Annotated in this window: 51 protein-coding genes and 3 pseudogenes (1 of these 54 cut by a window edge); 22 read left to right on the top strand and 32 right to left on the bottom strand. The window is 66.0% G+C overall.

Annotated elements, in window-relative coordinates; genetic code table 11:
- The 5 genes and pseudogenes from EP380_RS03705 to EP380_RS03685 all read right to left on the bottom strand — a co-directional run.
- Positions 1-242: pseudogene (locus tag EP380_RS03705) on the bottom strand (hypothetical protein); the annotation flags it as partial.
- Between the two features lie 164 nt (positions 243-406).
- Positions 407-1,582: a phage portal protein gene (locus EP380_RS03700; RefSeq protein ID WP_127596708.1), complete on the bottom strand. Its 1,176-nt coding sequence runs from the start codon at positions 1,580-1,582 to the stop codon at positions 407-409.
- Positions 1,583-1,698: 116 nt separating this feature from the next.
- Positions 1,699-2,919 (bottom strand): DNA-packaging protein, encoded by a 1,221-nt coding sequence (locus EP380_RS03695; protein ID WP_127596706.1) that lies wholly within the window; start codon positions 2,917-2,919, stop codon positions 1,699-1,701.
- Positions 2,920-2,944: 25 nt separating this feature from the next.
- The gene (locus EP380_RS03690) at positions 2,945-3,436 is read right to left on the bottom strand and encodes a hypothetical protein (protein WP_127596703.1); all 492 of its coding nucleotides are present in this window, start codon (positions 3,434-3,436) and stop codon (positions 2,945-2,947) included.
- A gap of 264 nt (positions 3,437-3,700) precedes the next feature.
- Entirely contained in the window at positions 3,701-4,522 is an 822-nt protein-coding gene (locus EP380_RS03685) for a hypothetical protein (protein WP_127596700.1), read from the bottom strand.
- On the opposite strand from EP380_RS03685, the gene EP380_RS23505 reads away from it, so the two are divergent.
- Together EP380_RS23505 and EP380_RS03680 are read left to right on the top strand one after the other, a co-directional pair.
- Positions 4,521-4,673, top strand: coding sequence for a hypothetical protein (locus EP380_RS23505; RefSeq protein ID WP_164749741.1), 153 nt, complete (start codon positions 4,521-4,523; stop codon positions 4,671-4,673). The two genes, EP380_RS03685 and EP380_RS23505, sit on opposite strands and share 2 nt — an antisense overlap.
- The gene (locus EP380_RS03680; RefSeq protein ID WP_127596697.1) at positions 4,670-4,954 is read left to right on the top strand and encodes a hypothetical protein; all 285 of its coding nucleotides are present in this window, start codon (positions 4,670-4,672) and stop codon (positions 4,952-4,954) included. Before EP380_RS23505 ends, EP380_RS03680 begins: the two co-directional genes overlap by 4 nt.
- Positions 4,955-5,037: 83 nt before the next feature.
- Here EP380_RS03680 and EP380_RS03675 read toward each other — a convergent pair.
- Positions 5,038-5,487: pseudogene (locus EP380_RS03675) on the bottom strand (transposase); the annotation flags it as partial.
- A gap of 339 nt (positions 5,488-5,826) precedes the next feature.
- Here EP380_RS03675 and EP380_RS03670 point away from each other — a divergent pair.
- From EP380_RS03670 to EP380_RS03655, 4 genes are all read left to right on the top strand, one after another.
- Positions 5,827-7,977 carry a transglycosylase domain-containing protein gene (locus tag EP380_RS03670; RefSeq protein ID WP_127596694.1) on the top strand — a complete coding sequence of 717 codons (2,151 nt, stop codon included), beginning with the start codon at positions 5,827-5,829 and terminating at the stop codon, positions 7,975-7,977.
- Between the two features lie 82 nt (positions 7,978-8,059).
- Positions 8,060-8,641: a DUF1214 domain-containing protein gene (locus EP380_RS03665; RefSeq protein WP_106571051.1), complete on the top strand. Its 582-nt coding sequence runs from the start codon at positions 8,060-8,062 to the stop codon at positions 8,639-8,641.
- Positions 8,634-9,176: a DUF1254 domain-containing protein gene (locus tag EP380_RS03660; protein ID WP_106571052.1), complete on the top strand. Its 543-nt coding sequence runs from the start codon at positions 8,634-8,636 to the stop codon at positions 9,174-9,176. The genes EP380_RS03665 and EP380_RS03660 overlap by 8 nt, the downstream gene beginning before the upstream one ends.
- Positions 9,177-9,344: 168 nt before the next feature.
- Positions 9,345-10,064 carry a DUF1013 domain-containing protein gene (locus EP380_RS03655; protein WP_106571053.1) on the top strand — a complete coding sequence of 240 codons (720 nt, stop codon included), beginning with the start codon at positions 9,345-9,347 and terminating at the stop codon, positions 10,062-10,064.
- 78 nt (positions 10,065-10,142) lie between these two features.
- Here EP380_RS03655 and EP380_RS03650 read toward each other — a convergent pair whose 3' ends face one another.
- Complete coding sequence (locus EP380_RS03650) at positions 10,143-10,334, bottom strand: hypothetical protein (protein ID WP_127596690.1); 192 nt, start codon at positions 10,332-10,334, stop codon at positions 10,143-10,145.
- A 185-nt stretch (positions 10,335-10,519) separates the two neighbouring features.
- On the opposite strand from EP380_RS03650, the gene EP380_RS03645 reads away from it, so the two are divergent.
- The gene (locus tag EP380_RS03645) at positions 10,520-11,470 is read left to right on the top strand and encodes a hypothetical protein (protein WP_127596687.1); all 951 of its coding nucleotides are present in this window, start codon (positions 10,520-10,522) and stop codon (positions 11,468-11,470) included.
- Here EP380_RS03645 and EP380_RS03640 read toward each other — a convergent pair.
- The 3 genes from EP380_RS03640 to EP380_RS03630 all read right to left on the bottom strand — a co-directional run bounded on the left by EP380_RS03640 (position 11,460) and on the right by EP380_RS03630 (position 14,456).
- Positions 11,460-11,804 carry a DUF1491 family protein gene (locus tag EP380_RS03640; protein WP_106571056.1) on the bottom strand — a complete coding sequence of 115 codons (345 nt, stop codon included), beginning with the start codon at positions 11,802-11,804 and terminating at the stop codon, positions 11,460-11,462. The two genes, EP380_RS03645 and EP380_RS03640, sit on opposite strands and share 11 nt — an antisense overlap.
- Positions 11,805-11,962: 158 nt before the next feature.
- Complete coding sequence (locus EP380_RS03635; RefSeq protein ID WP_127596684.1) at positions 11,963-12,769, bottom strand: peptidoglycan-binding domain-containing protein; 807 nt, start codon at positions 12,767-12,769, stop codon at positions 11,963-11,965.
- Positions 12,744-14,456 carry a sensor histidine kinase gene (locus EP380_RS03630; RefSeq protein ID WP_127596681.1) on the bottom strand — a complete coding sequence of 571 codons (1,713 nt, stop codon included), beginning with the start codon at positions 14,454-14,456 and terminating at the stop codon, positions 12,744-12,746. The genes EP380_RS03635 and EP380_RS03630 overlap by 26 nt, the downstream gene beginning before the upstream one ends.
- Positions 14,457-14,995: 539 nt before the next feature.
- Between EP380_RS03630 and EP380_RS03625 the strand changes: the two genes are divergently transcribed.
- Complete coding sequence (locus tag EP380_RS03625) at positions 14,996-15,331, top strand: DUF5330 domain-containing protein (RefSeq protein WP_127596678.1); 336 nt, start codon at positions 14,996-14,998, stop codon at positions 15,329-15,331.
- Between the two features lie 76 nt (positions 15,332-15,407).
- Entirely contained in the window at positions 15,408-15,836 is a 429-nt protein-coding gene (locus EP380_RS03620; RefSeq protein ID WP_106571060.1) for a SufE family protein, read from the top strand.
- A 68-nt stretch (positions 15,837-15,904) separates the two neighbouring features.
- Here the strand turns inward: EP380_RS03620 and EP380_RS03615 are convergent, their stop codons facing one another.
- The 12 genes from EP380_RS03615 to EP380_RS03560 form a co-directional block, all read right to left on the bottom strand.
- Positions 15,905-16,723 (bottom strand): DUF6456 domain-containing protein, encoded by an 819-nt coding sequence (locus tag EP380_RS03615; RefSeq protein ID WP_127596675.1) that lies wholly within the window; start codon positions 16,721-16,723, stop codon positions 15,905-15,907.
- 1 nt (position 16,724) lies between these two features.
- A complete protein-coding gene (locus EP380_RS03610; RefSeq protein WP_238719693.1) occupies positions 16,725-17,126 on the bottom strand; it encodes a helix-turn-helix domain-containing protein in 402 nt (133 codons plus the stop codon).
- Positions 17,127-17,313: 187 nt separating this feature from the next.
- The gene (locus EP380_RS23970; RefSeq protein WP_158264334.1) at positions 17,314-17,571 is read right to left on the bottom strand and encodes a hypothetical protein; all 258 of its coding nucleotides are present in this window, start codon (positions 17,569-17,571) and stop codon (positions 17,314-17,316) included.
- Between the two features lie 115 nt (positions 17,572-17,686).
- Positions 17,687-18,109, bottom strand: a complete 423-nt coding sequence (locus EP380_RS03600) for a Ros/MucR family transcriptional regulator (RefSeq protein ID WP_106571062.1) — start codon at positions 18,107-18,109, stop codon at positions 17,687-17,689.
- A gap of 420 nt (positions 18,110-18,529) precedes the next feature.
- Positions 18,530-18,889, bottom strand: coding sequence for a monovalent cation/H(+) antiporter subunit G (gene mnhG, locus EP380_RS03595; protein WP_348289810.1), 360 nt, complete (start codon positions 18,887-18,889; stop codon positions 18,530-18,532).
- The gene (locus tag EP380_RS03590) at positions 18,886-19,212 is read right to left on the bottom strand and encodes a cation:proton antiporter (protein ID WP_106571064.1); all 327 of its coding nucleotides are present in this window, start codon (positions 19,210-19,212) and stop codon (positions 18,886-18,888) included. The genes mnhG and EP380_RS03590 overlap by 4 nt, the downstream gene beginning before the upstream one ends.
- Entirely contained in the window at positions 19,209-19,682 is a 474-nt protein-coding gene (locus tag EP380_RS03585) for a Na+/H+ antiporter subunit E (protein ID WP_106571065.1), read from the bottom strand. The genes EP380_RS03590 and EP380_RS03585 overlap by 4 nt, the downstream gene beginning before the upstream one ends.
- Complete coding sequence (locus EP380_RS03580; RefSeq protein ID WP_106571066.1) at positions 19,679-21,250, bottom strand: Na+/H+ antiporter subunit D; 1,572 nt, start codon at positions 21,248-21,250, stop codon at positions 19,679-19,681. Before EP380_RS03580 ends, EP380_RS03585 begins: the two co-directional genes overlap by 4 nt.
- Before the next feature lie 5 nt (positions 21,251-21,255).
- Positions 21,256-21,633, bottom strand: coding sequence for a Na+/H+ antiporter subunit C (locus EP380_RS03575; protein ID WP_106571067.1), 378 nt, complete (start codon positions 21,631-21,633; stop codon positions 21,256-21,258).
- Complete coding sequence (locus tag EP380_RS03570) at positions 21,633-22,052, bottom strand: Na+/H+ antiporter subunit B (protein ID WP_106571068.1); 420 nt, start codon at positions 22,050-22,052, stop codon at positions 21,633-21,635. Before EP380_RS03570 ends, EP380_RS03575 begins: the two co-directional genes overlap by 1 nt.
- Before the next feature lies 1 nt (position 22,053).
- Positions 22,054-24,399, bottom strand: coding sequence for a putative monovalent cation/H+ antiporter subunit A (locus EP380_RS03565; RefSeq protein ID WP_106571069.1), 2,346 nt, complete (start codon positions 24,397-24,399; stop codon positions 22,054-22,056).
- A gap of 303 nt (positions 24,400-24,702) precedes the next feature.
- Complete coding sequence (locus tag EP380_RS03560; RefSeq protein WP_127596672.1) at positions 24,703-25,074, bottom strand: SH3 domain-containing protein; 372 nt, start codon at positions 25,072-25,074, stop codon at positions 24,703-24,705.
- A gap of 131 nt (positions 25,075-25,205) precedes the next feature.
- Between EP380_RS03560 and EP380_RS03555 the strand changes: the two genes are divergently transcribed.
- Positions 25,206-27,305: a S9 family peptidase gene (locus EP380_RS03555; protein ID WP_127596669.1), complete on the top strand. Its 2,100-nt coding sequence runs from the start codon at positions 25,206-25,208 to the stop codon at positions 27,303-27,305.
- Positions 27,306-27,412: 107 nt separating this feature from the next.
- Complete coding sequence (locus tag EP380_RS03550; RefSeq protein ID WP_127596666.1) at positions 27,413-27,733, top strand: hypothetical protein; 321 nt, start codon at positions 27,413-27,415, stop codon at positions 27,731-27,733.
- A 15-nt stretch (positions 27,734-27,748) separates the two neighbouring features.
- Here the strand turns inward: EP380_RS03550 and EP380_RS03545 are convergent, their stop codons facing one another.
- From EP380_RS03545 to EP380_RS03530, 4 genes are all read right to left on the bottom strand, one after another.
- Entirely contained in the window at positions 27,749-28,690 is a 942-nt protein-coding gene (locus EP380_RS03545) for a cytochrome c (protein ID WP_238719692.1), read from the bottom strand.
- 14 nt (positions 28,691-28,704) lie between these two features.
- Positions 28,705-29,142, bottom strand: coding sequence for a c-type cytochrome (locus EP380_RS03540; RefSeq protein WP_164749740.1), 438 nt, complete (start codon positions 29,140-29,142; stop codon positions 28,705-28,707).
- A 193-nt stretch (positions 29,143-29,335) separates the two neighbouring features.
- Entirely contained in the window at positions 29,336-29,938 is a 603-nt protein-coding gene (locus tag EP380_RS03535) for a superoxide dismutase (protein ID WP_127596659.1), read from the bottom strand.
- 104 nt (positions 29,939-30,042) lie between these two features.
- Positions 30,043-30,918 carry a branched-chain amino acid aminotransferase gene (locus tag EP380_RS03530; protein ID WP_164749739.1) on the bottom strand — a complete coding sequence of 292 codons (876 nt, stop codon included), beginning with the start codon at positions 30,916-30,918 and terminating at the stop codon, positions 30,043-30,045.
- A gap of 147 nt (positions 30,919-31,065) precedes the next feature.
- Between EP380_RS03530 and EP380_RS03525 the strand changes: the two genes are divergently transcribed.
- Together EP380_RS03525 and EP380_RS03520 are read left to right on the top strand one after the other, a co-directional pair.
- Positions 31,066-31,728, top strand: a complete 663-nt coding sequence (locus EP380_RS03525) for a haloacid dehalogenase type II (protein ID WP_127596655.1) — start codon at positions 31,066-31,068, stop codon at positions 31,726-31,728.
- 197 nt (positions 31,729-31,925) lie between these two features.
- Complete coding sequence (locus EP380_RS03520) at positions 31,926-32,630, top strand: L,D-transpeptidase (RefSeq protein ID WP_238719691.1); 705 nt, start codon at positions 31,926-31,928, stop codon at positions 32,628-32,630.
- Between the two features lie 18 nt (positions 32,631-32,648).
- Here EP380_RS03520 and EP380_RS03515 read toward each other — a convergent pair whose 3' ends face one another.
- Positions 32,649-34,238 carry a helicase HerA-like C-terminal domain-containing protein gene (locus tag EP380_RS03515; protein WP_127596649.1) on the bottom strand — a complete coding sequence of 530 codons (1,590 nt, stop codon included), beginning with the start codon at positions 34,236-34,238 and terminating at the stop codon, positions 32,649-32,651.
- Positions 34,239-34,583: 345 nt separating this feature from the next.
- On the opposite strand from EP380_RS03515, the gene EP380_RS03510 reads away from it, so the two are divergent.
- The 5 genes and pseudogenes from EP380_RS03510 to EP380_RS03490 all read left to right on the top strand — a co-directional run bounded on the left by EP380_RS03510 (position 34,584) and on the right by EP380_RS03490 (position 40,212).
- A complete protein-coding gene (locus EP380_RS03510; RefSeq protein WP_127596646.1) occupies positions 34,584-36,023 on the top strand; it encodes a methylmalonyl-CoA mutase subunit beta in 1,440 nt (479 codons plus the stop codon).
- On the top strand, positions 36,020-38,143 hold the full coding sequence (scpA, locus tag EP380_RS03505; RefSeq protein ID WP_127596642.1) for a methylmalonyl-CoA mutase: 2,124 nt from the start codon (positions 36,020-36,022) through the stop codon (positions 38,141-38,143). The genes EP380_RS03510 and scpA overlap by 4 nt, the downstream gene beginning before the upstream one ends.
- A gap of 36 nt (positions 38,144-38,179) precedes the next feature.
- Positions 38,180-38,254, top strand: a pseudogene (locus tag EP380_RS23965) (AbrB/MazE/SpoVT family DNA-binding domain-containing protein); the annotation flags it as partial.
- 107 nt (positions 38,255-38,361) lie between these two features.
- Positions 38,362-38,742, top strand: a complete 381-nt coding sequence (locus tag EP380_RS03495) for a type II toxin-antitoxin system death-on-curing family toxin (protein WP_127596638.1) — start codon at positions 38,362-38,364, stop codon at positions 38,740-38,742.
- A 99-nt stretch (positions 38,743-38,841) separates the two neighbouring features.
- A complete protein-coding gene (locus EP380_RS03490) occupies positions 38,842-40,212 on the top strand; it encodes a TIGR03808 family TAT-translocated repetitive protein (RefSeq protein WP_127596635.1) in 1,371 nt (456 codons plus the stop codon).
- Between the two features lie 28 nt (positions 40,213-40,240).
- On the opposite strand, the gene EP380_RS03485 is transcribed toward EP380_RS03490, so the two are convergent.
- Positions 40,241-41,245: an asparaginase gene (locus tag EP380_RS03485; RefSeq protein WP_127596632.1), complete on the bottom strand. Its 1,005-nt coding sequence runs from the start codon at positions 41,243-41,245 to the stop codon at positions 40,241-40,243.
- A gap of 76 nt (positions 41,246-41,321) precedes the next feature.
- Here EP380_RS03485 and EP380_RS03480 point away from each other — a divergent pair, with 76 nt between their 5' ends.
- The gene (locus EP380_RS03480; RefSeq protein ID WP_127596628.1) at positions 41,322-42,068 is read left to right on the top strand and encodes a DUF3750 domain-containing protein; all 747 of its coding nucleotides are present in this window, start codon (positions 41,322-41,324) and stop codon (positions 42,066-42,068) included.
- Here the strand turns inward: EP380_RS03480 and EP380_RS03475 are convergent.
- The 4 genes from EP380_RS03475 to EP380_RS03460 all read right to left on the bottom strand — a co-directional run bounded on the left by EP380_RS03475 (position 42,038) and on the right by EP380_RS03460 (position 45,387).
- Entirely contained in the window at positions 42,038-42,814 is a 777-nt protein-coding gene (locus tag EP380_RS03475; RefSeq protein ID WP_106571085.1) for a type III pantothenate kinase, read from the bottom strand. The two genes, EP380_RS03480 and EP380_RS03475, sit on opposite strands and share 31 nt — an antisense overlap.
- 164 nt (positions 42,815-42,978) lie before the next feature.
- Positions 42,979-43,434, bottom strand: a complete 456-nt coding sequence (locus tag EP380_RS03470; RefSeq protein WP_127596625.1) for a hypothetical protein — start codon at positions 43,432-43,434, stop codon at positions 42,979-42,981.
- Positions 43,435-43,477: 43 nt separating this feature from the next.
- Positions 43,478-44,224, bottom strand: coding sequence for an SDR family NAD(P)-dependent oxidoreductase (locus tag EP380_RS03465; RefSeq protein ID WP_106571087.1), 747 nt, complete (start codon positions 44,222-44,224; stop codon positions 43,478-43,480).
- Positions 44,221-45,387, bottom strand: a complete 1,167-nt coding sequence (locus tag EP380_RS03460; protein WP_127596622.1) for an acetyl-CoA acetyltransferase — start codon at positions 45,385-45,387, stop codon at positions 44,221-44,223. Before EP380_RS03460 ends, EP380_RS03465 begins: the two co-directional genes overlap by 4 nt.
- A gap of 172 nt (positions 45,388-45,559) precedes the next feature.
- Here EP380_RS03460 and betI point away from each other — a divergent pair, with 172 nt between their 5' ends.
- The 3 genes in view from betI to EP380_RS03445 are tightly spaced (each overlapping or abutting the next) and all read left to right on the top strand, a layout consistent with a single transcriptional unit that may run on beyond the window.
- Entirely contained in the window at positions 45,560-46,153 is a 594-nt protein-coding gene (gene betI / locus EP380_RS03455) for a transcriptional regulator BetI (protein WP_127596619.1), read from the top strand.
- Complete coding sequence (betC, locus tag EP380_RS03450) at positions 46,150-47,676, top strand: choline-sulfatase (protein ID WP_127596616.1); 1,527 nt, start codon at positions 46,150-46,152, stop codon at positions 47,674-47,676. The genes betI and betC overlap by 4 nt, the downstream gene beginning before the upstream one ends.
- Positions 47,676-47,990 carry the start of a pyridoxal-phosphate dependent enzyme gene (locus EP380_RS03445; protein WP_127596792.1) on the top strand. It continues 687 nt past the right edge of the window, so 315 of the gene's 1,002 nt are visible here — the first part of the coding sequence; the start codon lies at positions 47,676-47,678; its stop codon lies off the right edge, out of view. The genes betC and EP380_RS03445 overlap by 1 nt, the downstream gene beginning before the upstream one ends.

The raw sequence follows: 47,990 nt of genomic DNA, 5'->3' as shown, positions 1-47,990 counted from the left end.
GAACTGCGCGCCGGCAGCGATTCCTTGGCATATGGACCCGGTCCGATCCCCATGCGCTGCAATTCCAGCAGCCTGGCTTCGGCCTCGCGCATCGCTGCCCGGTTGGCGGCAATCTCACCCTCCACCGTCTCGTACGCGCTCGGACGCGGTTTCCATCTCGGATCGAGTTCCCGTACACGCTGCACGGCAGCGCGCATCCGGCTGTTGCTGATTGCCAGCTGCGCCGCCTGCGCCGGCGGCACGTTTCGCCAGCGTCCCCCGACACGGCGCGGGCCGCCGCGACCGCCAGTCGGCCTGGCCTGAACCGGTATCACCCGCGCACAGCACCCCTCGTCGGTCCACTGGCCGCCATCGGGATTGCCCTTCGGCACGCGCGGCTGGTCGGGGCGAAACCCGGCCTTGGCCGCTAGCCCCCCCTCGGCGGATAGCCGACCGCCTCGCGCTTTTCGTCGTCGCCGAGGAAGCTTGCCGCGTCGACCCGCGCCCACAGCGCGTCGCGCTCGCCTGAAAGGCCCTCGATGCGGTCGGCGTCGTACCAGAACCGCAGGCCACGCCCGAAGGCCGGCCCCAGGAAGGCGGAAAGGTCCTTGGCGATGCGGCCGACCAGCGGCAGCACCGTCAAGCGGTAGAACGCCCGGTTGGCCTCGGCGTAATTGGCATAAGTGTTGTCGCCGGGAATGCCCAGCAGCATCGGCGGCACGCCGAAGGCGAGCGCCACGTCGCGCGCCGCGCCGTTCTTGGCCTGCAAGAAATCCATGTCCTTTGGCGACAGGCCCATCGCCTTCCAGTCGAGCCCGCCTTCCAGAAGCAGCGGCCGCCCGGCGCGCGTCGGCCCGCCATAGCCCTGCTCCAGTTCCGCCTTCAGGCGCTCGAACTGCTCCTCGGTCAGATTGGCGCCGTCCTTGGGCGCATAGACCAACGCTCCCGACGGCCGGGCCGAATTGTCGAGCAGCGCCTTGTTCCAGCGCCCGGCGGCATTGTGGGTGTCGAGCGCCATCAGCGCGGCCTGCAACGGCGGAAAGCCGTAATGGTCGTCGAGCGGGTGAAAGAGCGAAAACTGCGCCGCGCCCGCGCCCGGCCGCCCCAGCGGCACGCGCCTCTTCGAGCCGTCATGCCGGTAGTCGAGCGCCACCGGCCAACCGGCCTCGTCGCTGACCACCGCCACCCGGTCGGGCCGCAGCAAATGCAGTTCGCGCCCATCGGTGCCGGCCTCGACCAGTTCCGCATAGGCGTTGCCCGAAAGCAGAAGATGGCCGTAGAGCGCCTCGAAGAAGGCACCGCCGGCCTGGCGCGGGTTCGGCCGGTCGATCAGTTCCATCAGCGGGTGCTCGCCGTGTTCGGCCGCGCCCTCGTAGAGCAGCCACGGCACCGCGGCGGCCGTCTCGGCGATCAGCCGCACGCAGCGGTGCACGACCGGGTTGCGCATGAAGCCCTCGCGGGCAAGCGCGCCATAGTCGCGCCGGGTCCAGTTCGCCTCGTTTTGCATATGCAGCGCGACGAAACCGATCGGCCCGGCCTGCTTTGTCTCGGCAGCCGTCGTCGCACCGTCGGGGCGCGGCGCCCACGGCCAGTTCCAGGTCATCGAAAATTCCTGCGCTATGGCGTTTCCAGGCGAAGTGGAAGCCGGCTCGCCGTTCGGAAACGCGTTAAAACAATAGGTTGGAGCCGGTCTGCCAATCCGGGAAAAGCAGAACGGCTCTAGTGGATTTCCCGGATGCGCGGCGTTGCGTGCGGTCCCAGAAGCAGTTCGGTCAGCGCCCACACCAACGCGTCGAGCCGGTCGGGAGAGCGGCCGTCGGAAAGCCCGCCGGGGCCGAAATCGCACATCTCGTCCTCGAGCTCGGGAAACCGCCTGGCATGCGCCACGCGCCCCTGCTCGTAGAGGGCGGCCACCGGCTCGGCGCGCAGCCACTTGCCGCGCGTCGCCCGTACCGGCTTGACCGCCACGCTCGCGTCGACGCCGTGGATGACGGTCGACACCATGTCGCCGCCCTGGTTGACCTCGACCACGATACTGTCGGCCGCATAGCGGTGGTAAAGCGCCACCGCCTTTTGCGCCCACGCCGTCGGCCGCGCCCGGCGCATCGTCGCGTCGGCCATCACCAGCGCCCGACCGTCACCGACCGCGCCCGCCACAACGATGCCGCAGGCGTCCGAGGTGCGGCGCGCGCTCGCCGGCGGGTCGACCGCCACCACGATGCGGCCGGGCGTCTCGTCCGCCCGTCCCCCGGCGGTGCGTTCCACCATCTGGCGCGACCACAACGCGTCCTCGCGGTCGGCGATCATCTCGCCGTCCAGTTCCTGGCGGCCGAGCCGCGTGCCGCCGTAGCGCGTCCGCAGCCAGTCGATGAAACCGGCAGCCAGATGGGCCTGGTTGTCGACCGTTTTCATGCGCGTCACCGTCACCGCCGGGTCGGCCAGCAGCCGGCGCAGAAGCGGGGTCGGTCGCGGCGTGGTGGTGATCAGCTGTTTCGGCGCCGGCCCGACCCGCAGGCCGAACTGCAGCATGTCGAAACAGGCCTCGGCATGGCGCCATTTGCCGGCCTCGTCGCACCAGGCGGCGTCGAATTGCGGCCCGCGCAGGCTTTCGGGATCCTCCGAGGAAAAGATCTGCGCCGTCGCCCCGCCCGGCCACACCAGCCGCCGCCGCGAGGGCTCGTAGCGCGGCCGCGCCTGCCGGGCGCGCGCGGCGATCCCCGACAGCCCGTCGATCATCACCTCGCGCACGTCGGCCAGCGTCTCGCCGATCAGCGCCAGCCGGCCGTATTTGCGGTGGGCGAAGGGCGGCAGGCCGCGCACCAGCATGTCGATCCATTCCGCCCCCAGCCGCGTCTTGCCCGCCCCGCGCCCGCCCAGCACCAGCCAGGAGCGTCCGGGCGGCCACAGCAGCGGATATTGCCGCGCGCGGGCAAAGACCATCCATTCGTGGCGGATCGTCCAGGCCTCATCCTGGCTCGGCGTCCATCCCGCCTCCCGCGCCGCCGCCGCCTCCGTCGACGATCTCGGCGGCGAATTCGTGGGCGAGCGCGACGATGCGCTGGTTGATCTTCTCCAGGACGGCGGCCTTTTCGGCGTCATTATTTATGGTGTCTTCCGTCATCTGGGCGCGGGCCATGTCCTCGGCCTTCTCCAGGGCGCGAAACGCAGCCAGCGCGGCGTCGAGATCGGCCTTGTCGACCCCGCCCTCCCCGGCCTCGAGCGCGGCGCCGAGTGTCTCGATACGGCCGATCCAGCGCGCCAGCTCGCGCCGCAGCCGCGCCAGATGGTCCGGCGTGATCTCGGTCTGCTGCGGCGCCCGCCAGCCCTCGCGCCGGACGCGGCGGGCCAGGCTGGCCTCGCCGCAGCCGGTCAGCTGCGCGATCGTGGCAAACCCCGCTTTCCCGTCCTCGAAAACGCGCCGCGCCGCCGCCCAGCGCGCCGCCGCAGCCAGCACCATCAACCGATCCCGATCGTTTTCTTGTGTTTGGGTTTTTCGTCGTCTGGAACGTCGTCGCCCAGGATTTCGTCCGTCGCGGACATTGGCGATGTCTCGCAACACCCCCGCGCCTCCGGCCCGACCGGCCACTCTGGCGCAACTGTCCGACGATAATCGAACCCTACCAAAGCCCCGTCACGGTGTCAAGGATTTTTTTCCTATTTATGCACTTGACGTACCATAATCGGAGGTGCCATGAAAACAGAGCGTGACGGGCCGGAATTTTCAGGAGGCAATGTAGGGTTTAGTCCCTACGCGTTCGATCAGAGAGATCGCCTGATCGACGGCCTGAATGCATTGCAGGAGCGTTGGGAAAACAGACTCACCCGGGAAGACTTCCATGCTTTGGGCGAAGGTTATGCTCGCGGATGCTTGGCCCTTGTTTGTTACTTTCAGCTTGCCGCCGGGGTTGTTGTACATAACAAGGTTGACACGCCCGCCGGCACCGACCTTGGCGTTCACGCTCCCGAAACTGTTGTTGTATGTCTTATCGAGAAGCGAGACTCCGCGCAGTTCGCTGATTGTTACGGAGGGCACAATCAGGTTGTGCTTGTCGATGTTGTCGACCTTTCTCACCTCCCAAAGCAGAAAATTCCCTCCACGGTAAGGTTTTATGCTTTGGAGCAGGAGCATCACGAAAGCGGGGAATGTCTTCATTATTCGACGCTTAGGTGGGTCTTTGGCTCCGGCCTTCTTGGGGGCAATGAAGGACTGACGAAGCGCCTGCCTCGTTTCATCGGTTGGGAAACCTACGCGCGCCGCCGAAATACCTGCCGCGCGAGCCATGCCGGTCATCACATAGTCGATAGCGCAGCTCAAACTGTGAAACGTGTCGCCGATTGCGAGCACCAAATCGGGAGGGATAGGTGCCGCTTCGACGCGAAAGCTCTGGCCGCCGGTCTCAGGGTCACGCTCTTCGATAAGTTTGCAGAAATCGGATTCGATGTAGCCCTTGAACCACGCCTGCGCCTCTTGGAAGTGGCGGTCGGCCCGATTGACCTTTAGTCTAGCCTGAAAGAATGCATTGTTCAGGATTGAGATGTCCATGTCAGAAAACCCCAAAGGCAAGGACCAGGAAAAGGGCGACGAGGTATTGCGCCGCCTGCTGAAAACCCCGCCCGATCCCAAAGCCGGAAAGGGAGAGAAGAAACCGCCTAAGCGCGGCGCCAAGAAGCGTCAGGATGTGAACTCAAAATGACACTCGCGACATCTGAAAATGTCCATATCGGCACCGCTGGGCTGCGGAGCCATGGCGACATTTGCGCCCCGAGCGATCCAGCAATGGGGGCATTGGAGCTTTCCCCCGAGCGCCGGTTGAAAGCCATCAAGGCGCTTAATAGAGAAGTTCGCCGCATCAAGTTGCGCTTGTATCTGGACTACTTTCGTCTTCGCTTGATGAAGCTCGGATTCCAATTCATGGCATCGCTGGCGGAACCCGTTAGCAACCTCAATCGCGCTTTGAAAAAGTGCTTTGGCTAACTCACGCACAGGGCAATCCTCCCGCCTGAAAGACGGGAGGTTACTTCTTTTTGCGCATTCTTTGGAGTCTTCGTGCCTTTTGCTTAAGCGTGCGCGGCTTCGTCAGTCCGCCGATAGGTAAGACGCTTGCCGCGAGCGCCGCGCAACAGGTCTTCGGCGCGTTCTGCATCGGAAATCTTGAGCGCCATGCGGCGGTTATGCCTGAAATCGAACTCGGCAAGGTAGCGGTGCAGATGCGCCTCGCCGCAATGCTGATAGACACCGACCCTGCCGCGTTTGAAGATGGAGAACACGTTTTCAATCGTGTCGGTGTCCACGACAACATCGCCTGCGCGGCGGGCATATTCCTTCGCGGTGTGCTTTACCGTGCGGTGGCCGGCATATTCCTTGCCGGTATCGGTATAGAGGCGGGACTCGTCGGTGTAGAGCGTGGTGTCGCAAGACACGTTGCGCACCAGCGCTTCGCGAGCGGATGCCGTGGTGGCGGTGTTGACGTGGAAGGTAGGACAGGATCGCCGGGCTCGACCAGCGCGGCGACGCTCCCGGCAATCCATCTCCGCCAGCCGGCACCGCAGATGCGCGTCGCCGCCGTGCCGGTCGGCGCGGAGCCATACCGCGCGTGACGACGCCTCTTCCGCCGCCCCGCCCGCAAACGGACGTCCGTTCCCCGCCGGGCCATCGCCCCGGCGTTCTGGAATATTCTCCTACCTTCTTTACGATGACGCGAAGTTGCAAAGGTCTGCGGCCGGTTTTTCCTTGTATGCGCCGGCCGCTTTGGTGCAATGATGCCGCAGCGGAAGTGGTGGGCCGCCTGAAATTCGCCCGTATGGGAACGCAGCTTGCCTGCCCGATGGCTTACGGACAAGCGGTTGATGGACAACCCATTCGAACAAAAAAAGACACGCGCCCCGCGAACCTCGAAACTGCTCGAGATCGACGCCTGGATCGATTCCAGCCTCTATGAGGCCGGGTTCAAGGCCGGCGAGATCTGGGAAACGATCACCATCTTCTTCCGCCGGTTCCGCGTCTATGGCTGGCGCCGCGGCGTGGTGGAGGCGCTGAGCGAGAGCGTCACGCTCGGCGCGGCCGGCTCGGTCGTGCTCCTGGCGCTGGCCATGCCCGCCTTCGAGGAAACCGCCGGCAACTGGCGCGCCCAGGCCGACTACGCCGTCACCGTGCTCGACCGCTACGGCAACGAGATCGGCCAGCGCGGCATCATCCAGCGCGATTCCGTGCCGGTCGACGAGATCCCCGACCACGTCATCAAGGCGGTGCTGGCGACCGAGGACCGGCGCTTCTTCGACCATTACGGCATCGACGTCATCGGCCTCGCCAGGGCGATGACGGAAAACATGCGCGCCAATTCCGTCGTCCAGGGCGGCTCCACCATCTCCCAGCAGCTGGCCAAGAACCTTTTCCTGTCCAACGAGCGCACCATCGAGCGCAAGGTCAAGGAAGCCTTCCTGTCGGTGTGGCTGGAGGTGAACCTGACCAAGAAGGAGATCCTGCAGCTCTATCTCGACCGCGCCTATATGGGCGGCGGCACGTTCGGCATCACGGCGGCGGCCGACTTCTATTTCGACAAGGGCATAAAGGACGTCGACCTCGCCGAGGCGGCGATGCTGGCCGGCCTGTTCAAGGCGCCGGCGCGCTACGCGCCGCACATCAACCTGCCGGCCGCGCGCGCCCGCGCCAACGAGGTGCTGACCAACATCGTCCAGGCCGGCTTCATGACCGAGGGCCAGGTTATCGCGGCCCGGCGCGAGCCAGCCAATGTCGTCGACCGCGACAACCAGCAGCATCCCGACTATTTCCTCGACTGGGTGTTCGAGGAGGTCAAGGAACTGGCGGCGCGGCTGCCGACCCATTCGCTGGTCGCGCGCACCACGCTCGACATGAACATCCAGTCGGCGGCCGAGGAGGCGCTGGAATACCATCTGCGCCAGTACGGCAAGGATTACGGCGTCAAGCAGGGCGCGATCGTCGTCATCGACGACGGCGGCGCGGTGCGCGCCATCGTCGGCGGGCGCGACTACGGCACCAGCCAGTTCAACCGCGCCACCCGCGCGCTGCGCCAAGTCGGCTCCTCCTTCAAGCCCTATGTCTATGCGACCGCGATGGAAAACGGCTTCACGCCCGACACCATCGTGCGCGACGCGCCGATCACCTGGGGGCGCTGGTCGCCGAAAAACTATTCGCGCGGCTATCGCGGCAGCATCCCACTCTCCACCGCGCTGATCAAGTCGATCAACACCGTGCCGGTGCGCCTGGCCAAGGAGCATCTGGGCATCAAGCCGATCAAGGAACTGGCCGAGGCGATGGGCATCGAATCGCCGGTGTTTTCCGACAAGACCATGGTTCTGGGCACGTCGGGGTTGACCGTGCTCGACCAGGCGACCGGCTTTCACGTCTTCGCCAATGGCGGCCTCGCCGGCCGGCGGCACGGCATCACCCAGCTTCGCACCCATTCCGGCGAGGTCGTTTACGACTGGCGCCGCGACGCGCCGGAGCCGCAGCGGGTTTTGAGCGAGCAGTCGGTCGGCTACATGAACTCCATCATGGTCCAGGTGCCGGAGATCGGCACGGCGCGGCGCTCCGCGCTCGACGGCATCCGCAGCGCCGGCAAGACCGGCACCACCCAGGCCTACAAGGACGCCTGGTATGTCGGCTTCACCGGCAACTACACCGCCGCGGTCTGGTTCGGCAACGACGAGTCGACCCCCACGCGCAACATGACGGGCGGCTCGCTGCCGGCGATGACTTGGAAGCGGCTGATGACCTACGCCCACAACAATATCGAGTTGAAGCCGATCCCCGGCATCGACAAGCCGTTCCTGGAGGGCAAGGACGCGCCCAAGGTCGCCGATGCCGACGGCGACGGCGACGGTGACGGCGAGGCCGCCGGCCGGCCGCCGGTAATGTCGGCGGCAACCACCCGGCTGTTGCGTCAGATGACGCGGCTTTTCCGCGAAGCCGCGCCGATCCGGGTCGCCAGCGAACGCGACACCTCGTCGGCGCTTTGAGTATCCGCGCCGTGCCGTCCGCGCCTTGTCCGCCCTGTCTGCGCGCGCGCCTTGGCCGGGCCTTGCCGGCGAGGCCCGGCTAATGCGCGTTCCGCTCTACATCGCCCTGGTGGTCGCGATCGCTGTCGGCGGCGGCGGCGCCTCGGTCTGGTTCGCGCTCAACGCCATTGACGGGCTCGACACGCTCAGGGTCGGGGCCTGGACCGCCTATCCCGCTTCCGGCACGCCGCAGGTCGACCCCTACGGCCGGGCGCGCATCGCGCGCGACGGCGAACTGCCGCTGGGGCGCGCCGAAGGGCTTTATTTCCTGGCCGAGCGCGATTCCTCCGGACAGGGCCTGCGCCGGCAATGCCGCTACCGCCTCGAGGGCGGCGTGCCGGTCGCGCGCTTCTGGACCCTTTATGCCACCGACAGGACCGGTCACGCCGCGCCGCAGCCGCAGCGGCCCGCCGACGGGCTGCATTCGCGCCAGATCCTGCGCCGGGCCGACAACAGCTTCGACATCGCCATCGGCCGCGCCCCCGCCCCCGGCAATTGGCTTGCCGTGACGGGAACCGGCGAAATGACGCTGGTGCTCACGCTCTACGACACGCCGGTGGCCAACGGCGCCGACGCCCGCGACATCGCGCTGCCCGCCATCTACAGGACCGGCTGCGATGCTTAGGCTGGCTTACGTCCTCCTGTCCGGCCTGATCGGCGCTGCGATCGTGCACATCGCGATCCTGCTTCTGCTGCCGGCCTATGCCGAGCGCGATGCCTGGTCGCGCCTGGAGCAGGCCGGCGCGCCCAACAGCTTCGTCCGGCTGCCGGAAACCGCCTCGGCCACGCGCGGCGCGCGCGCGCCCGACCCCTTCATGGCCGCTGGCGCCTGCCGCTTCGACCTTTCCGAAAGCGGGGTGCGCGTGCAGGCGACGGAGAAACCGCTGTTCTGGTCGGTCTCGCTCTACAATCGCTGGGGGCACAATATCTACAGCCTGAACGACCGCACCGCCTCCGACGGGCTTTTGGATCTGGTCGTGGTCTCGCCCGACCAGATGATCGACCTGCGCAAGGATCTGCCCGAAGACCTGGCCGGCTCGGTCATCATCGAGGTCGAGGAGGATATCGGCATCGTCGTGGTGCGGATTTTCCGGCCGGACGCAACCTTCGCCCCCTTGGTCGACAGCTTCTTCGACGCTGCGCGTTGCCAGTCGCTCTAGCATCGCCCCCCTGCCCGCCGGCAAATGTGATCGGCGGACGGGCGCTATCGACACACAGGCACGTTGCGCACCGTTGCAAGACGCGATATAGCCTGCTCGATTTCCCATTCTGGTGGCTTCAACCACCGCCCGCGTGAGGGACGCGGGCGAAGAAAGGACGATTGTATCATGGCCAATCAGCTTCTCATGCCCAAAGCGACCGCGGTCTGGCTGGTGGACAACACGGCGATGTCGTTCGACCAGATCGCCTTTTTCTGTCACCTGCATCCGCTCGAGGTGAAGGCGATCGCCGACGGCGAATCGGCGCAGGGCATCAAGGGCATGGACCCCATCACCACCGGGCAGTTGACGCGCGACGAAATCGCCCGGGCCGAGAACGATCCGAACTACCGGCCCAAACTGTCCGAGCCCAAGGTGCGCATTCCCGAAAAGAAGCGGCGCGGCCCGCGCTACACGCCGCTTTCGAAGCGGCAGGACCGTCCCAACGCGATTTTGTGGCTGGTGCGCAACCATCCCGAATTGAAGGACGCCCAGATTTCACGCCTCGTCGGCACCACCAAATCGACCATCGAGCAGATCCGCAACCGCACGCACTGGAATTCGGCCAATCTGCAGCCGATGGATCCGGTCACGCTCGGCCTGTGTTCGCAGATTGACCTCGACCTGGAGGTTCAGCGCGCCTCGCGCGGCGCGCCGCAACAGCAGAGCCCCGACGAAACGCTATTGCCCGCCTCGGCGACCGAAAGCCTGCCCGTCGGCAAGGATGGCGCGCCCGCCGGAGAGGAAAGCGAGGGCGAGAAGGAACTCGACGCCGACGCCGTCTTCGCCAAGCTGTCGTCGCTCAAATCCGCCGATCCGGACGAGGACGGCGACGACAAGGACCGGTAGGGCCGGCTTCCGCTGAACAAGAACCGGGCACGGCGGCAAAACCGGGCAAGCGTCTTGGCGCCGGTTTGCTCCGCTCGGTCAGCAGCGACCGGAAACCGGCGGACGGCGCGACGGTTTTGGCGTGTCCGCCGGGCCTTGTTTGCGCAACGCCTCGCCCTGGCGTTCGTAACGAATACCGGGAAAGACGATGATCGCGGCGCTGCCGGACCTGCGATGACAGGCCGGTTTGCGCCGGGCGCTATGGGCGTGGAACTGGATAATGTTCGTCATGGCTGTGCGTTCCGGTGCATGGGACACGATGGGCACGCTTACGACGCTGTCGTTCCGACTGTGCCCACCATAGGGTTAACAGCTTGCTAACACATTGATTGTAGCGTGCTGGCATATGCGCACGGGCAGATCAGGCAGCCCGGCGGGGTCAGCGTAACCGGTCATCGAGGCGTAGAGCGTAACCAGTGAGTACAGCGGACTTCAGGCGAATTGCGGACCGCGACCAGGCCGGCAAGGCCGAGCGGCTGTTGCGCGCGGCGGTTTCGGCCTTCGCGTCGCTGACGCGGCCCAGCCGGCGCGAAATCCGCCAGCTCGACCAGCTCGCCGCCCCCTTATTCGACAAGGTCCCGGCCGAGACGCTGCGTTACGTGGCCGCCGTGCTGTCGGAATCGCCGCATACGCCACCGGGCCTGTTGGCGCGGCTGTGCGAGCAGAGTGCCGACATCGCCGCGCCCCTGCTCATCCGCTCGCCGCTGCTCGGCGACGCTGCGTTGCTCGGCCTGATCGCCCGGCACGGTCTCACCCATGCGCGCGTCATCAAGAGACGGCCGCGCGTCCACCCCACCATCATCCAGGTCGCCAAGCTGCTCGAGGCGACGGCCGCACGGCCGCCCGAACAGGCCGCGCCGACGCCGACCCCGGCCAGCCGCGGTCTGGCCGAACTCGCCCGCCGCCGTCTGCTTCAGACCATGTCGGACAATGAAAACGCCGCTTGCGAGGGCTTGTCGGCCAAGGCTGCGGACGACGCGACGCACGATGGCGACCATTTCCGCAAGCTGAGGGCGGCCGCCCTGGCCGAAAACCGAGAGCCGTTCTTCCGCGCACTCGCCGAGACCGTCTGCTTGCCTTACGACACGGCACGGATGATTGCGCGCGCGCGCACCTATGACGACCTACTCGTCGCCCTGCGCTCGCTCGACCTCACCGAGGAGCAGGCATTCCTGCTTGCCTGCGCGGCCTCGCCGTGGCGCTTTCCGCAGCGCAGGAATATCCGCCTGTTCCTGGAAAAATTCCGATCGATCAGCCGCGACGCGGCACGCGCCCAGGTTGAAACCAGTTGGCGCGAAAGCGCGGACCGGTCCGAAAAATCTACCCTTGCGTCAGGGCGCGACGAGGCCACCGCGCTCAGGGCGTAGCAAGGTCGATCATGTCGCTCACCGGCGTGGAAAGTTCGAGCTCCACCACCCAGGCGTCCGGATCGAACTTCAATTCGCGCTCCAGTTTCCTGCTCAGCGTGTCCTCGTCGACGATCTCCGGCAGTAAGACGAACAGCCGTCCGCCCGGCCTTCCCTCGCCATAACCGGTTTGCGGCGCCGGGGCGAACAGGCTCACCGCGCCGTTGCGGCCGCGCTCGACCACGAAGATCGCGCCTGCCTCCGTCGCCCCGCGATGCACGATGGCGGCGAACCCGCCGGCCGCGAAAGCCCGCCGGATCAAGGACGATACGAAGAGATCGGATGTGACGCGCACGTGCGAACCTCGCCTGCTGCCGGACCGCGTCTGGCCCTGGCGCGCGGACGGTCGGCCTAGAGCGTTTCCAGGCGAGATAGAAACCGGTTCGCCGTTCGAAAACGCTTTAAAACAATAAGTTAGAGCGGATCTGCGCTTCCACGAAAAGCAGTATTGCTCTAGTTCGTAAGCCCGATTTCGGTCATCTTGACAAGCAATTGCGCATCGGGCTGGCCAGTGACGGGAAGACCGAACAGCGACTGGAACTCGCGGATCGCGCTGCTCGTCTGGTCGCCGACGATCCCGTCGAGGTCGATCCCGTCATGCCCGAAAGCCCGCAGCCCCGCCTGGATCTTGACGATATCGGCATCGCCGAGCTGTGCGGAACCGTCTTCGACGGGCGCGGCGTGGCGCGATTTCGGGCGCGGCGCCGGCGCGGGCAAGGCGGCGATCTTCTTTTCGGCCAGCGGGCCCTCGATCTGGTGCAGCAGTGCATCGCTGATCTCGCCGTCGACCGCGAGCCCGATCGTCTTTTGATAGGCGGCAATCGCCTGCTTGGTCAACGGGCCGGAAAGACCGTCGACGTCGCCGTCATAAAGGTTCAGACGCGCCAGCGTCTCCTGCACCTTGCGCACGACCGGATCCCCGGCGGCCGGCGCCGGTGCCGGTGCGGGGGCCGGCACCGATGCGGTCACGTCCGGGCTCGGCGGCAACACCGCCGCCACCGGCTCCTCGCGCGGCGTCTGGCTGGGAACCGGCGCTTCGGCCTTGACCATGATGCGGGTCTCAATCAGCGGCTTGGGGTGCTGATAGGGCTGGTACCACAGCGCATTCGCCGACACATATCCCAACGCCACCACGAACGCGGTCACGCCACCGACGAGGATCGGATTGCGGGCAACCGTCGCGCCCAGAGCGGTCGCGAGACTGCCGAGCGTGTCGGCCAGAACCGGGCTTTTCCTACGCGAATTTGCGGAGCGGGTCATCGGATGCGTCTCTCGATTGTCTTTCCGTCTCGATCTTCACGATATGCGGCACGTTTTCGGACGCGGCGGCTCCGTTTTCTGGTACCGCGATCGTGACCGTCGTGCCTTCGCCCGGGGCGCTTTCGATCGCCATCGTGCCGCCGTTGCGCTCGATCAGCCCTTTCACCAGGGCAAGGCCGAGCCCCGTCCCCTCATATTGGCGGGTGTAGTCGTTCACAACCTGGAAAAACGGCTTGCCGATCTGATGAAGGTCGTTCTCGGCCATACCGATGCCGGTATCGCTGACCCACAGTTCCAGCCGGCCGTCGTCGCGCGATCCGCCGACTGTCACCATGCCGCCTTCGGGCGTGAACTTGACCGCGTTGGCAAGCAGATTGATGAGAATTTGCTGCAGGGCGCGCTTATCGGCGAAAACCTCGCCCAGCGGCTGGTCGCCGGCGATATCGACACGCACCTGCTTGGCTCTGGCCTGGCACGACACGATCGCGCGAGCGGTCGCGACGATCTCGTCGACCACGAAATGCTCCTTGCTGGGCGTATAGGTCCCGGCCTGGATCTTGGCGATATCGAGGATCGAGTTCACCACCGACAGCAAATGCTGGCCCGATTCCTGAACCAGGCCGACATAGTCGCGCTGGCGCTCGTTGGCGAGCGGACCGGCCAAGTCCTGCAGGAGCATGTCCGAAAAGCCGATGATCGCGTTGAGCGGCGTTCGCAATTCGTGGCTGACGGTCGACAGGAACCGCGACCGGTCGGCTTCGGCGCGGCCAACCGCCGTTTCCAGGTCCTCGCGCAGCCGGACCACGTCGTCATTGGCGCGCAGGAAACCGAAGAAGCCGCCGCCAACCGCGCCGCCGCCAGCAAGCTCCAGCCGGAACGGGCCATAGACGGCCCCGACCTCGCCCGTGTCCCGGCGTGGAAGGCGCACCCGCACTTCGAGTGAGCGACGGTCGGCGCCTTCGCGCATGTCGGCCAGCGCGTTCAGATAATGCACCCGGTCGGACACGTGGATCCGGTCGAACAGTCCCGTGCCGAGCAGAAATTCCGGTTCCAGGCGCAACAGCATGCGCGCCTGCGCCGAGGCGTCGGACAATTCGCCATTGCCGGCAAAGCGCAGCGTCACGGCGTCGAGCAGCCCGCCGAGCGTCTCTTCCTGCGGTACGTCGGTTTCGTTGCGCGCCGCCTCCCGCTCGCCGCTCCTGCGCGCGAACCACACGCCGGCATAGATGACGGGCAGCAGCCAATGGCCGGCCGAGGCGCCGATCGCCGGCAGGTCCGGTGCAAGCAGACCGCCCAGGCTCGCAAGCAGAACCGCCGCGCCGGCCGCGCCTGCGCCGATCAGCAGGGAGCGGCGGTCGCGACCGACATTTTCGGTTTCCACGACCAGGGGCAGCCAGGCAAGGAACAGCGGCGAGGCGAAACCGCCGGCGAAAAACAGGATCACGGCGCAGGAAAGCACCGCCGCGCCAAGGGCAAGCGGTTCTGCTAAGCGCCGCGAGCCGGTCTGCGCCACGATCACGGCCGCCGACCAGCCGGCCACGAACACCAGGCAGATCGCGGCAAGCGCTGCGGAAACGCCGAGCGGGATGGTCAGCACCTGGGCGAAAGCGGCCGCGGCCAGAAACGGGCCGGTCAGCGACGCGGCCAGCAGGCGGCGCTGGCGCGCGCGTTCGGCGGGCTCGGCCACGCCTGGATGCACCAGCCCTTCGCACGCCTGCGAAAGCCGGTTCTGCCATCCTCCAAAACTTTTATGGACGCTACCCAAAAACACGTACTCGCCACTTGTCCGCTTAGCGGATCGCCGTTTTCCCCGAACCTCTCATTCACCCTTTAAGGAATGAATAAGGGCCGGCGGCCACCGGGCGAAGCTTCACCGAAAATCCGATTTTAACGGGGCACGGGCCGCGGAACATCGGCGGATGGTAAACGCTTGGTATGCGCGCCAGGCGGCCGGTTTTATCCCGCACTATGGTCGCCATGCGCTGAAAAGACTGCGAAATTATAGGAAAAACAGCCGCTTGGCTCGTTAATGCCGGCTTTCGGAAACCGGCGGGAATCGCGGCAAATTCTCATAAAAACCCGATTATGGGCATTTATGTCGAATTTGACGAAAAAACCCGCTTTTGCGGCAAGCGTCCTTTCGCGCGCCTGTGGCATGTCGATGCGTGAAGGGAAAAAGCCCGGCCACGCACCCGCAAGCGCCGGCTTTGTCGATGGGGAAGAACTATGGGTTTCCTGATCAAGACGGCATTCTGGTTTTCGCTCGTCCTGCTTTTGCTGCCGATCTCGCCGGAGGGCACCGACCCCGAAGCCACGGTCGATCCGCTCGAGGCGGTGTTTGCCGCGCGCGCCGCCATCAGCGACGTGTCATCGATGTGCGAGCGCCAGCCCGGCGTGTGCGAGACCGGCCGCGCCGCGGTCCAGACGATCGGCGTGCGGGCCCGCGAAAGCGCGCGCATCGCCTACGAGTTGCTGGACGATCAGTTCGGGCAGTCCGACCCGGCCCTGACCACGGGAACCGTTGCGACGGAGCCCGCGGACACCGGTGCGACGGCGGATTGATTCGCCGCAATCGGCATTCAGGAAGTGACGTACGCCGCGCGAGCCCCTATATGCGGGGGCAAAGGCTGCGCGATTCATGACATCTGACCTGCAAACCATACTCGACGATTTCTCCTTCCTCGACGACTGGGAGGATCGTTACCGCTATGTGATCGATCTCGGTCGCGACCTGCCGCCGTTCGCCGATGAAAACAAGACCGACGAAAACAAGGTGCGCGGCTGCGTCAGCCAGGTCTGGCTGACGACCGCGCGGGAGCCGGGCGAGGATCCCGTCATCCGGTTCGCCGGCGATTCGGACGCCCATATCGTGCGCGGCCTGGTGGCGATCATGCTCGCGCTTTATTCGGGCAGGAAGGCCAGCGAGATCGCCGCGACCGATGCCGAACCGGTCTTGCGCCAGCTCGGCCTTGACGAACACCTGACGCCGCAGCGGGCCAACGGCCTGCGCGCCATGGTCTTGCGGATGCGCAAGGACGCCGAAACCGCGTTGCGCGAACAAGCCTGAGCCCGGCGCGGCCGTCTCGGCTCCGATGCGCGCATAAGCGCTTTTGCCAACAGGTTTTCATCCGACGCTCATTCCGCGCTGGTCGGCGCGCGCAGGGACGGTCGGAAGTCTTTTGCGCCCCAGTGATGGCTGCCGCGCCGTCGGCCGCGCGCGGACCCCGGCGCATAATGGCGAGCCAGGGCAGCGAGCGCCGTCTTCAGCACGATCTTTGCCGAGCGCGCCGGCCATTGCCGCTCGGTTTCCACCTGTCCGACCCCTTTCAGAAAACAGCAGACATCGATCAGGAGCCCGCCAAGCTCGGGGCCGACGGCATCAAGCGCCGCGTTGACGCGCTGACGCGCCGCCAGGGCGGCTTCGGTCAGTTCCGCAAGACCGCCGCTCTCGCCGCGGCGGCGTGAGGCGATGGCCGCATCCCAATTGGCGCTGATGCGCGGTGTCAGGCGTCCCCGGTCATAGTCCGAACGCAGGCGCTCACCGGCATCGCATTCCGCTTCGCTCAGAAACGCAGCACCGTCGCGCGTGCGGCGGCGTGCCAATTGCGACAGCGGCGATTCGGCCAGATTGCGCCTGACCTTGTGGCGCAGGCCGTCGACATCGATCTCCACCTCGACCGTGTCGCCATGCTGGTCGCGGAACGGGTCGGGCTTTGCCTTCATCCGCGCCAGGCTTGCCCGGCCGGCGGCGGTCAGGGCGAGACGACCGTCGCGTTGGCGTGCCAGTCCGGCCCGCAGCACGGCGTCCAGCGCCTCGGTTTCCACACTGATTGACCCGCGCGTCGCGCCGACCAGTCGCGTGCGGCCCGCGCCTGCGCACTCCTGTGCGCTCGCCTGGTTGCAGGCCAGGAAGCGCAGGATACGCAATTTCGGCTTTCGGCTGACGGGCGCCATTTCAGGCGAACTCCCGATAACGCAGCGCCGCCCGGGCGACGCGCTCGGCCATGGCCACGATGGCGTCGAACTCCTCGTCGTCGCGCATGTCCTCGATCAGATGACAGGCGTGCAGGACGGTGGTGCGGTCGCGTCCGAAACCGCGACCGACCTCGCTCATCGACAAGCCCATGACGACATGGGCGACATACATCGCGATCTGGCGCACGCGCGCCACCGCCAGCGCGGTGCGGCCGGGACGGCGCAGCTCCTTGCTGCTGACGGCAAAGATCGCCGCCGCAATATCGATCATGCATTCGCAGATCTCGATCTTGCGTTCGATCGGATCTTTGGAGGAGCGATGTTGCCCGAGGATCGGCGGGTCCGTTTCAGGGGCTGCGTCAAAGGCGCGGTTGGCGATCACGAGACATGTTCCCTTTTCAAATATAGGAATATGTTCTTATATCGATCCATCGCCGACCTGTGAACAAACAGGCAACGCCTACCGGAACAGAATAATTTTAGGACTTTGATTTTGTTCGATCTTTTTTGGAAGAGACCGAACGCTGCGGCCGATTTCCTCCCCACCCGGCCCAGACCGGCAACACTCGTCACCGACGCCGGGATGGGAGGTTCGGATGCGACGCTTGATCGACGAGGCACGGGCCTTCGGCGGCAGAAAAGCCGAACAAGTGCGCCTGGCCGCCGCCCGGGTGGCGCTGTTTGCCGCCTGCGGCATCGACCTGGAAGCCGCCATCGAGGCGCCACCTGCCCGCAAACGGCTGGTGCGCCTGCGGCTCAAGCGGCTGATCGAACGGGAAAGGCTGAAGGGCGAACGCCGTCACTGGAGCTACGATCTCAACCGGCATATCGCGCTCAAACAGGTCTATGATCTGTTGGGACCGGCTGCCGCGTCCGGCGCGGGCACAAACGAAAACGGCGCCCGAAGGCGCCGCTCGCGGATTCGGGAGACCGAACCTGATCTTAGCTCTTGCTCTTGCGACCAAGGCCCATCTTCTTGGCAAGCGCGGACCGCGCGGCGGCATAGCTCGGCGCAACCATCGGGTAGCTCGCGTCCAGACCCCATTTTTCGCGGTACTGGTCGGGCGTCAGCCCGTAATGCGTCATCAGGTGACGCTTGAGCGATTTGAACTTCTTCCCGTCCTCGAGACAGATGATGTAGTCGTCGTGGATCGACTTCTTCGGATTCACCGCAGGCTTCGGCTTTTCTGCCGGCGCGGCTTCCGCCGCGACGCCGACACGCCCCAGCGCGGCGTGAATATCGGCGATCAGGTTCGGCAGTTCGGCCGCCGGCACCGGATTGTTGCTGACATAGGCAGCAACCACGTCGGCCGTCAGTTCGATCAGATTGTCGTTGTTTGCCACGGCTGTCTCGGAAGTTTCCATAATTGTCTAAGGCCCCAATTTTCAAGATACTCGATGGTCACGCAGCGTTCTTCGGCGCTGCTCGCCAGCTGTGCGCGAACGCCACGACTAGTGACGCTTCACTTGCCCCGTAAATAACCTCTTTGGCAAACAATTCAAGGAGAACCTCGGATTATTTTTAGAGGAAATACATCGGCCATGCCCCCTAGATTTTGTATCCTTAATTTATCATTTACAACTTTTGCGCGCTTTTTGCGTCTCTCAACAGTTTCGAAGTAGAATTTCCGCATCGGCGCGCGTTTCCGGCGGGATCGACATGCAGCCACCACGGGATATGAAGCCGTGACCGGGCGCAAAGCTGCGGCACGACGCGCGCGCCAGCGTTGCTTGCCTGATGCGTCCTGCGTGTCGCCAGGGTGGACGTTCGGGCCGGCGGCTGCGTCAGTCGATAGTGGCCGGCGCGGTCTTGTCCTGCCGCGCCATGTCGTCGTGCACCGATCCGTGCCACAGCTTGTAGCCGGCAATATAGGCGGCCCTGGCCAGAAGATGGGCCGAGATCGGCGCGGTCAAAAGGAAGAACACCACCCCGGCGAGCGCGCGCGTGGTCACCGACGCGTCATCGGTATAGATGCTGAGCGCGATCAAAACCACGCAGGCTCCCAGCGTGCCGGCTTTCGAAGCGGCGTGCGTGCGACTGTAGAAATCAGGCAGGCGCACCAGCCCGATCGCCGCAACCAGCGCAAAGGCCGCACCGATCACGATCAGAACGCCCACCAGGTAATTGTAGAATTCGGCCATCATGGCTTTGCCTCGCTTTTGGGCGGCGGCGTCTCGCCCTCCTCGCCGGCACGGCGGCTCATCACGAAACGCGCGAAGGCGACGGTGGCCAGAAAGCCGACCAGGCCGAGCGCGATGGCCACGTCGACATAAAGCGTGATGCCGGTCTTGATGCCGATCACGGCGATGAAGCCGATCGCCACAGACACCAGCATGTCGAGCGCGATGATACGGTCGGGCAGCGTCGGGCCGCGCATCACCCGAAACACCGTGACCAGAAAGGACAGGCTCAGCAGGCCGAGCGCGACGTTCTCGGCCAGAAGCAGAAAGGATTCGCCACCGCTCACCGGAACGCCTCCAGGATCTTGCGCTCGAAGCCGGTGGCAATGTCGAAGCGGGTCTGGTCGGGATCGGAACAATCGATCGCGTGCACATAAAGGAAGCGGCGATCCTCCGACACGTCGACCGACAGCGTGCCCGGCGTCAGCGTGATCAGATTGGCCAAAAGCGTAATCTCGAAATCGCGGTCGACCTTGAGCGGATAGGCGAAGATGCCCGGTTTCAGATCCATCCTCGGTTGCAGGACCAGGACCGCGACGCGCCAGGCCGACAGGACCAGTTCGTAGGCGAACAGGAGCGCGAGCGCGACGACGCGGCGCGCGCGCGCGAAATAGCCCAGCGATCCGACCTGCTCGCGGATCAGATAAAGCGCCGCCGCGCCGAAGGCGAAGCCGAGCAGGAAATTGGAAAAACTGGCCGAGCCGGTGATCGCCATCCAGGCCAGGGCGAGCAGGATATGGTTCAGATAAAGGATCATGAGCCGGGTCCCAGCGGAAAGACGGCCTCTAGATAGGCGGACGGGTCGCTCAACCCGGCCGCCGCGAGCTGGGCGAGCTGCAGAACCGGCTCAGGATAAATGCCGATCCATATCGCGGGCACCAGCAGCCCCGCCAATATGGCATATCCGCCGCCAAGTTGCGCCGCCGCGCCGTCGCCGGCTGCCGGGCCTGCGTCCGGACGGTCGCGCCAGAACGCGAGCGCGAACACCCGCGCGAGCGCGATCGTCGTCAGGATGCCGCTCACCAGGATGGCGATCGCCAGCCACCACATGCCCGCATCCAGCGATGCCTTCACCAGCACGACCTTGGGCCACAGCCCCGACAAAGGCGGCAGGCCCGCCGCCGCCAGCACCAGTGCGAAGGCGATCGCCGCCAACAGCGGGTGCGCCCGGTAAAGACCGGCGATATCGTGCAGCGAATAGCTGCCGCCGGCCTCGTACATCAGGCCGACCAGAAGATAGAGCGCCGTCATGATCAGGATCGAATGGACCGCGTAGAGCACGGTACCGGCGAGCCCGAGCGGGCTGCCGAGCGCGAGGCCGGCCAGCATCACGCCGATGCCCGACACCACGACGAAACCGACGATGCGGCGCAGATCGGACTGCGCCAGCGCGCCCATGATGCCCAACACCATCGTCGCGCCGGCTACCCAGGCGATTAGGTCCGACAAGACGACCCGCTCGAGCGGGAACAGCACCATCATCGAGCGCAGCAACGCATAGATGCCGACCTTGGTCAAAAGACCGCCGAACAGCGCCGAGGTGACGATTCGCGGCGTGTGGTAGGAGGCCGGCAACCAGAAATTGAGCGGAAAGGCGGCCGCCTTCATGCCGAAGGCCAACAACAGCAAGGTGGCGATCGTCATCAGCGGGCCTGTCTCGCGCGCGGCCCCGACCTTGTTGGCGATATCGGCCATGTTAAGCGTGCCGAGCGTGCCATAGAGCGCGCCGGTCGCGATCAGAAACACCGTCGTTGCAACGAGATTGAGCACGGCATATTTGCTCGCCCCGTCGATCTGACGCTGTTCGGAGCCGAGCACCAGAAGTCCGAACGACGAGATGACGAAGACCTCGAACCAGACATAGAGGTTGAACAGATCGCCGGTCAGAAAGGACCCGTTGACGCCGGCCAGCATCAACAGCAGGAACGGGTAGAAACCGTAGCGGCGGCCGGTCGCGTCGATGTCGCGGATCGCAAACAACGCCCCCACAAGCGTGACGAAGGTGGCGGTGAGCGCGAAGGTCGCGCCAAGCGCGTCGGCGTTGAAGCTGATGCCGAAGGGCGGCAGCCAGCGCCCCATCGTCATCACCAGCGCGCCCTCGGCGATCACCCGGACGAGCAGTGCGGTCGTCGCGGCCAGGGTCGCGGCCGCCACGACGACCGCCATCCAGGCGTGCAGGCGCACCTGATGGCGCACCATCAGCAGGATCGCGCCACCCAGGATCGGCAACGCGACCGGCAGGATCACAACCCAGTCGGCGAGCGCCGTCGGTGCGGTCACCATCGCCGCGCCGAGATCGACGGTATTTGCGCTGCTTACGGCCATCTCGGTCAGTATCCCATCGGCGGCGGACCCTCGCCATCGGGTTCGGCCACACGCATCTCATCGGTGTCGTCGGTGCCGAGCTCCTGGTAGGCCCGATAGGCCAGAACCAACAGGAAGGCGAAAAACGAGAACGAAATCACGATCGCCGTCAGGACGAGCGCCTGCGGCAGCGGGTTGGCGACCGATTCGGGCGGCGTGTCGAAGCCGGCCGGGATGATCGGCGGCACCTCGCGCAACACCCGCCCGGCGGCGAAGATGGTCATGTTGACGGCGTTGCCCAGGATCACGATGCCCAGGATCATCCGGATCGTGTGCTTGGACAGCATCAGATAGATCGCAACCGCGTAAAACAGTCCGACCAGCCCCGACAATGCGGTTTCCATCACAGCCGCTCCCGTTCTTCGAGCGCAAGCGCGATCGAGGTGACCGAGCCGACGACGACGAAATAAACGCCGATATCGAAAAACAGCACCGTCGACAGATCGACCGTCACACCCAGGATTTCGGGCGACGTCCACAGTCCGGTCAGGAACGGAACCCCGAAAAACAGCGACGCAAAACCCGACAGCGCCGCTAGGAACAGGCCGAAGCCGGACAGCGCCATCGGGTGGAAATAAAGCGCCCTGCGCACCGGCGAGACGCCGCATGCGATGCCGTAAATGGCAAAGGCCGAGGCGGCGATCAGGCCGCCGATGAAGCCGCCGCCGGGCTCGTTATGGCCGCGCAGCAGCACGAACACGGAAAACAGCACCATCAGGCTGGTCAGATAGGGTGCGCTGGTGCGGAAGATGACGGTTCTCATCTCAGCCGCCTTCCTTGCCGCCGGCGGCCGGTTTCGGCACCCGCACGCGGATCAGCGCCAGGATCGCCAGACCGGCGACCATGACAACGGCGATTTCGCCGAGCGTGTCGAGGCCGCGGAAATCGACCAGGATGACGTTCACCACGTTGCGCCCGTGCGCGATCACATAGGAATAGGTCTTGAAGAACGCCGACAGGCTGTCGTCGAACGGCATCTGGGTCACCTTCAGGATCAGGAATCCGAAGCCGGCCCCGCACGCGCCCGCCACGGCGATGTCGAGCAGTTTTTCGTTTGTCGGCCGGTGATCGCTGGGATGCAGGCGCAGGCGCGTCATCGCCAGGGCAAGGATGACCACCGACAGCGTTTCGACCATGAACTGGGTGAACGACAGATCGGGCGCGCCCAAAAGCATGAACAAGAGCGCCACCGCGAAGCCCTGGATGCCGAGCGACACGATCGCCGTCAGCCGATCCCGCGCGTAAACCACCGCGCCGAGGCCGATGACGGCGATCGCGATCACCGTCCATTCGTAAAACGGCAGGTCCGGCATTTCGGGCAGGTCCGGCATCTCGCCGAACACGGTCATCGGAGCCCACAGGGCCAGCGCGATCGCGATGAAGGTGACGGTCATATAGACTTCCATCCGGCCGCTCTGGATGATCCGCGTCACGCCGAACGAGGCCCGCAGCAGGCCGCGGATCGTCTGGTCGAACCCGCGATCCGGTCCCCAGCCGATCGCGGCGAGCAGCGCCGCCATCGCCGCGCGTGCCTGGTCGAGGAACCAGTAGATGGCGATGCCCAAAATGACGGTCAGCACCGAAAGCGCCAGCGGCACGCTGATATAGGGGATGACGGAAATGTGGACCGCGATGTCATTGCCCGCCACGGCGCTCGCCATCGGGCTCGAGACGAAATGGTGCGCGGTTTCGGATAACAGCGCCGAGACCAGCCCGACGAGCGCCAGCGTCAGCGGCCCGAGCCACAGCAGGGGCGGCCCCTCATGGGCCTCTTTCGGCGTCGCAACGCGCGGGCCCAGGAACGGCTTCAGCGCCACCGCGAACCCGATCACCAGCATCAGCGCGTTGCCGAGTATGGCCACCAGCGTGAACAGGCCGTGCCAGCCGTCCTGGAACTGCAGTGCGGCGTAGATCTCCTCCTTGGCCAGGAAGCCGAAAAACGGCGGTAGCCCGCCCATCGACAGCGCGGCCAGAAGCGCGGCGGCGAAGGTGACCGGCATCGCGCGGCGCAAGCCGCCGAGCGCGGTGATGTCGCGGGTGCCGCTTTCATGGTCGATCGCACCGGCCACCATGAACAGCGTGCCCTTGAACAGGGAGTGGGCGACGAGATAGAGCACCGCGCCCTCGACGGCCTTGTCGGAACCGAGCCCGGTCAGCATGACCAGAATGCCGAGCGAGGCGACGGTCGTGTAGGCGAGCATCAGCTTCAGGTCGGTCTGGCGGATCGCCAACAGCGTGCCGACGATCAGCGTCGTACCGCCGAACACCGGCAGCACGGTCTCCCACGCATCCGTGCCGCCGAAGGCCGGGTTGAGCCGCATGACGAGATAGACGCCGGCCTTCACCATGGTCGCGGAATGGAGATAGGCCGACACAGGGGTCGGCGCCTCCATCGCGTTGGGCAGCCAGAAATGAAACGGAAACTGGGCCGATTTGGTAAACGCGCCGCCCAGAACCAGCACCAGTGCCACCAGATACAAGGCGCTATGGCGCATGGTGTCGCCGGCGGCCAAAAGCCCGGAAAGCTCGGTTTCGCCGGTCGCGATCCACACCACCAGCAAGCCGGCCAAAAGCGACAGCCCGCCGAGCCCGGTCACCACCAGCGCCTGGATGGCGGCCCGGCGCGAGGCCTCGCGCCTGTGATCGAAGCCGATCAGCAGGAAGGAGGTGATCGAGGTCAGTTCCCAGAACACGAACAGGGTGAGGAACGAGTCGGACACGACCAGCCCCTGCATCGCGCCCATGAACAGGAGGATGAAGGAAAAGAACCGGCCGAGCTGGGGATGGTCCTTCAGATAGCCGCCCGAATAAAGCACGATCAGCGTGCCGATACCCGAGATCAGCAGGGCGAAGGTCAGCGACAGGCCGTCGAGGAACCAGGAAAAGCGGACGTCGAGACTGGGAATCCAGGCATAACCGCCCGAAACCGTGGCCCCGTCGGCCACCGTGCCGAGCAGCCCGGCGAAATGGACAAAGATGAAGGCGGGCGCGAGCGCCAGCACCCAGGCGGCGTTGTGCTTCAACGCTCGCGTGAGGAACGGCGCGGCCAACGCGGCAACAAACGGCAAGACTAGCACGAAGAAGGTCAGCGATTGCGATCCGCTCGCCATTCAAAAGTCCTGTTTTCGCGCGAGCCGCCGCGCCGGTGATGCTGTTGTGTGGTGACATAGCGGCTCACCCCACGCCGGGCAAGCGGATGCGGCGCCTGGCCGCGCTTGGCGCGTGCGGAAATCCGGTCACCGGCCGGCAAAAAGGCGCAAAAACGACCGCGGAACGACTTCAAAAGAAACGGAGGGTTGTGGAAAACCTCGGCCGGAGAAGGGCGTGCGCCGACGCCAAGACCGCCCGGAGGACGGCCGAGATGCTATGGCGCCCAGCGCCGATATTTGTGCCGGAAACCGCGAGCGCCGGCATCAAAGGGGGCTGATATAGCGGCCGTAGACCCAGCCGGTCGTCCAGTCGCCGGTCCGCCTCGGGTCGTGCCAGACCTCGCACCAGCGATAGCGCACGGCCTGCGCCTGCTGCCAGGCCGGCAGCCCGGCGACGTCGTCGAGCGCAAGCCCCTTGGTGCAGCGACCGGTCATCTGCAACGGCGCGCCATTGGGATAGGCCGCCTGTTTCTGGGAATGGCTGGCGGGATATTTGCGCACGTTGAGCGTGTCGCCCCACGGCACGTTGGCGACCTGCCAGCCGTAAAAGGCCGAGGCGCCGGCTTCGACGGCCTGGGCGCCGAGTACGGTCGTCGCGACAAGGGCGGCGGCAAGGCATTTGCGCGTTATCATCATTCCCTCCGGTTTGCTGTCTGTTCATTTGATTACCGGGCGGGAATGCCATAGCTGGGTTGAATACCGGCTGATCGGCCCGTTCATGTCGTGTTCAAGACACGCCCACCCACTCCGCGTTTCGAGAAGGTTCCATGGCGAAAACCGAGAAATTTCCGGATATTCCGGCTCCGACGGCCGAACGACGCCCCGTCGAAACCAGCCATCACGGCATTACCCGCATCGACGACTACGCCTGGCTGCGGGCGCAGAACTGGCAGCAGGTTTTCCGCGATCCTGCTGTGCTGGCGGCCGACATCCGCGCCCATCTGGACGCCGAGAACGCCTATCAGGCAGCGATGATGGGCGACACGGAAGCCCTGCAGAAAGCCTTGTTTTCGGAGATGCGCGGCCGGATCAAGGAGGACGATTCCTCCGTTCCCATGCCGGACGGCCCCTATGCCTACGGCACGTCCTTCAAGACCGGCGGCCAGCAGCCGCGCTTCTTTCGCACGCCGCGCGAAGGCGGGGCGCACGACATGCTGCTCGACGGCGACGCCGAGGCAGAGGGCAAACCCTATTTCCGCCTCGGCAGCGCCGACCATTCGCCCGACCATGCCCGGCTGCTGTGGGGCTATGACGACAAGGGGTCGGAATTCTACGATCTCAAGGTGCGCGACCTCGAATCGGGCGCCGATCTTGCCGACCGGGTCGCCGATACCGGCGGCGGCGGTGTCTGGGCGGCCGGCAATGACGGGTTTTTTTACACCCGGCTCGACGAGAATCACCGCCCGTCGAAAGTGCTTTTCCACCGCCTGGGAACCGATACGGCGAGCGACCGTCTCATCTATGAGGAAACCGATCCGGGCTTCTTCATGAATGTCGGCGGCACGCGCGCCCAGGACTGGGTGTTCGTCGCCATCCACGACCACGAGACGTCGGAATATCATGTCCTGCCGGCGGCCGATCCGACGGCCGCGCCGAAATGCGTGCGCCCGCGCGAAACCGGCGTCCAGTACGATCTCGAGGAAGGCGGCGACATCTTCTTCGTGCTCACCAATATCGGCGGCGCCAAGGACTTCAAGGTGATGACGGCGCCGGTCTCCGATCCCTCGCAGGCCAATTGGCGGGAACTCGTCGCGCACGAGCCGGGCCGGCTGATCCTGTCGATCATGGCGTTCCGCGATTTCCTCGTGCGGCTGGAGCGCAAGGACGGCCTGCCGCGGCTGGTCGTGCACGAACGCGAAAGCGGCGAGGAGCATGTGGTGGCGTTCGAGGAGGAAGCCTATTCGCTCGGTCTCGTCGGATCGCTCGAATACGACACCGACACGATCCGGTTCGCCTATTCGTCGATGACCACGCCCTCGCAGGTCTTCGACTACAACATGCGCACGCGCGAGCGGGTGCTGCGCAAGACACAGGAGGTGCCGTCCGGCCACGCGCCGGATGACTACGTGACGCGGCGCTTGATGGCGCCGTCGCATGACGGGGTCTTGGTGCCGGTTTCACTGCTTTATCGCCGCGATACGCCGCTCGACGGCAGCGCGCCCTGCCTGCTCTACGGCTATGGCTCCTATGGGATCGCGATCCCGGCCTCCTTCAACACCAACTGCCTGTCGCTGGTCGATCGCGGCTTCGTCTATGCGATCGCCCATGTGCGCGGCGGCAAGGACAAGGGCTACGCCTGGTACGAGGACGGCAAACGCGGCAAGAAGACCAACACGTTCGAGGATTTCGTCGCCGTGGCGCGCTATCTGGCCGCCGAAAACTATACCGCGCCGGGCCGCATCGTCGCGCAGGGCGGCTCGGCCGGCGGCATGCTGATGGGTGCGGTCGCCAACATGGCGCCGGAGCTGTTCGGCGGCATCATCGCCGAGGTGCCGTTCGTCGACGTTTTGGAGACCATGCTTGACGACACGCTGCCGCTGACCCCGCCCGAATGGCCGGAATGGGGTAATCCGATCACCTCGGCCGACGATTACCGCACGATCGCCGCCTACTCGCCCTATGACAATGTCGAGGCCAAGACCTATCCGCCGATCCTGGCGCTGGCCGGGCTGACCGATCCGCGCGTGACCTATTGGGAACCGGCGAAATGGGTGGCGCGCCTGCGCGCGCGCAAGCGCGGAGACAATCCGGTGCTGCTGCGCATCAACATGGACGCCGGCCACGCCGGGGCGTCCGGGCGGTTCTCGCGGCTGGAGGAGATCGCCTTTGCCTACGCCTTCGCGCTGAAAGTGACCGGCCTTGCCTGACGACCCGGGTCGAAGCCTGGCGTGCGCGCACCGCAGTTGCGCCACAAACGTAATTAGGCTCTGTTCTGCAGAAAGGGGCATATCAAACGTTTGCGAAGGAGCATTCCATGATCCGCAACGCGTCTAAGGCACTGTCCTGTCTGACCGGTTTTCTGCTGTTGTCGGTGCTCACCGTTCCGGCTTTCGCCGGCGAGATCGTCGAGCGGCCGGGCGAGCGGCCGCGCGAAATGCCCAACATATGCAGCCAGCATCCCGACGATCCCTATTTCGGCAGCTTTCGCGGCATTGGCCAAAAGGGCATGTTCCGCGACCAGATGATCTTCGAGGCGGGCTGCTTTGCCAGCAAGGCGCGTTGCGAGGCGTGGCTTTACGCCATCCGCTCCGACCACAGTGCGGGCGAGAAGTCGGCCTATTGCAAGCCGCGATAGGCGACCGGGCCGGGGTCAGTCTCGTGCGGGATAACCGTTCGGGCGCGGCGGCACCGCCTTGAGATAGGCCGCGATCGCCGCGCGGTCCTCGGCCGGCAGCCGCGCCATGTTCTTCTGGACCGCGACCATGGCCCCGCCGACCGTGTCGAAATCGGGGGTGAAGCCGGATTCCAGATAGTAGGCGATATCGCCCGCCGACCACGACAGGCCGCCCTCGCCGGGCGTGATGTTGGGCACGATGCCGTCGCCCTCGGCCGCGACGGCGCCGGCCAGCCATGCCTGCGTCTTCAGGCCGCCGGTCAACGCGCGCGGCGTATGGCATTCCCCGCAATGGCCGGGCCCCTCGACGAGATAGCGTCCCGCGCGCGTCTTTTCGTCGGCGTCGGAAGCAAGCGCGACCACAGGCTCGGGGTCGAGATAAAGCCGTTTCCACAGACCCAGCCCGCGACGGACGGTGAACGGAAATGCGAGCTCGTGGCCCGGCGCTGCACCCGCCACCGCCGGCAGCGTGCGCATGAAGGCATAAAGGTCGGCGATGTCGGCCGGGCGCATGCGCGCGTAAGACGCATAGGGAAAGGCCGGGTAATAATGGCTTCCGTCGGGCGCCACGCCGCGCAGCATGGCGTTGGCGAAGTCGCCTGCCGACCAGCCGCCGATCCCGTCTTGTTCGTGGCTCGAGATATTCGGCGCGACAAACGTGCCGAACGGTGTTTTGAGTTCCAGCCCGCCGGCCAGTTCCAGGACCGCATCGCCCTGTGCGCCCGGCCGCGCGTGACAGGACGTGCAGCCGGCGGCCCAGAACATGCGCTCGCCGCGCGCGGCGTCGCCTTCGGGAAGCGCCGCGATGGCTTCCTGCGGCAACCGGTTTGGGCCGGATAGATAAAAAAGCGCGGCCGCCCCCGCCACGCCGAGCGCGGCGAGCACGAGGACGAACCTGCCAAGAGTGGATTTTTTCAAGCGAACCGGCCGGATCAGTTCTTCTTCATACGGTAGTTTTCATGGCAGCCGCCGCAATTCTGGCCGATCCTGCCCAGCGCGGCCTGCACGCCGGCCTGGTCCGCGGGCATGGACGAGGCCACCTCGGCGACGTCGGCTTTCAGCTTGTCGGCGCGCTCCTGGAAATCGGCCATATTCTCCCAGATCGCCGGCAGGGCCTCGGTTTCGCCCGTTGTGCTGCCTTCGGGAAACAGGGCGGCCACGTCGAGTTTGTCGGTGGCCTCGTTCAGCGCGGTCAGGTTTTGCTCGACCACGCCGGCGTCGAAGGCGTTTTCTCCCTTGGCGATCGCCGCCAGGGGTCCGAGCGCCTTGCCCATTGCCTTCATAACCGCCTGGCGATCCTCGACCGGACCGGCGAACGACAACGACGCCGTCACCGCGAGCAAGGCTCCTGCCACAAACACTCTCTTCATCAATCGTCCTCCGGCATGTTTCAGGGGAAAATCTCAGGCTTCACAGCCTGATAATGGCCGAGAAACCGTTCACGCGTCATCACGCTTGTGTGAAAGTTGGCGTTGCCACCGTCGACAGACTGTCAACAAAAACGGACCCCGGCCGGGCCGGGATCCGTCGCATGTCATTCCACAAGCGTTTGCGTCGGGCGGTTCAGCCGGACGCCTTTTCGTAGCATTCCAGCACGTAATCCCAGTTGATGAGATTGTCGACGAAAGCCTCGAGATATTTCGGCCGCGCGTTGCGGTAGTCGATATAATAGGAGTGTTCCCACACATCGACGCCGAGGATCGGCACCGCGCCGTGCACCAGCGGGTTCTCGCCGTTCGGCGTCTTCATGACCTCCAGCTTGCCGTTCTTCACCGCAAGCCAGGCCCAGCCCGAACCGAACTGGGTCGTGCCGGCATTGATGAAATCGGCGCGGAACTTGTCGTAACCGCCCAGATCGCTGTCGACGGCCGCCTGCAGCTTGCCCGGCAGGTTCTTGCCGCCGCCGCCGCCCTTCATCCACTTCCAGAAATGGATGTGGTTGTAGTGCTGGCCGGCATTGTTGAACAGGCCCGGATTCTTGCCGTGCGACTGCTTGACGACTTCCTCCAGCGACAGCCCGTCCATGCCGGCTTCCGCGGCCAGCTTGTTGCCGTTGTCGACATAGGCCTTGTGATGCTTGTCGTGGTGATATTCGAGCGTCTCGCGCGACATGTAGGGCTGCAGCGCCTCGTAGTCGTAGGGCAGGTCCGGCAATTCAAAAGCCATCGTCAATCTCCTTTTCAAACACGAACGGGTTGTTGCGTTCAGTTAAGCCCCCTGCCCGGCTTGCGCAACCGGTCCGGGCCAACCTGTTTCGTCGGGGCAGGCCCCTAGACGGTGACCGAATGCGCCCACTCCCAGTAGAGCGCGCGCACGCGTTCGGCGACCGGGCCGGGTTGCAGACGCCGGTCCTCGATCTGGATAACGGGCACCACCTTGGAATGGTTGCCGGTGGAAAAAATTTCGTCGGCATTGAGGAAATCGCCGACGCTCAGCGTCTTTTCGTTCACGCGCAGCCCGGCGGCGTCGAGCAGCGCGATGGCCCGCGCCCGGGTGATGCCGGACAGGAAGGTGCCGTTGGCGATCGGCGTGAACACCTCGCCATCCTTGACGAGAAAAATGTTCGACGTGCCGGTTTCGGCGACGTTGCCCAGCATGTCGAGCACCAGCGCGTTGTCGAAACCGCGCGACTTGGCCTCGAGTATCGCACGGCCATTGTTGGGATAAAGGCAGCCGGCCTTGGCGTTTGTCGGCATCGTCTCCAGCGTCGGGCGGCGAAACGGCGATACCGTCACCGAAAAGCCGGACGGCGAGATCATCGGCGCCTCGTACAGGCACAGGCAGAACCGGGTCGAGTCGGGTTCGGCCGGAACGCCCATATAGCCGCCGTGCTCGGCCCAGTACATCGGCCGGACGTAAACGGCGGTCTTGCCGTCGAATTTTTTCAGCCCGTCCATCGTCAGGCCGGCGATCTCCTCCGGCGAGACGGTCGGTTTCAACCCGAGCGCGATCGCCGAGGCGTTGACCCGTTCGCAATGCCGGTCGAGATCCGGCGCCACGCCCTCGAACCAGCGCGCGCCGTCGAACACGGTCGTGCCGAGCCACATGGCGTGGCTGCGCGGGCCGATGATGGGAACATTGCCTTCGTGCCAGTCGCCGTCGAGATAGGTCCAGGTCAGCGACTGCGCGCTCGTATCAACAGCCATGATTGGAACGTCCTTCTGTTGCAGGCCTATGGATAGTGGTTCATGGCGCGGCGTCAATCGCCTGCAAGGGAACACCGATTGCTCCAACCCACCCTTGACCCGATCCAACCCATCGGATCAAGTCTTTCCAACCGGGAACAGACCACGATGCGCCATTCCGCTTTCATCTTCGATGCCTACGGCACGCTGTTCGACGTCCATGCCGCGGTGCGCCGCCATGCCCAGGCGGTCGGGCCGGACGGGCAGGTGCTGTCGGAAATCTGGCGCGCCAAGCAGCTCGAATATTCCTGGGTTCGCACCATGATGGGCGCCTTCGTCGATTTCTGGCAGCTGACAGAACAGGCGCTCGACCATGCTTTCGAGCGCGTGCCCTCGGCCGATCGCGCGCTGCGCCAGGACCTGCTCGACGCCTATTGGCGGCTAGATTGCTACCCGGAAGTGCCGGCGGTGCTGAAGGCGCTCAAGGCCGACGGGGCACGGCTCGCGATCCTGTCGAACGGCTCGCGCGCCATGCTGGAGGCGGCGGTGAAGTCCGCGGCACTCGACCTGGTTCTGGACGATATCTTTTCCGTCGACGACGTCGAGCGCTTCAAGACCGATCCGGCCGTCTACGACATGGCGACCACCGCCTGGCGGCTCTACCCGCAAGCGGTCTCGTTCCAATCGTCCAATCGCTGGGACATTGCCGGCGCCACCAAGTTCGGCTTCCGCACCGTGTGGATCAATCGCGCCGGCCAGCCGGACGAATATCGCGACTATCCCCCGGCGCTGATCCTGCCGTCGCTGAACGGCCTGGTGGACACGCGATGACCCTCCACGCCTGTTGCACAGGCGCAACAGTCGGAGCGCCGCCACAAGGCTGCCTTTGTTTTTTCACCCCACGGCCGCATTCGATGGGGCATATCAGCCCGGCGGGAGAAAATGTTCGGCGTGCCGGACGTTGAATCGTTTCTAGTGGCTTTCTTTAGCGAGGTAGCATGTCCGGCCCATACCACAACTCCGCGCCCATGACGCGGCGCTCTCTTCTTTCCGGTGCTGCGGCCGGCGCCGCGTCGCTCGCACTGGCGTCGTGCACGACCACCAGCGGCATCCCGCCGGCAGACAAGCCGAAGGACGATGCCGGGCTGGGTTCGGCGTTCGGCAACTACGCCACCATGTACGCAGCCGTTACCGATGGCGGCTTCGACGTGCCCGCCGTGCCGATCGACAAAATGCAACGCCGCTATCTGCGCCGGCTGGTTCCCGATCCGACGGGCGAGCGCCCCGGTACCGTCGTGGTCGATACCTCGGCTCACTTCCTCTACCTGGTGCGCGAGAACGGGCAGGCGCTGCGCTACGGCGTGGGTCTTGGCCGCGCGGGCTTCGAGTGGTCGGGTCGCGCCGTCATCCAGTGGAAGCGCAAATGGCCGAAATGGACCCCGCCGGACGAAATGATCGCGCGCCAGCCCGAATTGGAAAAATACAGCGTGCGCAATGGCGGCATGGAGCCGGGGCTGATGAACCCGCTCGGCGCGCGCGCGCTTTATATCTTCCAGGACGGCGTCGACACGCTTTACCGGGTCCACGGCTCGCCGGAGTGGTGGACCATCGGCAAGTCGGTTTCGTCGGGCTGCGTGCGCATGCTCAACCAGGACGTGATGGACCTTTACGACCGCGTGCCCAACCGCACGCCGATCCTGGTCACGTCGGGCATTTCGCCGGCGGTTTCGTGATCGAAAACCGCCGCGACGTCAGCGTCCCCTTTTGAGACTGCCCAGAATGCCGCGCACCAGGGCGCGGCCGAGCGACGTGCCGACCGAACGCGCCACCGATTTGATGGCGGCCTCCGTCACGCTCTGACGGTTGGAGCTGCTGCGGCGCGTGGTCGTGCGCCGGGTGGTTTTGCGCGTCGTCCCAGGCGTGCGCCGATCCTCGTCGCGATCGCCGAAATCCGGCAGGGTCCAGCGGCTGCGCTTGTCGTCGCGCCCGTCGTCCTCCTCCTCGCGGCGCGCCGCCTCCTCTTCGGCCTGAGCCGCCTTGGCGGCGCGTTTCTGCAGGATCTCGAAGGCCGACTCGCGGTCGACCGGCGTGTCGTACTGGCCGGCGACGGGGCTGATTGCGCTGATCTTTTCGCGTTCGGCCTCGGAGATCGGCCCCAGCCGCGACGCGGGCGGCCGGATCAGCGTGCGCTGCACCATGGACGGCACCCCCTTGGCCTCCAGCGTGGAGACCAGGGCCTCGCCGACGCCAAGCTGGGTGATCGCGGTGGCGCAGTCGAAATCGGGGTTCGGGCGAAAGGTCTCCGCCGCCGTCTTCACCGCCTTCTGCTCGCGCGGCGTATAGGCGCGCAGGGCGTGCTGGACGCGATTGCCGAGCTGGGACAACACCGTCTCCGGCACGTCGAGCGGGTTCTGGGTCACGAAATAGACGCCGACACCCTTGGAGCGGATCAGCCGTACCACCTGTTCGACCCGGTCGAGCAGGATTTTCGGCGCCTCGTCGAACAAAAGATGCGCCTCGTCGAAAAAGAACACCAGGCGCGGCCGGTCGGGATCGCCGACCTCGGGCAGAACCTCGAACAGCTCCGACAACAGCCACAGCAGGAAGGTCGCGTAAAGCCGCGGGTTCATCATCAGCCGGTCGGCCGCCAGAACGCTGATGGCGCCGCGCCCGTCGCGGGTCGTGCGCATCAGATCCTCGATGCGCAGGGCCGGCTCGCCGAAGAAATGGTTGCCGCCCTGCTGTTCGAGGACAAGCAGCGAGCGCTGGATGGCGCCGACCGAGGCCTTGCTGACATTGCCGTAGACCTTGCTGATCTCGTCGGCCCGCTCGGCGATACTGACCAAAATCGCCTGCAGATCCTTCATGTCGAGCAGCAGCAGCCCCTCCTCGTCGGCGATACGAAAGGCGATGTTGATCACCCCTTCCTGCGCGTCGGTCAGGTTCATCAGCCGCGACAGCAACAGCGGTCCCATCTCCGACACGGTGGCGCGGATCGGATGTCCCTTTTCGCCGAACAGATCCCAGAAGATCACCGGGAATTCCTGGAATTCATAGGGATCGAGCCTGATCGCGTCGGCGCGCTTGGTCAGGAAATCCTTCGCTTCGCCCATTGCGGCGATGCCGGAGAGATCGCCCTTGACGTCGGCGCAGAAGACCGGAACGCCCGCATTGGAAAATCCTTCGGCCAGGATTTGCAGGGTCACCGTCTTGCCGGTGCCCGTCGCGCCGGTGACCAGGCCGTGACGATTGGCGTATTTCAGCAACAGCCGCTCGGCCGCCTGATAGCTGTCGTCGGGCTTTCGGCTGGCTCCGATGAAAAGGCTGTCGTCCTGGGCCATGCGTGTTCTCTCCGGCAATCCCGCGACTGGCCCGGGCGCCGGCCGCTTCGTGTCTTCCTATAAACAGCCCCGCACCCGCCGACAACGCCGCCGCGCGCCAGGCCGCAAGGACGGCTGCTTGCAGATTTGCCAAAAGTCCCTGTTGCCCGCCGGTCCGACCGATTGTATCGGGAAGCGCTGCCAGACCGAACCGCGGCGCCGGCATCGACGCGACGTGAGCCGAAGGACGGAGCACCCGCCTTGCAGGTGCGCCGATATTCGCGCGAGGCGATCGGCGTTGTTGCCGGCCAAGACCGGGGCCTTTAGTCTGTCGGCAGCAGGTCGGGAGGATCGAGCCGGAACGCCATGGAGCACAAACTGATCAGCGGAACGACGTTTGCGGGCATCGATGAGGCCGGATGGAGGGCACTCGCGCAAAAGGCGCTCAAGGGTGCCGATTTCGAGGACACCTTGGTGTCGCACACCGATGACGGGCTTCGCATCGATCCGCTCTATGCGCGCTCGGCCCATCCCCAGCCGATCTCGCGCGTCGACCCGGCCGCGCCCTGGCGTGTCGTCCAGCGGGTCGATGATCCCGACCCGGCGCGCGCCAACCGCCAGGCGATTGAGGATGTGGAAAACGGCGCCACCGGGCTGGCGATCGTGTTCGAGGGCGCCCCCAACGCCCACGGTTACGGTCTGCCGTGCACGGACGAGGCCTTCGACCGGGCGCTCGACGGCGTGCCGCTCAACCGGCTCGGACTTCGGATCGACACCCATCCCCTCAGCCGCTCGTCGATCGATTGGCTGGTCGCCTCGCTGGCAGCCAAGCGCGCCGATCCGGCGCGCCTGCATCTGTCGTTCGGGATCGACCCGGCCGCTATCTTCGCCGGGACCGGACGCCTGCGCATGTCGATCGAGGCGCTCGAAGCGTCCATGCCGCAATCGCTTGCCCATTTCTTCGCGCTCGGCCTGCCGGGCGTGCTTCTGGAAGCCGACGGCCGTGTCAGCCACAATGGCGGCGCCAGCGCCGCGCAGGAGCTGGGCATCATGCTCGCCTCGGCCGTGTCGCATCTGCGCATGTTCGAAAAGGCGCGCCAGCCTTTGGTCTATGCCGCCCCGCATGTCGGCTTCGCCATCGCCGCCGACCAGGACCAGTTCGTGACCATCGCCAAGATGCGGGCGCTGCGCCGGCTGTGGCAGCGCGCCCAGGAGGTCTGCGGCATCGAGCCGTCGCCGGCCTCCCTCCATGCCGAGACGTCGTGGCGGATGATGACGGCACGGGATCCGGAAACGAATATTCTTCGCGCCACGATCGCCGTTTTCGCGGCCGCGGCCGGCGGTGCGGATTCGATTTCGGTTTTGCCGCACACGCTCACCCACGGCCTGCCGGACGGTTTCGCGCGCCGGGTGGCGCGCAACACCCAGCTCGTGCTCGCCCAGGAGGCCGGCATCGGCTTCGTCGCCGATCCCGCGGCCGGCTCGGGCGGCATCGCCCATCTCACCGAAGCGCTGTGCGAAGCGGCCTGGGCGGAGTTTCAGCAGATCGAACAGGAAGGCGGCGCGCTCAAGAGCCTCGCCGCCGGTGCCTTCCAGGCCCGGGTGCGGACGGTGGCGGCAAAGCGCCGGCAGGCGCTGCGCGACGGGCAGCGCGCCATCGTCGGCACCACGCTCTACCCGCTCGGCACGGAACGCCCGGTCGCCACGCTCGACGCCGAAAGCCGGCCCGCGCCCTCGGACGGAACGACGTTTTGCGACAGGCTCGCGCCGCTGCGCCTCGACGAACAGGTCGGAGAAGACGCATGATCCCGGATTTTTCGACGATCGGCTGGCAGAAGCCGGCAAGCCGCGCCGCGCCGAACGGCGAGGCGGTGCGCGAAACGCCGGAAGGGATCGCCATCAAGACCTTTTACGGCGAGGACGACCTCGCCGGCCTCGCCCATCTCGATACGTTTCCCGGCGCCCCGCCCTTCATCCGCGGCCCCTACCCGACCATGTATGTGCAGCGGCCGTGGACGATCCGCCAATATGCGGGATTCTCAACCGCCGAGGAATCGAACGCGTTTTACCGACGCAACCTCGCCGCCGGCCAGAAGGGGCTTTCGATCGCCTTCGACCTCGCGACCCATCGCGGCTATGACAGCGACCATCCCCGGGTGGCGGGCGATGTCGGCATGGCCGGCGTTGCGATCGATTCCATCCTCGACATGCGCCAGCTCTTCGACGGCATCCCGCTCGATGAGATGACGGTGTCGATGACCATGAACGGCGCCGTTTTGCCGATCATGGCGCTCTATATCGTCGCGGCCGAGGAACAGGGCGTGGCCGAGAAGGACCTGGCCGGGACCATCCAGAACGACATCCTCAAGGAGTTCATGGTCCGCAACACCTATATCTATCCGCCCAAGCCCTCGATGCGGATCATTTCGGACATTTTTTCCTACACCGCGCAGCGGATGCCGAAATTCAACTCGATCTCGATTTCGGGCTATCACATCCAGGAAGCCGGCGCGACGGTCGACCTGGAGCTCGCCTATACGATCGCCGACGGCATCGAGTATGCCCGCGCAGGCGTGGCGGCCGGCCTCGACATCGACAAATTCGCCCCGCGCCTGTCCTTCTTCTGGAACGCCGGCATGAATTTTTTCATGGAGGTCGCCAAGCAGCGCGCCGGCAGGCTGTTATGGGCGAGCCTGGTGCAGAAGAATTTTGCGCCGAACAACCAGAAATCGCTGGCGCTGCGCGCCCATACCCAGACCTCCGGCTGGTCGCTGACTGCCCAGGATCCCTACAACAACATCGTGCGCACCATGATCGAGGCGATGGCGGCCACGCAGGGCGGCACGCAGTCGCTGCACACCAACGCCTTCGACGAGGCGCTCGCGCTGCCGACCGACCATTCCGCGCGGATCGCCCGCAACACGCAGATCATCCTGCAGGCAGAGTCCGGCACGACCCGCATCATCGACCCCTGGGGCGGCTCGGCTTTCGTGGAACGGTTGACGCACGATCTGGTGGCGCGCGCGCTCACCCATATCGAGGAGGTGGAAAGCCTCGGCGGCATGGCGGCGGCGATCGAAAAGGGCGTGCCGAAGATGCGCATCGAGGAAGCCGCGGCCCGCACCCAGGCACGGATCGATACCGGCCGCCAGGCGCTGGTCGGCGTGAACGCCTTCAAACCGGCCGAAGACATGGAAGTCGACGTGCTGAAGGTCGACAACGCCCAGGTCCGCGCCCGCCAGCTCGCCAAATTGCAGGAACTCAAGGGCACCCGCGACGTGGCCGCCGTGGAAGCCGCGCTCACCGCCCTCACCGACGCCGCCCGCACCGGTGGCAACCTGCTCGACTTCGCCGTCAAGGCCGCGCGCGCCAAGGCCACGGTCGGCGAGATCTCGCTGGCGCTCGAGAAAGTGTTCGGCCGGCACGTCGCAACCATCCAGACGATCAGCGGCGTCTACCGCAAGGAGATCGGCGAGAACCCGGTGGTGGAGCGGGTGCACGAGAAGGTCGAGGCCTATCGCGAAAAGACCGGCGCGGCACCGCGCCTGCTGGTCGCCAAGATGGGACAGGACGGCCATGATCGCGGCCAGAAGGTGATCGCGACCGCATTCGCCGACCTGGGTTTCGACGTCACCGTCGGCGCGATGTTCCAGACCCCCGAGGAGATCGCCAAGCTGGCCGCCGAGCACGACGTGCAGATCGTCGGCGCCTCCTCGCTGGCAGCCGGCCACCTCACGCTTGTGCCGGAACTGTCGCAGGCGCTCGCCAGGCTCGGCCGCGACGACATCATGATCGTCGCCGGCGGCGTCATCCCGCCGGACGATTTCGACGCCGTGTTGAAGGCCGGCGCGACGGCGATCTTTCCGCCCGGCACGGTGATCCCCGAAGCGGCCGAGGACCTCATCGACACGCTTCTGGCGCGATAACGCAGCGCCGTTTCAACGCGCGTTGCAACATGGGTCTTGCCGAAAGAACTTTTGAAAAGCCTCAATCTCAAGGCCGGGGATAGTGTTGTCGTCTTCAAGGAAGGGGACGAGCTACGCATGCGACGCGTCGAGGATTCGGCCGATGAGTTCGAGCGCAAAATGAAAATCGCGCGTGAACGCATGCACAAATACGAGGTCACGTACCGCGCGCTCGCGAAATCACGGAATTCCACACGCGGGAATTCGTTAAGGCCATGCATGCTGAACAGCTTCGCTTGCACGGCGGAGCGCCAGGCATCCGCGATGTCGGCATGCTCGAATCCGCCTTGGCGAGACCGCTCCAGAAGGCAATCTGTGGCGATCCGGACATATTCGACCTGGCAGCAGCGCACCTTTTCGGCATTGTGAAGAACCGTCCGTTTGTGGACGGAAATAAACGAACGGCGCTGGCCGCGACCGACCTTTTCCTCGTCTTCAATGGCTGGAGCCTGGAGACCGACGACGCCAGTTTGATCCAATTTGTCCTTATGGTTGCCGCCGGCGAGATCGACGAGGCCGGCGCCGCGGCGTTCTTGCGCGACCACACCGAGAAGGCCTGAAGCGTCCACCTGTCACCGCCAGGCACCGGCAGCGCCCGCTCCGCATCGGGCTGGCATGGCACTTGCTCCGCCAAGGTGATGAACCTTGGAGCTGTGCCAATGCTGAACAGACGCGCGTTCCTGGCCGGGCTGGCCGGCGCCGGCGGTCTTGCCGCCGGCGCGGCCCATGGCGCCACCCTGTCCGGTATCGAGACGGCCTCGATCCGCGGCTCGCTCGATGCCAGCGAACTCGGCGTACAGCCCGGCCTTTACGACGACCAGAGCGAGGCCTTCGCCCGGGTGCTCGACAAGGCGGCCGAGCGCGACGCGCCGGTCTATCTGCCGCCGGGCGACTACGTGGTTTCGAACCTGGTCATGCCGCGCAAGCTGCGCCTGACCGGCGTGCCGGGCGCCTCGCGCATCCTTTACGGCGGCAACGGCCATCTGTTCCTGGCCGAGGCGGCCGACCATCTGGAGATCTCCGGCCTGCTGATCGACGGCGCCAATCGCTGGCTGGGCGATCATGTCGACGGCCTCGTGACGGTGCGCGGCGCGCGCCATCTCGTCATCGACAATTGCAGCATTCTGGGCAGCGGCAAGCACGCGCTGGCGCTGGAAAACGTCGCCGGCCGCATCGAGCGCAGCCAGATCTCGGGCGCCGCCGATGCCGGGATCTACAGCGTCCAGGCCGGCGGCCTCGCGATCACCGGCAACACGGTCGCCGATTGCGGCAATGGCGGCATTCTGGTGCATCGCTGGCAGGCGGGCGAGGACACCACCATCGTGTCGGGCAACCGCGTCGAGCGCATCGCCGCGCGCAATGGCGGCACCGGGCAATTCGGCAACGGCATCAACGTCTATCGCGCGGGCGGCGTCATGGTTTCCGGCAACCGGATCGCCGACTGCGCCTTTTCCGCCATCCGGGCCAATGGCGGCAACAACATCCAGATCACCGGCAATAGCTGCCAGCGTTCCGGCGAAACCGCGATCTATTCCGAATTCGCCTTCGAGGGCGCGGCGATTTCGTCGAATATCGTCGACGGCGCGGCCAACGGCATCTCGATCGTCAATTTCAACGAGGGCGGCCGTCTGGCCGTCTGCGCGGCCAATCTGGTGCGCAACCTGTCGCAGACCGGCCCCTATCCGGCCGACTCACCCGGGTTCGGCGTCGGCATCACCGCCGAGGCCGACACGGCCGTCACCGGCAACGTGGTCGAAAACGCGCCGCTGTTCGGCCTCCATCTCGGCTGGGGGCCGTATCTGCGCAACGTCACGGCCAGCGGCAACGTCATCCGCGACGCCGGCACCGGCATTGCCGTCTCCGTGGTCGAGGGCGCCGGCGCGGCGGTGATCTCCGACAATATCATCTCCGGCGCGCGCAACGGCGCCATCCGCGGCCATCGCTGGGCCGAGGCCGTGACTAAGGATTTGGCACGGGTCGGCAATGCCGGCTTTGCCCACCTCACCGTCGAGCGCAATCACGCGAGTTGACGCCGGGCCTTGCGCTGTCGCTGCGGCCTCAGGCAAGCACGTCCGTCGCCCGGATTTCGCCGACCTTGATGCCGCGCCGGCTGACGACCGGCGGTCGGGCCATGTCGCGCAAGGTGGCCGCCAGCGGGTCGCCGGCGGCAAGCAGTTTCGCCAGCATCGCGGCCAGCATGGTTTCGGAGGCGCGGGTCGCGCCGTCGTCGCATTTCAGTGCGACGCCCAGGCCAAGTTCGGGAATGGCGGCGCAATAGACTCCTTCGGCGCCGGTCTTGCAAAAGATCCGGCCGCCGGCGGCCGCCATCAGCCTTTCGTCCATCCGCGCGCTGCCCGACATGAAAAACGGTTCGGCCATGCAGGCGCCGAGCAGCCGCGTTGCGGCCGCAGCACGCCGCGGCGCCAGCCCCGCGCCGGTCGCCATGCGCGCAAAGCCAAACGCCAGCGCGCGCAGCGGCACGGCGTGGGTGGGTATCGAGCAGCCGTCGACGGCGGCATTGTCGCGGTCGTGCACGGCGCCGGTGACCTGCTCCATCACCGCACGCAACTCCCGCTGCATGGGATGGTCGAAGCCCGAATAGCCGCGATGCGCGACGCCGCCGTGACAGCAAACGCACAGGAAGCCGGCATGTTTGCCGGAGCAGTTGTTGTGCAGCGCGCTCGGCGTCTGGCCGGCGCGGGCAAGGTCGAGCGTGGCCTGTTCGCCGAGCGGCCAATGGCTGCCGCATTCGAGCGCATTCTCATCGAGCCCGGCCCTGGCCAGCATCGCCGCCGCGCGTTCGGCGTGGGCGGCCTCGCCGGAATGGGAGGCGCAGGCCAGCGCGAGGTCGCGGTCGTCGAAACCGCAGGCCTCGGCGGCGCCGCTTTCGACCAGCGGCAGGGCCTGGATCGCCTTGACCGCCGAGCGCGGAAAAACCGGCCGGTCGATATCGCCGATCTCGAACACCGTGCGCCCGTCGGCGTCGAGCGCCACGACCGCGCCGCGGTGGCGGCTTTCCACCAGCGCCCCGCGCATCACCTCGACCAGAACGGGATTTTTCATCGCCTCACCGGAAATTCACTGCCCTGCCTGTCCCTATCGACCTATGCTCTCACACCCGCCGAGGCAAAGGAAATCCATGCGCGCAATCTTCAGGCCGGTTGTTTTGGGTGTTGTGGTGCTGTTCGCCCTGCCGGCGGTCGGCACGGCGTTGTGGTGGTCGCTCGTCGACCGGCCGGCATCCTGGCGTTCGGCGGACTGGAGCAGCAGCGGCCTCCTGCCGGCCCCGAAAAACGTCGACGCCGCGATCTACGTGCTCGCCGCGCGCACCGGCGGCTTCAAGGGGGCGTTTTCGGCCCATAGCTGGATCGTGCTGAAACGACCGGACCGGCAGGATTACGACCGCTACGACAAGGTCGGCTGGGGCCTGCCCGTGCGCCATAACGGTTTCGTGGCCGACGGTTACTGGTATTCGAACCCGCCGCGGATCGTGCAGGCGATCACCGGCGAGGCGGCGGCGTCCCTGCTGCCGGTCGTGGAGGCGGCGATCGCGACCTATCCCTTCGCCGGCCGCGGCGACTACCGGATCTGGCCGGGACCGAACTCCAACAGCTTCGTGGCCCATGTGCTGCGCCGGGTGCCGCAGCTCGACGTCGCGCTGCCCGCCAACGCGGTCGGGCGCGACTACGCGCCGGGCCTCGCCTCGGTCAGCCTGTCGCCGGACCGCCGCGACCTGCATGTCACGCTCGGCGGGTTCGCCGGGCTGGCGGTCGGGCGGCGCCACGGTTTCGAGATCCATCTCTTCGGCCTGGTCGCGGGCGTCTATATCGTGCGGCCGGCCCTGAAGATCCCGGCCTATGGGCGGCTGGAATTGTTGCGCCGATAGATTTCAAGAAGCCCGCGAATGGTGACGTCGGGATCGAAATGGTGAATGGCGGCGGTGGCGTCGTAAAACAGCGCCGCGATGCCGCCTGTGGCCACCACCGTCATCTGCTCGCCGCGCTCGGCCTGGATGCGCGCGATCATGCCCTCGATCAGGCCGATATAACCCCAGAACACGCCCGACTGCATGGCGCTGACCGTATCGTTGCCGATCACGCGCTGCGGTTTCTTCAGCGCGACCCGCGGCAATTTGGCGGCGGCCGAGTGCAGCGCCTCGACCGACAGATGAATGCCGGGCGCGATCGCGCCGCCCTCGAAGCCGCCATCGGCGGCGACAACGTCGATCGTCGTCGCCGTGCCGCTGTCGACCACGATCAGCGGCCCGGGATAGGCGATATGCGCACCGAGCGCGTTGACCACCCGGTCGGCGCCGACCTCGGCCGGCTTGGCGACGCGGATCGGAATGCCCAACTCGGCGTTCTCGCCGATCACCAGCGGCTCGGCGCCCAGATAGCGGCGCGACAGATTGCGCAGGTTGAAGATCGATTGCGGCACCACGCTGGAGATGATGCAGGCGTCGAGCACGCCCAGGTCGAGCCCGGTCATCGACAGCAATTGGTGCAGCCAGACCGCATATTCGTCCGCGGTCCGGTTGGGTTCGGTGGCGGAACGCCATTGGGCGATCCAGCTTTCGCCGTCGTGCACGGCAAACAGGCTGTTGGTGTTGCCCTGCTCGATCGCAAGCAGCATATGGCCGTTCCCTCGCCTCGCCGTCCGGCGCCGCCTTCCCCTCAAGCGGCGCCGAGACATGTGTCGCGACCGCGGCGACGTCCCATCGAGCCGTCGCCACGCGCCGTCATCCTGTTAAAGCATGATCTTTCCCGAACAAAGAGGCTCGTTGCCGGGATTGTGCCCTAATCGGTCAGGAGAGCCGACGCCGCCTCGCCGAGCGTGGCAGCGTCTTTCGGCTTGCCGTAGCGAATGTCGTCGACGACGAGCGCGCCGCCCTCGCCCGCAGCCAGAACGAGCTGATCGGTCCAGCCCTGATCGCCCTCGCCATAGATGACGTCGACAAGCGTCACACCGTCCTCGGCGCTGACCGCCCCGGCGCTGCAGGCGCCCGCGGCCCCGTCGCCGCTCGCCCAGGGCACGCCCGTGCCAAACGCCGTCTCGGCCTGCCCGCCGGCCGCCAGCGCGGCGGTCACCTTTTCGGTCAGGCCGGGCGACAGCAGATACATGCGTCCCATGCCCTGGTCGAGCTCGGCCAGGCTGCAGAACGCCTGGGCGAGCGCGACCGCGTCGTCCTCGGCGGCATGCGTGGTTCCGATCGCGGCGAAGCCGATCACAAAGGCCGTGGCGAGTCTTTTCATGTCGATGATCTCCGTTGCTGAAACAGGTCCCGATTGACGGAAATCAGCCCTGGAATGGCAACAGGCCAGCGGCGAGAAAACCGCCATCCACGGCGAGCGTCTGGCCGGTGATGTAGCTTGCCTCAGGCGAAAGCAGGAAGGCGATCGCGGCGGCCACCTCGTCGGCCTCGCCATAGCGGCCTTCCGGCACATGCGCCAGCCAGCCGGCGCGCTGGCGGTCCTCGTGCAGCCGCGCGACCATCGGCGTGTCGATCGGGCCCGGCGCCACGCAATTGACGCGGATGCCCCGGCCGCCGAGTTCGACCGCCATGACTTCCGTCATCATCCTCACCCCGGCCTTCGACGCGCCGTAGGCCACCCGGCCCGCATTGGCGCGCAGGCCCGACACCGAGGCGATATTGACGATCGCCAGCGTCTCGGAACGACGCTCGACCGCAGCCTTGCAGCAGATGAAGGAGCCGACGAGATTGACGTCGAGCACATGGCGCATCAGTTCCGCGCTCGTTTCCAGCGCCGGGACGTCGCGGGCGATGCCGGCCGAATTGACCAGACCGCCGATCGGGCCGAGGCGCTCGACGACGGCACCGAAAGCGCCGGCGACCTCGTCCTCGTCGGTGATGTCGGCTTCCAGGAACAGCGCGCCCTCGTCGGCGAGCGCGTCCTCGGCATCGGCGAGCGCGTCGCGGCTGGCGTCGACGACCGCGACCGGCCAGCCGTCCTCCAGCAGCCGCCCGGCGACCGCCAGGCCGATGCCGGAGGCGCCGCCGGTGACGACCGCCGCGTGCCTCATTTGATCCGTTCGAGGATCGACACGTAATTGGCAACCGCCGCGCCGCCCATGTTGAAGATGCCGCCGATGCGGGCGTCTGGAACCTGGATGCCGCCGGCCTCGCCGGTAAGCTGCATGGCGGTCAGCGCGTGCATCGACACGCCGGTCGCGCCGATCGGATGCCCCTTGGCCTTCAACCCGCCGGACGGGTTGACCGGCAGCCGGCCGTCCTTGGCGGTCACGCCGTCGAGCGCGATCCGCGCGCCCTCGCCCGGCTTGGCGAGCCCCATCGCCTCGTATTCGATCAGCTCGGCGATGGTGAAGCAGTCATGCGTTTCCACGAAGGACAGGTCGTCGAGCGTCAGCCTGGCCCTGGACAGCGCCCGGCTCCAGCCTTCCTGGCAGCCCTCGAAGGCGAGGATGTCGCGCTTCGACATCGGCAGGAAATCCTGCACGTGCTCGTTGGCGCGAAAGGCGACCGCCCGGCGCATCGACAGCGCGGTCTGGGTTTCGGCGAGTACGATCGCGGCCGCCCCGTCCGACACCAGCGAGCAGTCGGTCCGCTTCAGCGGCCCGGCGACATACGGGTTCTTTTCGCTCTCGGTGCGGCAGAATTCGTAGCCGAAATCCTTGCGCATCTGCGCATAGGGATTGTCGACGCCGTTCTTGTGGTTCTTGGCCGCAATCGTGGCGAGCGCGTCGGACTGGTCGCCGTAGCGCTGGAAATAGGCACTGGCGATCTTGCCGAACACACCGGCGAAACCGGCCGGCGTGTCGCCGTCCTCGGGCAGGTAGGAGGCCTTCAAGAGGTTCTTGCCGATCTCCGGGCCGGGCGTCTTGGTCATCTGCTCGGCACCGACCACCAAAACGATGCGCGCCGCCTTGGCCTCGATCGCGCGCAGGCCCTGGCGCACGGCGGCCGAGCCGGTCGCGCAGGCGTTCTCGACCCGGGTCGCCGGCTTGAAGCGCAGCCGATCGTCGGCCTGCAGCACAAGGCTGGCGGTAAAATCCTGCGGCGAGAAACCGGCGTTGAAATGGCCGAGCACGATCTCGTCGACATCCTCGGGCCCGATGCCGGCATGTTCGATCGCCTCGACCGCCACCTTGGTGATCAGACCCTCCAGCGTTTCGTCTTCCAGCTTGCCAAAGGGCGAATGCGCCCATCCGACGATCGATGCGGTCATGCCAGCCTCCAATCCGATGATCGCGCACTGTAGCGCAAATGCCGTGCGCGGCAATTGATTGTTCAAGTCTGAACGTATTTTGCAGCGCAGTAAAGTCCGCTCCGCACAGCCGCGCGAATTTTTATTGATTGACCAGTCAATTAAAAATATACAGCTCTCAAGGGAGGCGATCATGCCAAAGGTCGGAATGGAGCCGCTGCGGCGCAAGGCGCTGATCGAGGCCGCGATCGCGGCGATCGGCGCGCGCGGCTCGCTCGACGTGACCATGTCGGAAATCGCCGGCATCGCCGGCGTCTCCTCCGCGCTCGCCCATCATTATTTCGGTGCCAAGGACGATCTCCTCGAAGCCACCATGCGCCACCTCCTGTCGGAGCTCGGCCGCGACGGGTGCGCCGCGCTGCGGGCCGCGCCCCAGCCGCGGGCGCGGGTTTCTGCAATGGTGGCGGTCAGTTTTTCGCCGACCCAGTTCCGGCCCGAGACCGTTGCCGCCTGGCTGGCGTTCTACGTCGAGGCGCAGCGCTCGCCCGCCATGCGGCGGCTGTTGAGGGTCTATGCCCGCCGGCTTCATTCCAATCTGATGAGCGGCTTGCGGCCTTTGATGCCCGCCCTGCGCGCGGAGCGGGTCGCCGAAGGCATCGCCGCGCTGATCGACGGGCTTTACATCCGCCGTGCGCTGAAGGACGGGCCGCCCGACCCCAGGAGCGCGGTCGCGCTGGTGGAGGACTATGTCGAAACCATGCTTGCGACGGAAGCGAGGACGTCATGACGGCGCGCCCCAACATCTTGATCATCATGGTCGACCAGCTCAACGGGACGCTGTTTCCCGACGGTCCGGCCGACTTCCTGCACGCCCCGCATCTCAAGGCGCTGGCCGCGCGCTCGGCCCGCTTTCGCAATAGCTACACCGCCTCGCCGCTGTGCGCCCCCGGCCGGGCCGCCTTCATGAGCGGGCAATTGCCCTCGCGCACCGGGGTCTACGACAACGCCGCCGAATTCGCTTCCTCGATCCCCACCTACGCCCACCATCTGCGCGCCGCCGGCTATCACACCTGCCTGTCGGGCAAGATGCATTTCGTCGGCCCGGACCAGCTTCACGGCTTCGAGGAACGGCTGACGACCGACATCTATCCGGCCGATTTCGGCTGGACGCCGGACTATCGCAAACCCGGCGAGCGCATCGACTGGTGGTATCACAATCTGGGCTCGGTCACCGGTGCGGGCGTGGCCGAGATCTCCAACCAGATGGAGTATGACGACGAGGTCTGCTTCCACGCCGTGCAGCGTCTTTACGACCATGCCCGCGCCTCCCAGGACGAAGATCGGCGCCCCTGGTGCCTGACCGTCTCCTTCACCCATCCGCACGATCCCTATGTCGCACGCCGGCGCTACTGGGATCTTTACGAGGACTGCCCGGCGCTGGAGCCGACGGTCGCCCGCATCGCCGAAGAAGATCAGGACCCGCATTCGAGGCGGCTCTACCACGCCAGCGACTACGCAGCCTTCGACATCCGGCCCGACCATGTACGCCGCGCGCGGCGCGGCTATTTCGCCAATATTTCCTATCTCGACGACAAGGTCGGCGAACTGATCGACACGCTTGCGCGCACGCGCATGCTCGACGACACCGTGATCGTGTTCTGCTCCGACCACGGCGACATGCTCGGCGAGCGCGGCCTGTGGTTCAAGATGTCGTTCTTCGAGGGGTCGGCGCGCGTGCCCTTGATGATGGCCGGTCCCGGCATCGAGGCGGCCCTCTTCCATGTCCCGGTCTCCAATCTCGACATCCTGCCCAGCCTGTGCGCCCTCGCCGGCGCCGACATGGACGCCATCGCGAAATGGACCGACGGCCAGTCGCTGGCGCCGCTTCTTGCCGGCGGAACGCGGAGCGCGCCGGTGCTGATGGAATATGCGGCCGAGGGCTCCTATGCGCCGCTGGTTGCGATCCGCCAGGGCCGCTTCAAATTCGTCCATTGCGAACTCGATCCGCCGCAGCTCTTCGATCTCGACGCCGACCCGCTCGAAACCGTCAATCTCGCCGAACGTCCCGATCATGCTGAGACGGTCGGGCGCTTCATGGGCATGGTGCGAGCGCGCTGGGACATGGCGGGCTTCGACGCGGCGGTGCGCGAAAGCCAGGCCCGGCGCTGGGTGGTCTATCCGGCGCTGCGCAACGGCGCCTATTACCCTTGGGACTTCCAGCCGCTGCGCCAGGCCTCGGAGCGCTACATGCGCAACCACATGGACCTGAACGTGCTGGAAGACCAAAAACGCTTTCCGAGAGGCGAATGATGACGGCCCCGCAAATCCCCGACCTCGATCACCTTCGCCGCGCCTACGCGCTCACCCGGCAGGCGACACAGGTGACACCGTTGCTGGAATCGGCCTTTCTGGCCAAGGAAAGCGGCGCCGCGCGCGTCTTCGTCAAGCCGGAATCGCTGCAATGGGCGGGCTCCTTCAAGGTGCGCGGCGCCTATTGGCGGCTGACACGGCTCGCCCCCGACGAGGCGCGGCGCGGCGTGGTCGCCTATTCCTCCGGCAATTTCGCACAGGGCCTTTCGGCGGCCGGCCAGGCGCTCGGCATTCCCGTGACCATCGTCATGCCG

Origin of the sequence: Nitratireductor alexandrii (genome assembly GCF_004000215.1) — a bacterium.
Taxonomy (GTDB): domain Bacteria; phylum Pseudomonadota; class Alphaproteobacteria; order Rhizobiales; family Rhizobiaceae; genus Mangrovimarina; species Mangrovimarina alexandrii.
The sequence above is the reverse complement of the archived record's forward strand: the minus strand, read 5'-3'. Positions and strand labels throughout refer to the sequence as shown.

Bases quoted from the DNA above. Each gene is read 5' to 3' on its own strand.
- betC (WP_127596616.1), top strand. From the start codon at position 46,150: ATGACGGCGCGCCCCAACATCTTGATCATCATGGTCGACCAGCTCAAC.
- EP380_RS03670 (WP_127596694.1), top strand. From the start codon at position 5,827: ATGGACAACCCATTCGAACAAAAAAAGACACGCGCCCCGCGAACCTCG.
- EP380_RS03465 (WP_106571087.1), bottom strand. From the start codon at position 44,224: ATGAGGCACGCGGCGGTCGTCACCGGCGGCGCCTCCGGCATCGGCCTG.
- EP380_RS03655 (WP_106571053.1), top strand. From the start codon at position 9,345: ATGGCCAATCAGCTTCTCATGCCCAAAGCGACCGCGGTCTGGCTGGTG.
- scpA (WP_127596642.1), top strand. From the start codon at position 36,020: ATGATCCCGGATTTTTCGACGATCGGCTGGCAGAAGCCGGCAAGCCGC.
- EP380_RS03555 (WP_127596669.1), top strand. From the start codon at position 25,206: ATGGCGAAAACCGAGAAATTTCCGGATATTCCGGCTCCGACGGCCGAA.
- EP380_RS03525 (WP_127596655.1), top strand. From the start codon at position 31,066: ATGCGCCATTCCGCTTTCATCTTCGATGCCTACGGCACGCTGTTCGAC.
- EP380_RS03560 (WP_127596672.1), bottom strand. From the start codon at position 25,074: ATGATGATAACGCGCAAATGCCTTGCCGCCGCCCTTGTCGCGACGACC.
- mnhG (WP_348289810.1), bottom strand. From the start codon at position 18,889: ATGATGGCCGAATTCTACAATTACCTGGTGGGCGTTCTGATCGTGATC.
- EP380_RS03565 (WP_106571069.1), bottom strand. From the start codon at position 24,399: ATGGCGAGCGGATCGCAATCGCTGACCTTCTTCGTGCTAGTCTTGCCG.
- EP380_RS03625 (WP_127596678.1), top strand. From the start codon at position 14,996: ATGGGTTTCCTGATCAAGACGGCATTCTGGTTTTCGCTCGTCCTGCTT.
- EP380_RS03515 (WP_127596649.1), bottom strand. From the start codon at position 34,238: ATGGCCCAGGACGACAGCCTTTTCATCGGAGCCAGCCGAAAGCCCGAC.
- EP380_RS03700 (WP_127596708.1), bottom strand. From the start codon at position 1,582: ATGACCTGGAACTGGCCGTGGGCGCCGCGCCCCGACGGTGCGACGACG.
- EP380_RS03635 (WP_127596684.1), bottom strand. From the start codon at position 12,769: ATGACCCGCTCCGCAAATTCGCGTAGGAAAAGCCCGGTTCTGGCCGAC.
- EP380_RS23970 (WP_158264334.1), bottom strand. From the start codon at position 17,571: ATGCCGGTTGAGATCGTAGCTCCAGTGACGGCGTTCGCCCTTCAGCCT.
- EP380_RS03695 (WP_127596706.1), bottom strand. From the start codon at position 2,919: ATGGTCTTTGCCCGCGCGCGGCAATATCCGCTGCTGTGGCCGCCCGGA.
- EP380_RS03620 (WP_106571060.1), top strand. From the start codon at position 15,408: ATGACATCTGACCTGCAAACCATACTCGACGATTTCTCCTTCCTCGAC.
- EP380_RS03585 (WP_106571065.1), bottom strand. From the start codon at position 19,682: ATGATCCTTTATCTGAACCATATCCTGCTCGCCCTGGCCTGGATGGCG.
- EP380_RS03490 (WP_127596635.1), top strand. From the start codon at position 38,842: ATGCTGAACAGACGCGCGTTCCTGGCCGGGCTGGCCGGCGCCGGCGGT.
- EP380_RS23505 (WP_164749741.1), top strand. From the start codon at position 4,521: ATGTCAGAAAACCCCAAAGGCAAGGACCAGGAAAAGGGCGACGAGGTA.
- EP380_RS03575 (WP_106571067.1), bottom strand. From the start codon at position 21,633: ATGGAAACCGCATTGTCGGGGCTGGTCGGACTGTTTTACGCGGTTGCG.
- EP380_RS03680 (WP_127596697.1), top strand. From the start codon at position 4,670: ATGACACTCGCGACATCTGAAAATGTCCATATCGGCACCGCTGGGCTG.
- EP380_RS03615 (WP_127596675.1), bottom strand. From the start codon at position 16,723: ATGGCGCCCGTCAGCCGAAAGCCGAAATTGCGTATCCTGCGCTTCCTG.
- EP380_RS03580 (WP_106571066.1), bottom strand. From the start codon at position 21,250: ATGGCCGTAAGCAGCGCAAATACCGTCGATCTCGGCGCGGCGATGGTG.
- EP380_RS03520 (WP_238719691.1), top strand. From the start codon at position 31,926: ATGACGCGGCGCTCTCTTCTTTCCGGTGCTGCGGCCGGCGCCGCGTCG.
- EP380_RS03475 (WP_106571085.1), bottom strand. From the start codon at position 42,814: ATGCTGCTTGCGATCGAGCAGGGCAACACCAACAGCCTGTTTGCCGTG.
- EP380_RS03660 (WP_106571052.1), top strand. From the start codon at position 8,634: ATGCTTAGGCTGGCTTACGTCCTCCTGTCCGGCCTGATCGGCGCTGCG.
- EP380_RS03480 (WP_127596628.1), top strand. From the start codon at position 41,322: ATGCGCGCAATCTTCAGGCCGGTTGTTTTGGGTGTTGTGGTGCTGTTC.
- EP380_RS03600 (WP_106571062.1), bottom strand. From the start codon at position 18,109: ATGGAAACTTCCGAGACAGCCGTGGCAAACAACGACAATCTGATCGAA.
- EP380_RS03685 (WP_127596700.1), bottom strand. From the start codon at position 4,522: ATGGACATCTCAATCCTGAACAATGCATTCTTTCAGGCTAGACTAAAG.
- EP380_RS03690 (WP_127596703.1), bottom strand. From the start codon at position 3,436: ATGGTGCTGGCTGCGGCGGCGCGCTGGGCGGCGGCGCGGCGCGTTTTC.
- EP380_RS03535 (WP_127596659.1), bottom strand. From the start codon at position 29,938: ATGGCTTTTGAATTGCCGGACCTGCCCTACGACTACGAGGCGCTGCAG.
- EP380_RS03470 (WP_127596625.1), bottom strand. From the start codon at position 43,434: ATGAAAAGACTCGCCACGGCCTTTGTGATCGGCTTCGCCGCGATCGGA.
- EP380_RS03530 (WP_164749739.1), bottom strand. From the start codon at position 30,918: ATGGCTGTTGATACGAGCGCGCAGTCGCTGACCTGGACCTATCTCGAC.
- EP380_RS03665 (WP_106571051.1), top strand. From the start codon at position 8,060: ATGCGCGTTCCGCTCTACATCGCCCTGGTGGTCGCGATCGCTGTCGGC.
- EP380_RS03460 (WP_127596622.1), bottom strand. From the start codon at position 45,387: ATGACCGCATCGATCGTCGGATGGGCGCATTCGCCCTTTGGCAAGCTG.
- EP380_RS03485 (WP_127596632.1), bottom strand. From the start codon at position 41,245: ATGAAAAATCCCGTTCTGGTCGAGGTGATGCGCGGGGCGCTGGTGGAA.
- EP380_RS03570 (WP_106571068.1), bottom strand. From the start codon at position 22,052: ATGAGAACCGTCATCTTCCGCACCAGCGCACCCTATCTGACCAGCCTG.
- betI (WP_127596619.1), top strand. From the start codon at position 45,560: ATGCCAAAGGTCGGAATGGAGCCGCTGCGGCGCAAGGCGCTGATCGAG.
- EP380_RS03550 (WP_127596666.1), top strand. From the start codon at position 27,413: ATGATCCGCAACGCGTCTAAGGCACTGTCCTGTCTGACCGGTTTTCTG.
- EP380_RS03540 (WP_164749740.1), bottom strand. From the start codon at position 29,142: ATGAAGAGAGTGTTTGTGGCAGGAGCCTTGCTCGCGGTGACGGCGTCG.
- EP380_RS03650 (WP_127596690.1), bottom strand. From the start codon at position 10,334: ATGACGAACATTATCCAGTTCCACGCCCATAGCGCCCGGCGCAAACCG.
- EP380_RS03510 (WP_127596646.1), top strand. From the start codon at position 34,584: ATGGAGCACAAACTGATCAGCGGAACGACGTTTGCGGGCATCGATGAG.